42 protein-coding genes and 4 pseudogenes (1 of these 46 running past the window's edge) are annotated in these 57671 nt (G+C 51.7%); 17 read left to right on the top strand and 29 right to left on the bottom strand.

From position 1 onward, the window contains the following. From JCM12308_RS29295 to JCM12308_RS07360, 3 genes are all read right to left on the bottom strand, one after another. Positions 1–741, bottom strand: the 5' portion of a protein-coding gene (locus JCM12308_RS29295; protein WP_208978348.1) for a hypothetical protein. Its footprint begins 36 nt before the window's first position; the window shows 741 of its 777 coding nt (coding positions 1–741); its start codon is at positions 739–741; the stop codon falls past the left edge of the window. Between the two features lie 146 nt (positions 742–887). Further along, positions 888–1193 carry a hypothetical protein gene (locus JCM12308_RS29290; protein ID WP_208978347.1) on the bottom strand — a complete coding sequence of 102 codons (306 nt, stop codon included), beginning with the start codon at positions 1191–1193 and terminating at the stop codon, positions 888–890. Positions 1194–1208: 15 nt separating this feature from the next. Further along, positions 1209–1607, bottom strand: coding sequence for a hypothetical protein (locus JCM12308_RS07360; protein WP_054783320.1), 399 nt, complete (start codon positions 1605–1607; stop codon positions 1209–1211). A 212-nt stretch (positions 1608–1819) separates the two neighbouring features. Between JCM12308_RS07360 and JCM12308_RS07355 the strand changes: the two genes are divergently transcribed. The 8 genes from JCM12308_RS07355 (at position 1820) to JCM12308_RS29275 (ending at position 7486) form a co-directional block, all read left to right on the top strand. After that, positions 1820–3106, top strand: a complete 1287-nt coding sequence (locus tag JCM12308_RS07355; protein ID WP_054783319.1) for an HrpJ domain-containing protein — start codon at positions 1820–1822, stop codon at positions 3104–3106. Positions 3107–3172: 66 nt separating this feature from the next. Continuing rightward, positions 3173–3547, top strand: a complete 375-nt coding sequence (locus JCM12308_RS07350; protein WP_054783318.1) for a CesT family type III secretion system chaperone — start codon at positions 3173–3175, stop codon at positions 3545–3547. A 372-nt stretch (positions 3548–3919) separates the two neighbouring features. Further along, a complete protein-coding gene (locus JCM12308_RS07345) occupies positions 3920–4498 on the top strand; it encodes a cyclic nucleotide-binding domain-containing protein (RefSeq protein WP_208978346.1) in 579 nt (192 codons plus the stop codon). Further along, complete coding sequence (locus tag JCM12308_RS29285; protein WP_208978345.1) at positions 4464–4703, top strand: helix-turn-helix domain-containing protein; 240 nt, start codon at positions 4464–4466, stop codon at positions 4701–4703. The genes JCM12308_RS07345 and JCM12308_RS29285 overlap by 35 nt, the downstream gene beginning before the upstream one ends. Positions 4704–4737: 34 nt before the next feature. After that, a complete protein-coding gene (locus JCM12308_RS07340) occupies positions 4738–4977 on the top strand; it encodes an EscE/YscE/SsaE family type III secretion system needle protein co-chaperone (protein WP_054783317.1) in 240 nt (79 codons plus the stop codon). Between the two features lie 27 nt (positions 4978–5004). Continuing rightward, a complete protein-coding gene (locus tag JCM12308_RS07335) occupies positions 5005–5295 on the top strand; it encodes an EscF/YscF/HrpA family type III secretion system needle major subunit (protein WP_014286176.1) in 291 nt (96 codons plus the stop codon). 179 nt (positions 5296–5474) lie between these two features. Continuing rightward, the gene (locus JCM12308_RS29280) at positions 5475–6053 is read left to right on the top strand and encodes an FHA domain-containing protein (protein WP_208978344.1); all 579 of its coding nucleotides are present in this window, start codon (positions 5475–5477) and stop codon (positions 6051–6053) included. 2 nt (positions 6054–6055) lie between these two features. Continuing rightward, a complete protein-coding gene (locus JCM12308_RS29275; RefSeq protein WP_208978343.1) occupies positions 6056–7486 on the top strand; it encodes a BON domain-containing protein in 1431 nt (476 codons plus the stop codon). 280 nt (positions 7487–7766) lie between these two features. On the opposite strand, the gene JCM12308_RS29270 is transcribed toward JCM12308_RS29275, so the two are convergent. The 13 genes and pseudogenes from JCM12308_RS29270 to dctP all read right to left on the bottom strand — a co-directional run bounded on the left by JCM12308_RS29270 (position 7767) and on the right by dctP (position 31253). After that, positions 7767–10940 (bottom strand): Ig-like domain-containing protein, encoded by a 3174-nt coding sequence (locus JCM12308_RS29270; RefSeq protein ID WP_208978342.1) that lies wholly within the window; start codon positions 10938–10940, stop codon positions 7767–7769. Between the two features lie 18 nt (positions 10941–10958). After that, positions 10959–11090 (bottom strand): annotated as a pseudogene (locus JCM12308_RS31370) (hypothetical protein); the annotation flags it as partial. Further along, positions 11090–16294 (bottom strand): DUF5801 repeats-in-toxin domain-containing protein, encoded by a 5205-nt coding sequence (locus tag JCM12308_RS29265; protein ID WP_208978341.1) that lies wholly within the window; start codon positions 16292–16294, stop codon positions 11090–11092. The gene JCM12308_RS29265 and the pseudogene JCM12308_RS31370, both read right to left, overlap by 1 nt. Positions 16295–16368: 74 nt before the next feature. After that, the gene (locus tag JCM12308_RS29260; RefSeq protein WP_208978340.1) at positions 16369–17649 is read right to left on the bottom strand and encodes a DUF5801 repeats-in-toxin domain-containing protein; all 1281 of its coding nucleotides are present in this window, start codon (positions 17647–17649) and stop codon (positions 16369–16371) included. Next, entirely contained in the window at positions 17618–21364 is a 3747-nt protein-coding gene (locus JCM12308_RS07320) for a DUF5801 repeats-in-toxin domain-containing protein (RefSeq protein ID WP_054783316.1), read from the bottom strand. Before JCM12308_RS07320 ends, JCM12308_RS29260 begins: the two co-directional genes overlap by 32 nt. A gap of 368 nt (positions 21365–21732) precedes the next feature. Further along, positions 21733–22638 (bottom strand): transglutaminase-like cysteine peptidase, encoded by a 906-nt coding sequence (locus JCM12308_RS07315; protein ID WP_054783315.1) that lies wholly within the window; start codon positions 22636–22638, stop codon positions 21733–21735. 28 nt (positions 22639–22666) lie between these two features. After that, entirely contained in the window at positions 22667–23494 is an 828-nt protein-coding gene (locus JCM12308_RS31365; RefSeq protein WP_244271848.1) for an HlyD family type I secretion periplasmic adaptor subunit, read from the bottom strand. Then, positions 23419–23808 (bottom strand): biotin/lipoyl-containing protein, encoded by a 390-nt coding sequence (locus JCM12308_RS31360; protein WP_244271847.1) that lies wholly within the window; start codon positions 23806–23808, stop codon positions 23419–23421. Before JCM12308_RS31360 ends, JCM12308_RS31365 begins: the two co-directional genes overlap by 76 nt. Positions 23809–23973: 165 nt before the next feature. Beyond that, positions 23974–26151, bottom strand: a complete 2178-nt coding sequence (locus tag JCM12308_RS07305; protein WP_054783314.1) for a type I secretion system permease/ATPase — start codon at positions 26149–26151, stop codon at positions 23974–23976. Positions 26152–26238: 87 nt separating this feature from the next. Continuing rightward, positions 26239–27603 carry a TolC family outer membrane protein gene (locus JCM12308_RS07300; RefSeq protein WP_014286182.1) on the bottom strand — a complete coding sequence of 455 codons (1365 nt, stop codon included), beginning with the start codon at positions 27601–27603 and terminating at the stop codon, positions 26239–26241. Positions 27604–28249: 646 nt separating this feature from the next. Beyond that, positions 28250–29538, bottom strand: a pseudogene (locus tag JCM12308_RS07295) (TRAP transporter large permease). Then, positions 29535–30137, bottom strand: coding sequence for a TRAP transporter small permease (locus JCM12308_RS07290; RefSeq protein ID WP_008546401.1), 603 nt, complete (start codon positions 30135–30137; stop codon positions 29535–29537). Before JCM12308_RS07290 ends, JCM12308_RS07295 begins: the two are co-directional and overlap by 4 nt. An 81-nt stretch (positions 30138–30218) precedes the next feature. After that, a complete protein-coding gene (gene dctP / locus JCM12308_RS07285; protein WP_014286183.1) occupies positions 30219–31253 on the bottom strand; it encodes a TRAP transporter substrate-binding protein DctP in 1035 nt (344 codons plus the stop codon). Positions 31254–31858: 605 nt separating this feature from the next. Between dctP and JCM12308_RS07280 the strand changes: the two genes are divergently transcribed. From JCM12308_RS07280 to JCM12308_RS07270, 3 genes are all read left to right on the top strand, one after another. Next, complete coding sequence (locus JCM12308_RS07280) at positions 31859–32737, top strand: MurR/RpiR family transcriptional regulator (RefSeq protein ID WP_054783313.1); 879 nt, start codon at positions 31859–31861, stop codon at positions 32735–32737. Between the two features lie 24 nt (positions 32738–32761). Then, positions 32762–33613, top strand: coding sequence for a carbon-nitrogen hydrolase family protein (locus JCM12308_RS07275; protein ID WP_054783312.1), 852 nt, complete (start codon positions 32762–32764; stop codon positions 33611–33613). Between the two features lie 139 nt (positions 33614–33752). Next, positions 33753–34550, top strand: a complete 798-nt coding sequence (locus JCM12308_RS07270) for an enoyl-CoA hydratase-related protein (protein WP_054783453.1) — start codon at positions 33753–33755, stop codon at positions 34548–34550. A 74-nt stretch (positions 34551–34624) separates the two neighbouring features. On the opposite strand, the gene JCM12308_RS07265 is transcribed toward JCM12308_RS07270, so the two are convergent. The 8 genes from JCM12308_RS07265 to JCM12308_RS07235 form a co-directional block, all read right to left on the bottom strand. Beyond that, on the bottom strand, positions 34625–34843 hold the full coding sequence (locus tag JCM12308_RS07265) for a formate dehydrogenase subunit delta (protein WP_008547049.1): 219 nt from the start codon (positions 34841–34843) through the stop codon (positions 34625–34627). 100 nt (positions 34844–34943) lie between these two features. Next, positions 34944–37814: a formate dehydrogenase subunit alpha gene (gene fdhF, locus JCM12308_RS07260; RefSeq protein ID WP_054783311.1), complete on the bottom strand. Its 2871-nt coding sequence runs from the start codon at positions 37812–37814 to the stop codon at positions 34944–34946. A 4-nt stretch (positions 37815–37818) separates the two neighbouring features. Beyond that, positions 37819–39375, bottom strand: coding sequence for a formate dehydrogenase beta subunit (locus JCM12308_RS07255; RefSeq protein WP_054783310.1), 1557 nt, complete (start codon positions 39373–39375; stop codon positions 37819–37821). A gap of 22 nt (positions 39376–39397) precedes the next feature. Further along, entirely contained in the window at positions 39398–39850 is a 453-nt protein-coding gene (locus JCM12308_RS07250) for a formate dehydrogenase subunit gamma (RefSeq protein ID WP_054783309.1), read from the bottom strand. A gap of 104 nt (positions 39851–39954) precedes the next feature. After that, positions 39955–40851: a LysR family transcriptional regulator gene (locus JCM12308_RS07245; protein WP_054783308.1), complete on the bottom strand. Its 897-nt coding sequence runs from the start codon at positions 40849–40851 to the stop codon at positions 39955–39957. 184 nt (positions 40852–41035) lie between these two features. Beyond that, positions 41036–41875: an EamA family transporter gene (locus JCM12308_RS07240; RefSeq protein WP_174519183.1), complete on the bottom strand. Its 840-nt coding sequence runs from the start codon at positions 41873–41875 to the stop codon at positions 41036–41038. Between the two features lie 177 nt (positions 41876–42052). Beyond that, on the bottom strand, positions 42053–42265 hold the full coding sequence (locus tag JCM12308_RS29250; protein WP_208978337.1) for a DeoR/GlpR family DNA-binding transcription regulator: 213 nt from the start codon (positions 42263–42265) through the stop codon (positions 42053–42055). Then, positions 42250–42825 (bottom strand): DeoR/GlpR family DNA-binding transcription regulator, encoded by a 576-nt coding sequence (locus tag JCM12308_RS07235; RefSeq protein WP_208978336.1) that lies wholly within the window; start codon positions 42823–42825, stop codon positions 42250–42252. The genes JCM12308_RS29250 and JCM12308_RS07235 overlap by 16 nt, the downstream gene beginning before the upstream one ends. A 237-nt stretch (positions 42826–43062) precedes the next feature. Between JCM12308_RS07235 and JCM12308_RS07230 the strand changes: the two genes are divergently transcribed. Next, positions 43063–44490, top strand: coding sequence for a sulfatase-like hydrolase/transferase (locus tag JCM12308_RS07230; RefSeq protein ID WP_208978335.1), 1428 nt, complete (start codon positions 43063–43065; stop codon positions 44488–44490). Positions 44491–44637: 147 nt separating this feature from the next. On the opposite strand, the gene blaPSV is transcribed toward JCM12308_RS07230, so the two are convergent. After that, the gene (gene blaPSV, locus JCM12308_RS07225; RefSeq protein WP_128647354.1) at positions 44638–45498 is read right to left on the bottom strand and encodes a PSV family class A beta-lactamase; all 861 of its coding nucleotides are present in this window, start codon (positions 45496–45498) and stop codon (positions 44638–44640) included. 272 nt (positions 45499–45770) lie between these two features. Between blaPSV and JCM12308_RS07220 the strand changes: the two are divergent. The 5 genes and pseudogenes from JCM12308_RS07220 (at position 45771) to JCM12308_RS29245 (ending at position 50281) form a co-directional block, all read left to right on the top strand. Continuing rightward, positions 45771–46648: pseudogene (locus JCM12308_RS07220) on the top strand (LysR family transcriptional regulator). A 115-nt stretch (positions 46649–46763) separates the two neighbouring features. Continuing rightward, complete coding sequence (locus JCM12308_RS07215) at positions 46764–48914, top strand: FUSC family protein (RefSeq protein WP_054783305.1); 2151 nt, start codon at positions 46764–46766, stop codon at positions 48912–48914. A 13-nt stretch (positions 48915–48927) separates the two neighbouring features. Next, entirely contained in the window at positions 48928–49140 is a 213-nt protein-coding gene (locus JCM12308_RS07210) for a DUF1656 domain-containing protein (protein ID WP_014286195.1), read from the top strand. Continuing rightward, positions 49137–49886 (top strand): HlyD family secretion protein, encoded by a 750-nt coding sequence (locus JCM12308_RS07205; protein WP_208978334.1) that lies wholly within the window; start codon positions 49137–49139, stop codon positions 49884–49886. The genes JCM12308_RS07210 and JCM12308_RS07205 overlap by 4 nt, the downstream gene beginning before the upstream one ends. Positions 49887–49909: 23 nt before the next feature. Continuing rightward, positions 49910–50281, top strand: a complete 372-nt coding sequence (locus JCM12308_RS29245; RefSeq protein WP_208978333.1) for an HlyD family secretion protein — start codon at positions 49910–49912, stop codon at positions 50279–50281. A 51-nt stretch (positions 50282–50332) separates the two neighbouring features. Here JCM12308_RS29245 and JCM12308_RS07200 read toward each other — a convergent pair. The 4 genes and pseudogenes from JCM12308_RS07200 to JCM12308_RS28250 all read right to left on the bottom strand — a co-directional run bounded on the left by JCM12308_RS07200 (position 50333) and on the right by JCM12308_RS28250 (position 56314). Next, a pseudogene (locus JCM12308_RS07200) lies at positions 50333–53657 on the bottom strand (error-prone DNA polymerase). Further along, positions 53654–55090 carry a Y-family DNA polymerase gene (locus tag JCM12308_RS07195; protein WP_244271846.1) on the bottom strand — a complete coding sequence of 479 codons (1437 nt, stop codon included), beginning with the start codon at positions 55088–55090 and terminating at the stop codon, positions 53654–53656. The pseudogene JCM12308_RS07200 and the gene JCM12308_RS07195 overlap by 4 nt, the downstream one beginning before the upstream one ends. Next, the gene (locus JCM12308_RS07190) at positions 55080–55646 is read right to left on the bottom strand and encodes an ImuA family protein (RefSeq protein WP_083417009.1); all 567 of its coding nucleotides are present in this window, start codon (positions 55644–55646) and stop codon (positions 55080–55082) included. Before JCM12308_RS07190 ends, JCM12308_RS07195 begins: the two co-directional genes overlap by 11 nt. Before the next feature lie 398 nt (positions 55647–56044). Beyond that, complete coding sequence (locus JCM12308_RS28250) at positions 56045–56314, bottom strand: hypothetical protein (protein WP_054783303.1); 270 nt, start codon at positions 56312–56314, stop codon at positions 56045–56047. Between the last annotated feature and the right edge of the window lie 1357 nt (positions 56315–57671).

Below are 57671 nucleotides of genomic sequence, written 5' to 3'. Positions count from 1 at the left end.
CTGATTCAACTGTGTCAGCTGCTCCGTCCTCATTGTGATAACCGCCTGCTGCTTCAAGCTGGCTTGATTCTGAATGAGCGCCACGAGTGTAGGCAAATCCAGCCGCGAAACCGTACCATCTGCATTCGTAATACCACCGGCTGACAACATCTGCTGCTCAGCTTGCTTGATAGCCAGAATGCGCTGCTCCTGCTCGATGAATACAGCATACCCTCGGTTAATTGATGCATTGCTGTCTGGCGTCAGAACATTACGTGAATCACGCGCCGGATTAGCCAGATGCGGTGTCTTCACATCGAAGTAAGCGTGCGCCCGCTCAAACCGCTTAACGATCTCTTGCATCTCAGCAGCCAGATCAGAAGGCGCGTAAATACCGCTATTGGGTACATTTTCTCGCAGCATTTCCAACTGCTTGATGTAAGCCTGCTTGTCAGTATTAAACTTATTCTGATCTGAACTTGAAGTTTTATTAGTCAGAGACTTGTTCTTGACCTCATTAATTTGCCTATCAATCTGTTGCGTAATGACAGTACGACTTGCAGCCAGATCCGTACCCGATTTTGGCAGCAAATCCAGCAATGGAGCGATCTTTGTCAGAAAGATTGGATTATTTGCCAATCTCTCCTGCTCAGTCTTGGTGTGCTGGAAAATCCGTGACTTTGTCAGCTCATTCACAACAGTAATGCTGCGCTTGTCGTCAGAACGAATGACACCCACCTGATTATCACCAGTACCAATCACAGTACGACCTGCCTGAATATCAGCCTCAGAAAAGTTGTCACGCAGATAGCGCAGCTGAACAGCCGGATGCCAGGACAGGAACTGCTGCGGTGTCGGATTGTTATAGTTCGCAGGCAGATCCTCATCCGCAACGGTATCAGCAGGATCTACCAGACACTATCGACATACGCGTTGTATTTACTTGGATCTGTCGCGTGGGCAGTCGTCCCTGGAATCGACAACAACGGATTCTCATAATCCGGATCATTCTCAGGTAAATTGGAAAGAAAACTATCCCAAACACTCGTCTGCGTCTCCGCAGCCTGCAATGTGCCGGACTGAGCTGCAGCTTTTTCCTGCGCACCATCACCTGCACCACCAGAAGCAGCTTTGGATGCATCATCATCTTTAGGAGTGACAAGAGTATTCGGATCGACAGGCGTAGAGGAACCTGAACCTACATTATTTATCATTTTCATCTCCTCACTTCACAAAATCAGACGAGTACGACCCGCATTTCGTTGGGGCTTAATGGCTTGAGAACGGGCACCTCCAGTCTCATTTTCATGATCTTTCAGGCGTTTCGTAAAATGCTCAGCAATCGCATCATAACCCTGCAAAAAATCGTCAAAACTTCTTGAGGAAAGCAAGCCACCGATCAAACGCTGCGCAGCTGGATCTTTTTGAACTGCAGGCAGGTCCACCAGCTCCTGAAGGCTTGCGGCCATCTGAAAAGAGACGTCCTGCCACTCACCTTCCGAAGGCCAGCTCCTACTAGTATTACAAGCACTTAAGGCCTCATCCAGATAGGAGCACAAATCGCCCGCATCACCAGTGACAGTGAACTGGGGAAGCAACTCATCTTTGCTGGATCTGGTCTTCGCCATACAACATTCCCATCAAAACACGATCTTCCCTCTATAGCTGTGAGGCTGAAGACCCTGCTGTTCCGATCGACACACCCAAAAATCGAAACCACAGGAAAGGCAGAATTAGCAAAATGGGTGACACCGCTTGTGCCGCCCGACACAAAGCAATTCCACTAAAAGAAGTATGAGAAAGACATATACCTATTCATATTATCAGCGGGGGACTTGCCATGAGCTTAGAGGTCTTAAGATCAACCATTGCTACTCACAATGCTGAGTCGCCTGTCGGCGCTCCGCTGGTGGCAGAAGCAACCGGTCAACGCCGCGCTGAACGCGTTATGCAGCTTAACAATCCATCCAAGCTGACGGATGCCGCAGAAGAGCTGGGACAGGCCGTCTCCTCCCGCTTGGATAAGAGATCGCTGGAGAGCCGCTCAATCCGTCAGGGTCAGGGTGCAAACATCGAAGCGATCACCCGGATTGCCGACTACTACGACAAACTGCCAGACATGCCTTCGCAGGAAAAACTGCAAGGTTTGGTTCAGTTGCTGCAAGACTATCAGAACAACTACAGTTCTGGCGGCGGCTCCAGTCAATTGACACCTCAGGATGTCTTCGCATTTTTGCAGCAGTTTGACGGCGATGTCACACACCAATACGCCGCCCTGCAAATCGCCATTGAGCATTTCGAGAACACCGGCGCAAATGATGCATTACTGGGTGCTCTGCTCAATGCACGCGAATACATGGAAAGCGGTGAGACCGGCAGAGATGTCCGCGCTGGCTTCGCGGTGGCAGAACTGGCTCATGATAAAGCCGAGGATCTGGGAACAGACCCAGCCGTCATCCGTGAACATTACCGCGACATGCTGCGCAGTGAGGCAAACTTCGGCGTCATCTTCGACAAGTTCAATGATCTGATCGCCCGCCATCACGCTTTGCACCAAGACGTCAATGGAAACGAAGGCTCGCCCCTCACCTCATTTGACGATGTCGTAGAGCTATTCACCACCGCAGCGAGCCAGGGACTGGAGATTGCCGATACTCAGGACGAGCCAGCTCACCTGGAAGCTGTGCTGACCGAACTCGGCAAGCTGAAGAGCCTGCGGACCGTTTATGAAGGTGTCCATGTCGCGACTAAGCTGACAGGCCGCAACTTTGCGGAGTTCAATCGTGTGGTCGATGAGCTGGGCACAGACTCACTCGCCAGCTCTCTGTTCCACTATCTGGGTAAAGCGGTAACCTCACCGGCGGATGCGCAAGGCCTCGTCGCCCCATTGGCTCCTGCAGGTGTGAGCGCATCCCTCAACTACACCAACAACCTGCTGGCGCTGCACCGCGAGGTTCCGGACACAATTCTCACCAATGAGAACATCCGCAACCAACAGCTCGAAACACTGCTGGTTCTGTCCGAGCAGCTGACGATACTGGAAGAAGAGCAGTATCAGACAGCATCCGACACCGTAACATTCGAAAACGCCAACCTGATCACTGCTGGGTCCACCAGTGTTCATTGAGCCTTCATTGCCAGCAAAATAACAGCAACACAAACGACGTTCAGAAAAAGCAAAGGAGAGATTTGAATGCAGTTTTCAAGTGCTATCCAGTCAAGTCTGGAAGCGTTCGCAAACAATATGAAAATCCCTTTTTCTCCTCAAGCGGATGGGAGCCTGAGTTACCTCCTATCACAATCTGGAGAGCTGACGTTTACTCCTGTCGAGAGCGGCAACAGCATCGTTGTGAGCCTCGGCCGCGCTATGACAGGTGATCAAAATTCAGCAAATGAAGCACTTTTGACCAAAGCTGGCTTCAGGCCTGAAATCGGAACCAACCTGCATGCGGGAAAATCAAAAGATGGAACGTTACACCTAGCAGTCCTTTACGAAGCAGGACAACTTAGCCCTGCAAAACTAGAACAAACGGTCGACTATCTAATAGGTGAATTGAGTTCACTTTAATTACTACGACTACTGCGTGCAGGTATACACCAGCTTCAATCATATAATGACTCACACTTGTTCACATTACGGAGGGAAATCGTGACTTTTTCGCACTTAAAATCACAATCCCGAGGGATACGAACAATATCCATTAAAATATAAGTTAGATGATGACAGTCAGACTTGACTCGCCTATTAGCTGTCTTAATTATAGTTTTAACCGTGTTCTGAAGCACAATTCTCTGCAATTGTGTACAAGTGAGATTGGGGTGGAATATTGGTAGAGTATAATAAAAACAAGACGAAGTATATTTGCTCTACGGAGAACAGTATATCTTCAAACTCTGAAATAGCTGCACTTATTTAAGTAAGAGGTCACGGTACATTTCTATGGAAAAGGCAGTATATGATGCAAGCCTGGGTAGAGGCGCATCACAAGCTCATAATACTGGCACCTCATCCTCAGGTGAAAGCAGCTGGAAAGAGAATGCAGCGCTGTTTCAAGAGCTGAATGATGAATTATGTGCATCTTTAGAGCAGTCAGCGATCCGTCAAACCTACTCAAATGGCGAAAACATCTATCTTCAGGAAGATGAAGCTGAATTTCTCTACATCATCGAAAGCGGTCACGTTCGCTTGAGCCACTTGCGTGAAGATGGATCTACCTTCCTTTATGCCATCATCACTGCGGGCCAAAGCTTCGGCGAACTGGGTGTATTTCAGCGATCTGTACATGCCGACACAGCATGCGCATTGGGAGATGTTGTCGTTCATAAGATCAGACGTTCTGCATTTCATGTCATCAACGAACAGAGTGCAGAGATCTGCCGCGCGCTGGCTGTAGTCGTAGCGAAACACTATCGCTCCTACATCGAATCAACGCTGCCTGTCATTGCCGAGCCTTTCAGCTCGTCTGGCTCACGCTCTGCTCAGCTTGCTGGAGTCTATTGGCACTCCAGCTGGCAGTGATCCGAAGGATAAGTCTGTCATTTCTGGTGCAATCGTCACTCAGAGCGACTTGGGCGCGATGGCTCGTGGCACACGCAGCAACATCAACCGTCGTCTGAAAGAATGGGAACGCGCAGGCATCATAAAAATTCAGGATCGTTCTATCACTGTGCTGAATAGGACAATGCTGGAGCGGAACTTGCTCAATAATGAATCAAACTTTTAAGAAGCTGGTAAGCGTTGAAACAAAGGACTGACGCGTGCAGGACGAAAATACCAATAACGAGATGTATGTCACCGATCTGGAAGAGGCTTTGAAAAGCTCGCAAGGATCAGATCATGCGCAGCTCCTCGGAGAAAAATTGGAAGACCTTTCTGCTCAGATGCGTCGCAAGTCCGAGGAACCTCAGACCGAGGCTGACTATCAACGCATTCAGACAGTGATAAACGGCATCACTGCTGCTCAGGACGTCCTGCGCAAATTTCCAGTACAGAGTTAGAGCCGCGCAAATATTAGGAGAGTCAACATGACGTCTTTTACCCAAGGCATTACAGCGTCCTATACGTCTGATGCTCCCGAAGCATTGCAAAATAAAGCGGGCATGAACGCTCTTGACATCAGCGTCCGCTTTCAGACTGAGATGGATAAGATCAATGACAAGATCATTGAAGCTCAGAACTCCAACTTGGCTGAGACAGAAAAGATGTTCACCCTGCAGCTGCTCGTGAACACATACACCACCATGGGTCAGACACGTACCAGCATGGTGAAGGCGCACGCAGACATGGTAAAAGCCTGCGCGCGTAACATTTCCTAAGTCATTGAAAGGCTCTCTTCTGCCTGCGTGAGCACGTGCATAAGAGAGCCTTCTTCTTATTCAGGCACATGAGACAAGCTCGGTTCTACCGAGCCTGAACAACTCATGGCATTTTCTCGTTCGCGTTTGGAAACACAGCCATAATTGCGAACTCCAGCGCTTGTTAGGTGGGACGGCGAATGGGTAAACTCATCCTCAAAATACTTGTAGGCCAACAGGCTGGCGCCGAAGTAATGCTCGAGCCGGGTGAGTATACACTTGGCTCCGACAGAAACGATGACCTGCAGATTGCTGACCTCAGCGTCGCCGCAGGCCACATGCAGCTGCGCTTGCAAGACAATAAAATTGAAATCTCCGCCAAAGCTGGCGATATCCGTACCGAAAATGGCGTCTCTCTTGACAGCGGAGATGTCGAGTGGATCGAAATTGAACCACTGGATGTCATAAACATTGGTGTCGTCAAGATCGCTCTGGGCGCGAAGAACGCCCAATGGGCGACACTCAGCAAAGCACTGAATGCAGCCGGTGAAAGTGAAAACGAAAAACCCGAAAACTCAACGGCTAACTCGCTGCTAGGTGAAAACTCAAAGCACGTCGACGCGGTTATGGCGCCGCTCACAAAACACCGCAAACGCATCGCCCTTGCAACGGTTGCTAGCGCAGTGGTCCTTGGTGGCTTCTATCTTATAGCTCCGGCAAGATTTCTCCTCGCACCGCAAGTGCTCTCCCGAATGGTGGCATTGAAGCTGTACGCGTAGCATTGACTGACCTCCCCTTCGCCGAGAGCTTAAGCCTGCGCCAGGATGTGGATGATCAGATTTACCTGACAGGATATGTCAGCGAGCCAGTTCAACGCCGCGCAATTACTGAAGCAGTAGAACGCACAGCTGTTCCTGTTCGCCTCCGCGTCCGCGTCATCGAAACACTGAAGAAGGATATCGCCGGTTATCTGCAATCCCGCGGTTCAAACGTGAGCTTTGCACTCGCGGATGACGGTGAGCTGACACTCAGCGGCTCCGTGCTGGATAAGGCTGAGGCTGACCAGTTGATTGCAGATCTGCGCGGCCTGAATGGTATCTCCAGCGTAACTTCCAAGATTAAGACCGCTGATGACTATCTGCTGGATGTCCGCAAACTTGCCAAACGCGCACTGATTGATGACACTATCATTTTCCGCCTTGATGACAAAACGCTGGAAGTAAGCGGCATCATTGCCAGCCAGGACATAGATCGCTGGTCAGGTTTCCTGCGCTCTTACTCCCGCCAATACGCATCTGTCATCCCTCTGCGCTCGCTGGTCAAACTGGTACAGGAAAACGGTCAAGTTGTTGACCTCAAAGCCAACTTTGATGGCGGCATAGAACCTTTGCTTGCAGCAGTAGATCCGAAGACCAATGAACCGGTAGAAGAACGCCAAACGAAAGTGCTTGAGCTCGCACGCGCAATCAAACAGCAAGATGGCTTTGCTCCAGAACGTCGCGGCACAAAGTCTTCTAGTCGTGTCGCGAAACAAAATGATAACGCAGAAGCTGACAAGCCAGATGCACCTGCAACACCGCTTCAAAAAGCGACAGAACGCTTGCTAAGTAGTATCAGTATTTCTTCAGCACAGGCTTCCACATCTCCAACAGAGACACCAGAAGAGCTCAAGCAAGTAGAACCAACAAAAGTTGGTGGTGCAACAGACAAGGGCGTAACTAAAGAAGTTGAAAAAGGGAAAGTAACCCCTCAAAGCAAGGTTGATGCACGCTTCCAGAGCATTGCTCTGGATGATCCGGAACTCAATGAAGCAGCTGAAGTGGTCTTCCTCGCCTGGATGAAATCTGCGGAATCTAAAACAGTACCAGAAGATCTGAAAAAGAAATTCCTGCCACTGCTTGTCACACCACCGTCTGAAGGACCGCTTTGCTCAGTTGACCTCTCAGTGCCCGTTTCACAGATCCCGGTAACTGTGCTCTGGCTGGATATTTTGAGCAGCAGCGAAAGTCTGTCTCTAACAACGTTTCCTGAAGATCGTCAGCGCTACATTCTGGAAGCAGCAGTCAATCCAGCGGCAACCCGTGATTGTCTGATCAAAGCGGAGCTGAGCAATAAACTTGGTTTAGTGCCCTACTCCAACTTCATCCGTGAAAGTCTGCGAAACCCAGAGTTCATCAGCTTCCTGACAAGAGATCTGAACACACCATCCTGACGGTTTCCGGCGCAAGCCTGATCGGAGAACGCTACGTTCTGAGTGACACCAACAAACGCTACAAAAAAGGCCAGTCCATCGACCAAAGCAGCCGTCTCGTTGCCGTCGGAGAACTGGGAGCGTTAGTCCGTGAGTACGAAGGATATTCCGTCGCGATTTATGGAGACCAAACGGCCTGGGTTGTCCGCGAGGCAAACGTAAAACCTTAAGCGAAGAAACCCAAGTAGCTATCTCTACAAAAGCAAAAGGCCCGGGCTGATATCAGCCCGGGCCTTTTTTATTAAGCGACTACATCCACCTGAGTGTATGAGCCATCATCATCAAGAACAACTTTGATTGTATCGGTTTGGCTAATGTTATCGAGATGAGCAATCTTCGACCAGTTCTCACCATTGGCAGTTCCATCCACATCAACCAGCACGTCGCTTCCAGAACCATTTTCCTGAACTTTCACGTACTGCCCAGCTTCAGCAGCATCAACCTCATCATCCCCGAAGGCTTTGTTCAGAAGTGCAGAGATATCCAGTCGATCGACTGTAAGATCTACTTCACCTTGCGCAGTTCCATCAAAATCTGTGATCGTATCGAAACTGCCGTCCAGAACATCAAAGATGAAGGTATCCAAGTCATCTTCACTTCCACTAGTCATCCGATCATAACCAGCACCACCATTGAAGGTATCCGAGTAGTTGCGATGGCTTACAGGATGCCAATCATCGCCAATCAGAAGATCATTGCCCTCACCACCAGACATATCGTTATGCCAGTTACCTTGCCCTTCAATTCTGTCATTTTGATCTGTACCATTCAGGCGATAATGCCATCCTGGATTCTTCTCAGGATCACTTTCATAGAACCTATTCTGTGAGAACGCAGGCTCGTTATAGTCGACAAAGATCGTGCTTGGATTCTCTGTATTCTCAGTCACATTGATCGTTGTAGTAGCAACATCACTCTCGTCTGAACCATTGCTGACAACCATTTCGATTGTTCTCACTGGATCGTTTGATGAGGTGTTGAACTCGATAGCCTTGATCGCTGCAACATATGCTGCATGGCTTGCATCACCTGAAAGGGTCAGAACCAGATTTCCACCCACAACAGCTGTCGTAGCGGAAATACCAGCGTAAGCACCCTGAGGAATGTAGCTAAGAGCATCACCCTGCTGATAGTTCTTCAGTGTGATGACAGCACTGGAGAGCTGATTATTGGCAGCGTTGTTGTCTCCATCAGAAACGGCAACAACATCACCGATAACTACCCCTGCCCCCCCAAGCTTGAAGTTCGTCGTATAGTCAGTTTCAGGCACATTCTCATGACCTTCAATAACAACATTGAAAATGCGAGCGTAGTCACCAGCTTCAAAATCTTCAGAGACAAACTTCAAGATTGTTTCTGATGGCACATACCCTGGCACGTCATTCAACAAATCAATTACAAAATCAGATGGAGACTGCTGTTTGGAAGCTAGATCAGTAGAGTATGTTTTCGTAACACCACTCTCATCTTCCCACTCCAACACAATCAACAAATTATCTCCAGCATCATGAAGAACATGATCGGCATGAATAATCAGCTTTGCGTCAGTCATGTCAGAAAGATCAACAGATCTTGAAATCTCACCATCACCTTTAATCACGAGATGATAGTTAAGCAGATTGTCCCCTAAGTCTTGGTAGTTAGATACGATCTTTCCATTGTAATTTGTCGAACTGTCATCGTCGCCAACTTCATGCCAAGAACCGTCCAACCATAACCGGCTACCATCACTACCCGAGTAGCCTCCTGGTTGACCATTATTGTTGTCAGGACCTTTGAAATCATCTGCAACTGAGAAGGCAACATTCTTACTAGAAAGAGAAAGTGAAAGCTCAGCAGCCTGATCAGTCACTGACACAGAGATATCTTCACTGACTTCTTCGTGGCCGTCACTTACGACAATGTTGAAGTCATACTCTTGGTCTGCCCCCACATCCAGCGGGTTCTCAAAATCAGGTGCGGCTTTGAAGTAAACTTCATTACCTCTGATTTCGAAAAGATGAGCATCATCTCCAGTCAGTGAGTATGTGAGTGCATCACCGTCAATATCAGCTGCGCTGAACTTTGCAACCGGACCTGTTCCGTTTTCGTCAAACTTGGACTGCACATCTGTAACAGTTAGTTCAGGATGATCATTCACCGGTGTAACTTCAACAGTCACCGTAATCACTTCTGAACGATCACCATCAGCATCCTCAATGACGTAGCTGAAGCTATCAGAACCATTAAAGTTTTCGTGTGGCGAAGTGTACTGCACCGTGCCATCTGGATTGACTACTACAGTACCTTTTTGAGCAGTCTCCCCATCATTCTCAAGGAGGATCGTTGCTGCCTTATCAGCACCAACATTGTCATTTGCCAGTACGTCAATCTTGAAGGACACGTCCTCCTCGCCGCTGGCATTATCTGCAGCACCGGTCGGAACATCATCAACGATGTTGACGGTAAAGTCACCAGAAACACCATCACCATCACCATCACTGTCCGTGGCGACAAAATCAAAGGTAAGCGAGAGGTCTTCGGCTTCTGCACCTTCATGATCCAGTTGTCCAAGCAACTCAAATGTGTAAGCACCGGTACCATCACCAGACAACGTGACCGTGAAGACCGCGTCATCAGTATCTGTAGCACTCTGAGGCACCACATCGGTGTATCCAATCAGAACAGCACCGAATGACTTAAGGAAGACAGGTGAACCAGCGGACTTCAGATCAGTGTTTTCATCAGTTTTGGCTACTGTCCCATCAAGACTATCCGCAAAAGTTACAGCTCTGGCATTTGTGCCACTGGTCGCATCATCAGCACCCCACTTAATGTGAAGTTCATCACTCGCAACAGCAGAGCCGCCTTCAATATCAACTTCGTCAACAATAGGCCCGACTTTATGGAGCTGGATGTTATCCAGATACGTGCCAAGGCCATTGTTCTGACCAGGAGTAGTCAACTCGATAAACTCGAGGCGATCTCCACCTGCCTGACCAGTACCGACAACAGTAATTGTGAAGTTTGACCAGTCAGTGCTGTCTGTCGAATAGACACCCTCGCCCACTTCAACACCATTCCACAGCACTCTCACGTCACTGCCCTGACCATTATGAACGCGGTCAGCAAGGTCAAACGACAACTCATACTGAGTGTTCGCGTCTGTGATGATATTCTGATAGATGCCATCTACTTTACCAGAACCAGCTCCATCCTTATCCAGCTCTAGATACTGGTCTCCATCAGAAGATGGGCTGAAGCTGTTGGAATGGATTTCAAACCTGGTGCCGTTGGTAGACATCCAGCCAGACATTGTGTCGACTGCTTTGTGCCCATTAGAACCGATATCAGGATCCTCAAAGGAGCCATTTACCACAAGGTTCTGGCCATAGACGCTGTCGTCAAGCACTGGGCTGTCATCATCAACCGTCACAGTGAAGTTTGAAGACGCTGTGTCACCGTCACTGTCTTTCGCAACAAAGTTGAAAGTCAGATCAATATCATTCTCATCATCACCCGCTGGATGATCAAGGTTGCCCTTTAGGTCAAAGCTATAAGAGCCTGTGCCCTCATCTGAAAGAGTTACAACGAAAACAACTTCGCTAGAACCAGCCTTCGTCGCTGTAAGGACAGTATCGCCCTGGCTAAGGTATAGACGAGAGACACACCATCAGAGCTCAGCCCTGCTGGCAGCACCGAGTTGGATGCAAATGTGACAGAGCGATCACCAGCACCACCAGCATCACTGTTGGCGTTGTCAGCACCCCAACTGATGTTGAGTGCAACATCGTCAGCCATTGTTTCAGTTGCAGCTGCATCACCAGGAGCGTCGTCCTTATTGCCAGCTGTCAGACCATCTTCATCAACAACACTATCTGCAGGTGCACCAATCACCGGCATGTCATCATCGACAGTGACGGTGAAGCTGGAAGAAGCGGTATCCCCATCACCATCAGTCGCGACAAACTCAAATGACAGATTGATATCATTTTCATCAGCACCGGCTGGATGATCAAGGTTGCCCTTCAACTCAAAGCTATAAGAGCCAGCGCTCTCATCAGAAAGAGTTACAACAAAAACAACTTCACTAGAACCAGCCTTCGTCGCAGTAAGAACAGTGTCACCCTGGCTAAGGGTGTAGACGAGAGCCACACCATCAGAGGTCAGCCCTGCTGGCAGCACTGAGTTGGAAGTAAATGTGACAGTGCGGACACCATCATCGGCACCCCAGTTGATATCAAGAGAGACATCACTAACTGAAGCTGAGGTTGCTGCTGCATCTCCGCTGGCACTGTCTTTGTTACCGACAAGCAGCCCGTCTTCATCAACAGTGCTGGCCAATGGCGATCCGATCTCAAGCAGATCATCATTTACAACAACCCTGAAGCTGCCAGGTGCAGTATCACCGTCACTGTCTTTCGCGGTAAAGCTGAAGTACAGCAGTAGCTCCTCTTCAAACCCAGCAACATCGTGATCAAGATTACCAATAAGCGTGAAGGTGTAAGAGCCTGCATCTGCATCAGACAAAGTCACGGTAAAGACTTCGTCTCCACCAGCACCTTTCAATGCCTTAAGCGTGGTTCCATCTGCACTGAACTCATAGACCAGTTGAACACCGTCAGAACTCAAGCCACTTGGAGGATTGGTGCTCGATGTATCGAAGACAACGGATCGGTCACCAACACCACCAGTGTTGGTGTTCGCATCATCAGCCCCCCACGAGATGCCAAGAGAATCCGTTGCAACAACTGGCTCGGCCCCACCAAGTGCAGCCTCATCAACATACCCTGCTGTTTTGTAAAGCTGGATGTTATCCAGGTACGTCCCAAGTCCATTGTTTTGGCTTGAACCTGAAACCTCAACAAACTCAAGGCGATCACCGCCATCCTGGCCAGTACCAACAACGTTAACTGAGATGTTTGTCCAGTCGGTACTATCAGTCGAGTAAACACCAACTTCTACACCATTCCAAAGGACACGCACTTCACTGCTTGGACCATTGTCAGAACGATCCGCCAGACTGAACAGCAACTCATACTGGGCATCTGCTTCTGTAACGATGTTCTGATAGATGCCATCAACAGCACCACCTGCATCCATATCCAGCTCTAGATACTGCTCACCATCTCTTGGTTGGCTAAAGCTATCAGAATGGATCTCGAATCCAGTCTCATTAGTAGACTGCCATCCATCTATAGAGCTGAAGAAGCTATATGAGGAACCAATATCAGGCTGCTCAAAAGAACCGTTCACAACGAGGTTCTTCTCATAAGCGTTGTAATCGACGTAAGGAACATCATCGACGATCTGGATTGTAAACTTACCATCCAGATTGACGCGATCGCCATCACCATCAACAGCGTCGATGACACTTCCAAAATCAATCAACAGCTCTCCGCTGTGTTCGTTATCCAGATGGCCGGCAACATGATCAAGCTGATCAAACAGTTTGAAGACCACATCACCATTGTCAGACGTCAACTCAAGTGAGAACACCGGATGATCATTGGCAAAACTGTACTCTGTGTCTCCCGTAGTTTCGAGATATCCAACCAGCTTACTGCCAATCACCACATAAGACAGTTTTTCACCACCTGATTTCAGGTCCATGCCCTCAAGTGTAGAAACAGCGTCATCAGCAATAACAAACGTGCCCCCGTCATTACCAAAATCGACGAGATTACTAATGTTTTCGGTCACATAAGCAGGGCCGTTGACGTCATAGGCACCCGTGGTCGAGCCATCGCCATTGCCATCATTTGGTTGGTTACCCGGCACACCAGATCTGTCACCGATAATATCGTCTTCATCTGCTTTCGCAGAGACTGCATCACCCGTGAGAACAACTTCATCATCGTGAACCGAGATTACAGCTGTTGCTGTCGACGTATCTCCATCACCATCAGTGACAGTAAAGCGCAGACGCAGGTCGATGCTATCGTCGCTACCAGCTTCACCTGTATCTGGATGGTCAAAGCCGAGTATCTGAGTAAACTCATAGGATCCATCAGGCTGAACAACCACCGTAAAGGCAGAGCTACCACTCGTTTCGGTCGCGCCTACAAGTGTGATGATACCACTTGCATCCGTAGTGCTGGAAAGGACAATTTTCTCACCACCCACAGTCAGGAAATCGCCACGCTGCCCTTGAGGTTCTTCCATGTCATAGCGACGGACATAGCCCTGAGAATTGCGGAAGTGAGCGCCAGTAACTGTCGCACCATCAGCACCTTCTTCAAACTGCAATTGGCCAGAGACGACAGCTCCAAGATCAGCTGCCTCATCCACCACAATCTGAGAACCCGAACGGATGGCATTTGGTTCATCATCATGGAAGATGATCTTGCCGCCGATCACAGCAGTTGCTGTGTCTGTATCACCATCACCATCTGTAATGGTCAGACGAGCAACGATCAGATCACCAAGATCAAGACTGTCGTCCTGACCCGGCTGAGTATGTTCAAGTGAAGCATATTGAACCACACTGACCGTTCCATTGTCATCGATGGAAACAGCAAAGATTACAGCCGCATCACCGTCACCCGCACGACCAACGATCAGATCGCCCTCTGTGTAAAGGTTGATCGGAACACCTTCAGTCGTCTGCAATCCAGAGTTCAGACCTTCTGTAGCAATCTCCAGAGTAACGGCAACATCACTGACACCGTCAGCCCCTCCAAAGATCTCAGCATCCAGAACACCCTGCTGCTGGGCAAAAATCGTCTCCATGTCCGGATCAGCAGCAGCGTCATTCTCAAACGCAGCAAACAATGCACGAATATCAGAATCTGGAGCAGCATTAACCTCATCATGCTGCAAACCGCTTGTCTCATCCAGCTCAACAGTCTCACCAGTGGTGACAAACTCCCCGATGTGCGGACCATCATCGTCGAACGTCAGATATTCACCGATCTCAACCTGAGTTGAGACAGTATCCCCATCTTCATCGGTGACTGTCAGGACCGCGGTGACTTTTCCATCAAGCGAAACGTGTTCATCGGAAGAGTCAGTATCCGGATGCTCAATGGACATGTACTGAACCATTGAGACTTCACCAGTCTGATGAACGTGAATGGCAAAAACAGCTTCACCATTAGGTCGACCATTGCCGTCTTCAATCCGGCCAACAATCATCCCGTCTTCTTCGAACAAGAAGATTTCCTTGCCGTCAGCTAAGCCTCCAGTCGTATACAGGCCAGATGAGACACCATCCTGAGAGATTTCAAGAGTAACCTCGTAACTGCCGTGCTCATCCGCACCAATATTCAGATCGCCGCCAAGCACACTATAATGAGCGAAAATTGGACCGGTCAGATCGAGATCTGCACCTTTGTTGGCAACACCATCAAACAACTGCGCGACTGCAGTATTATCAGTATTGTCACTGTGGTCACCTTCAGTCTCATCAATACGAATGTAATCCTCAATCCAGATCTGAGGCTCTGGAACATCATCAACAACGGTCACATTCAGCTTGCCATCCAGATCAACAGTATCCCCGTCTCCATCTGTCGCAACAATCACGGAACCAAAGTCGATGGCATCAATCGTGGAACCATCACTGAGCTGCAGCGCGGTATTCTCACCATCACCTGTAACGTGGTCCAACTGGTCGGCCTGCAGCACTGCAAACTCACCAGTTTCACTGTTCAGGATCAAACCGACTACCGGACGGCCATCAGCAATGCCGACCATTAACGTGAGCTTGGCATTCAGCTGGACACTCTGAAACTCAACAGCATCTCCATCTGAGGTCAGCCCCAGATCTGTCAACTGTTGTGCTGCATCATCCGCAAAGGTGAAGGAACCCGAGCCAGCATCTCCATCAGCACCAAAATCAACAACACCCTGTAAATTACCGGTGTTAATTGCGGAACCAGTCCAGAAGTCAGTCCAGTTGCCGTCACCCTCAATCCCCCAATAATCAGGACTGGTGCCGGTAGACAGAGGCGTATCGATGTCATCTTCATCAATGGTGACATCCCGCTGCTGATTGGTTACGCGCGGACCGTCATCATCAAACGTCAGCAGGTCACCAACAGCAATCTCAGTTGAAACCGCATCACCATCTTCATCTGTAACCGTCAGGACCGCGGTGACTTTTCCATCAAGCGAGACGTGCTCATCGGAAGAGTCGGTATCCGGATGTTTAATGGACATGTATTGAACCATTGAAACATTGCCGTTCTGATGCAGGTGGATCGCAAACGCTGCCTCTCCACTTGGAACACGGCCAACAATCTGGCCGTCTTCCAGAGTAAGCGTAATCTTTTCACCTTCTGTCGTGGTCAAACCAGACGTAGCATCATCAATGCGGAACACGAGTTCATGGCTGCCACGCTCATCAGCACCAACATGTCTATGGAAGTCCAGAACATCATTGCGCGCGTAGATCGGGCTACTCAGGTCTGGGTCACTGCCTATGCTATCAACGTCTTTGAATGTGTTAAAGCCGAACCAAGGCGGAATGTTATCGCTATGAGGCCCTTCAGTCTCATCGATGCGAATATGATCATCCACCCAGATATGTGGTTCTGGAACATCATCAACAACGGTCACATTCAGCTTGCCATCCAGATCAACGGTATCCCCGTCCCCGTCTGTCGCAACAATCACGGAACCGAAGTCGATGGCATCAATCGTGGAACCATCACTGAGCTGAAGCGCAGTATTCTCACCATCACCGGTAACGTGATCCAACTGGTCCGCCTGCAACACAGCAAACTCACCAGTTTCACTGTTCAGGATCAAACCAATAACCGGACGGCCATCAGCAATGCCGACCATCAGTGTAAGTTTGGCATTCAGCTGAACACTCTGGAACTCAACGGCATCTCCATCTGAGGTCAGTCCCAGATCTGTCAGCTGTTGTTCTGCATCACCTGCAAAGGTGAAGGAACCTGAACCAGCATCTCCATCAGCTCCAAAGTCGACAACACTCTGTAAACTATCAGTATTAATCGCAGAACCGGTCCAGAAGTCAGTCCAGTTGCCGTCACCCTCAATCCCCCAATAATCAGGCTGGTGCCGGTAGACAGAGGCGTATCGATATCATCTTCATCAATGGTGACATCCCGCTGCTGATTGGTTACACGCGGACCGTCGTCATCAAATGTCAGCAAGTCACCAACAGCAATCTCAGTTGAAACAGCATCACCATCTTCATCTGTAACCGTCAGGATCGCGGTGACTTTTCCATCAAGCGATACGTGCTCATCGGAAGAGTCGGTATCCGGATGCTCAATGGACATGTACTGAACCATTGAGACCTTTCCGTTCTGATGCAGGTGGATCGCAAACGCTGCCTCGCCGCTTGGAACACGGCCAACAATCTGACCATCTTCCAGAGTAAGCGTAATCTCTTCACCTTCTGTCGTGGTCAAACCAGACGCAGCAGCATCAATGCGGAATACGAGCTCATGGCTGCCACGCTCATCAGCTCCAACATGCTTGTGAAAGTCCAGAACATCATTGCGCGCGTAGATTGGGCCACTCAGATCTGGGTCACTGCCCTTGTCTTCAACGTCTTTAAACAGCTTGCGAATACGCCCCTTCGCAGGAACGTTGTCGCTGTGATCACCTTCAGTCTCATCAATGCGGATATGATCATCCACCCAGATGTGGGGCTCAGGAACATCATCAACGACGGTCACATCCAGCTTGCCGCCCAGTTCGACGGTATCCCCGTCTCCATCCCTGGCAACAATCACGGAACCAAAGTCAATGGCATCAATCATGGTGCCATCACTGAGCTGCAATGCAGTGTTCTCACCCTTACCTGCAACATGGTCCAGCTGATCCGCTTGCAACACGGCAAACTCACCGGTTTCACTGTTCAGTGCCAGACCGATAACAGGACGACCGTTCGCAACACCAAGCATCAGAGTGATATTTGGTGTCAGCTGAAGACTGTCAAACTGAATGCTATCTCCGTCAGAGGTCAGACCAAGATTGGTCAGCTGCTGAGTGGCATCATTGACGAATGTGAACGAGTTAGCGCCCGCATCCCCGTCTGCACCAAAATTAACAACACCTTGCAGATCGCCGAATGAGATGGCTGCACCAGTCCAGAACTCAGTCAGGCTCTCATCACCTTCAAAGCCCCAGTAATCAGCTGGTACCAGTAGAGAAGATCGTATCAATATCATCTTCATCAACAGTAACGCCCTGCTCCTCACCTGTCAGGCTCGGACCATCATCGCCAAACCGGATCTTCTCGCCAATTGCGGTGCTGTCGCTGGCAACATCTCCGTCCCCATCGGTAACGGTCAGAACGGCTGAGATCTTGCCATCCAGATTCACAAACTCATCGTGATCGCTGGTATCCGGCTGCTTGATGGACTGGTACTGAGCAAGGCTGACCTCACCAGCCTCATCAATGGCAATCGCAAACACAGCGTCGCCACCTGCACCGCCAACACGGCCAACAACAAGACCGTTTTCAAGATAAAGCGTAATTGGAGTGCCGTCGGTGGTGGTAAGACCTGAGTTCGCATCATCAATGCTCAGCGTCACCGTGTGGGTCGCGCCATCTGCTCCGTTGTCATAGGCAAAGTCCACCACGTTATCACGGGCAAACTGAGGCTCCATATCTTCGTCAGAACCTTTGAAAGCCACATTCGCAAACAGATCAGAAACAGCCATATCTGTGGTGTCGTCATTGTCCAGACCAGCGCTCTCATCAACCTGAACGTACCTGTTCACCTCAAGCGATGTGATGGTTGGACCATCATCGCCAAAGCGGATCTTTTCACCGATTGCGATGCTGTCGCTGGCAACATCTCCGTCCCCATCGGTAACGGTCAGAACGGCTGAGATCTTGCCATCCAGATTCACAAACTCATCGTGATCGCTGGTGTTCAGTTGTTTGATGGACTGGTACTGAGCAAGGCTGACCTCACCAGCTTCATCAATGGCAATCGCAAACACAGCGTCGCCACCTGCACCGCCAACACGGCCAACAACAAGACCGTTTTCAAGATAAAGCATAATTGGAGTGCCGTCGGTGGTGGTAAGACCTGAGTTCGCATCATCAATGCTCAGCGTCACCGTGTGGGTCGCGCCATCTGCTCCGTTGTCATAGGCAAAGTCCACCACGTTATCACGGGCAAACTGAGGCTCCATATCTTCGTCAGAGCCTTTGAAAGCCACATTCGCAAACAGGTCAGAGACAGCCGTATCTGTGGTGTCGTCATTGTCCAGACCAGCACTCTCATCAACCTGAACGTACTTGTTCACCTCAAGCGAGGTAATGGTTGGACCATCATCGCCAAAGCGGATCTTCTCACCGATTGCAATATCCTGGCGCGCAACATCACCATCCCCATCAGCAACGGTCAGAACAGCTGAGATCTTGCCATCCAGGTTGACGAACTCATCGTGATCGCTGGTATCCGGCTGTTTGATGGACTGGTACTGCGCAAGGCTGACTTCACCAGCCTCATCAATGGCAATTGCAAACACGGCATCGCCATCCGCACCACCAACACGGCCAACAACAAGACCGTTTTGCAGGTAAAGCAGAATGTCTTTGCCCTCTGTGGTCTGAAGACCAGAAGACATACCGTCTTCCTCGATGCTCAGCGTCACTGTATGGGTCGCGCCATCTGCTCCGTTGTCGTAGGCAAAGTCCACCACGTTATCACGGGCAAACTGAGGCTCCATATCTTCGTCAGAACCTAGGTTGTTTACGCCGTCAAACAGCTCAGAAACAGCCGTATCTGTGGTGTCGTCATTGTCCAGACCAGCGCTCTCATCAACCTGAACGTACTTGTTCACCTCAAGCGAGGTAATGGTTGGACCATCATCGCCAAAGCGGATCTTTTCACCGATTGCGATGTCCTGGCGCGCAACATCACCATCCCCATCGGTGACGGTCAGAACAGCTGAGATCTTGCCATCCAGGTTGACGAACTCATCGTGATCGCTGGTGTCCGGCTGCTTGATGGACTGGTATTGCGCAAGGCTGACTTCACCAGCTTCATCAATGGCAATTGCAAACACGGCATCGCCATCCGCACCACCAACACGGCCAACAACAAGACCGTTTTGCAGGTAAAGCAGAATGTCTTTGCCCTCTGTGGTCTGAAGACCAGAAGACATACCGTCTTCCTCGATGCTCAGCGTCACTGTATGGGTCGCGCCATCTGCTCCGTTGTCGTAGGCAAAGTCCACCACGTTATCACGGGCAAACTGAGGCTCCATATCTTCGTCAGAACCTAGGTTGTTTACGCCGTCAAACAGTTCAGAAACAGCCGTATCTGTGGTGTCGTCATTGTCCAGACCAGCGCTCTCATCAACCTGAACGTACTTGTTCACCTCAAGCGAGGTAATATCAGCCAAATCATCATCAACAATCACAGTGAAGCTTGAGCTCGCGGTGTCGCCGTCACTGTCTGTTGCAATAAATTCAAAGGTCAGGTTGATGTCATCTTCAGTGTTGGCAACTGGGTGATCCAGAGGCCCCATCAGCTCAAAGCTATAAGTACCAGCGGCGTCATCGGACAAAGTCACTTTGAAGACGGCTTCGCCACCATCTCCTTTGGTCGCGGTCAGCTCAGTACCGTCATCACTGAGGGAGTAGACCAGAGCTACACCCTCTGAGGACAGTCCTTGTGGTACCTCTGGTGTTCCCGCAAACTTAACAGAGCGATCACCAACACCACCCTGCTCGCTGTCTGCATCATCAGCCCCCCAATCAATATCAAGAGATGCTGTTATCGTATTGGACGTGGCGGCTGCATCACCATCAGCATTGTCGTTGTTGTTGCCGATATCAGGAATACCATCTTCATCAACGGTGCCCGTGGATGGCTCGCCAATTTCTGGCATGTCATCAGCAACGTTCACAATCAGGAACGAGTCTGCTGAATCTCCATCAGCGTCAAAAGCCTGGAAGCCAAACTCAAGTGCCAGAATGTCTTTCACATCTGCTTCCAGATGATCCAGATTACCGCGCAGCGTAAAGGTGTACGCACCCGTCTCGGTAAACGTGTTGAGCAGAACTTCGAAAACAACTTCACCATTTGGCAGCTTAGCTGTCAGCAACTGGCTTCCATCGCCAATTTCATTGGCTGCATCCGCAGTCAGGTCCTGCACTTCATAGGAAAGAGGCTGCCCGTCAGCTGTCAGGCTCAAAGGATTGCCTGCACGATCAACCGGCACGCCATTGTCCAGCTGGAACTGCAAAGAACGCTCAGTAACACCATCAAGACCGAAATCAACGTTCAGATTGCCTGTAAAGGAAAGCGGTCCTTTACCAGCATCTGCCCAGTCTGTCTCATCAAGAGCACCAACTTCTGCAATACCGGCAACGGGAACATCATCCACGTCCTGCTCAGGGTCATCATTGGCCGCAGCTGCGCCTGCATTGTCTTCTGGCTTCAGCAGATCATTAACATTCAGCCCAGGCCCCAGTGGCCCACCGTCAGGGTTGTCGTCAAAGTCCTGACCGGAACTGCCTGGCTCTTCCAGCTGATCAGCAATCGGCGTGCCATCACCCGCAGCGGTCTGCAGCGTGTCAACCGGCAGAATTTCTACCAGCGCTCCGAACTCTTCGATGGTCAGTGTCTGGTTTTCACTCAGGATCAGAGAAGCGTCGGTCTGGTCACCAGTGAAGAACCCTTCAACAAGCAGTGTTCCCCCACCAGAGAACAGGATCTGCAGGCTTTCTCCATATCTGAAGAGACTGACAGGCACCTCCAGCATCTGGCTGAAGTCGACCAGCTGACCTGGCTGCCGAACGAGAACCTCAGAGCTTCCCTCTGCAACAACGCCAATCTTCAGCGTTTGCGGAGGAATCGTAGCTTGGGAGGTGTTGGTGGCTGTGTTCGTGGAAGACGCTTGACGCTCTGACATAGTAGCAAACCCGACGCATAAACAGTTTTAATAAAATTTTAGCAATTGCGCCGATAATTTTGCCAATCCTGATAAAAGTCAAATCATTTCCTTAAGGAAATTTTAACATCGTTAATTCCGTCACAGTACGGCAACACCCTGAAATCGCGCATTTCTGCGACCAAGGTTTTAATTTGATTAAATTTTATTGAGTATTTTACTTTTTGTTAAACACCGCTCCCTATACAGGGTGGCGAAGTTATTAACGGGAAATGGTGCTTTTTGAGAGCTGATTGGCAGGAGAAAGGGCTTCCCGAACAAAAAAGAGCGCGTTCTTTGCCCCTTGTAACGCGCTCAAAAAATAGGTTTTGTAAACTGGATTCGCGGTTCTAGTTAAACGCGCGGGTCATTGCAGCAAGAGATGTATACTTGATCTTTTGCGGGAGCTGCTTGCCACTACCGGCAACATGCACCCATTTATAGTTTTTGGTGTCTTGCTTAAGAGCAACGCGACCAAAGCGATTATCCAGCACATACTCCCCTCCTTTATAGGAGAGATTGAGGATCGCGTGGTACTGGCCAATTTTGGTATCATATACCGCAACCACCTTCATATCTTCCGCCGGAATACCAAGCTCTCTCAAGGTCCAGTACTTCAGGACAGCATAATCCTCGCAATCCCCCCTGCGCTGGCTCAGCGTTTCTATCGGAGAAGCCCAGTAGTCGCTTTGCCCCCACACTTGCTGATCACTCTTGTAACTGATCAGCGCGTTAATTCCGCGATTAACGTAGGAAAGTTGCTTATGACGAGGAAGCTTGCGAGCTGACTTAATAAGATTGCCCCAGGTGTTCAGCACGCTAGCTTCACATTTCTCACTGCTTTTCAAACACTTGGAAGAACTCGTAATACTATCCATCTGACTGGTAATAATACTCCAGCGCATATCGATAGAAGTTCCTGCTGCAGAGCGAACAACGCTTTGAAGCTTGCTGGCAGGCTTATCAAGAACAGCATCAGCCCCATGAGCAGAAGCCGTTTCGATAGCTGGAAGCTCAGGCTTCGCCATTGGCACAGGCAAGCGAGCTTTAGCCAGAACCACCGGCTGTGGGGTAGAAATAGAAGCGAGATCCGTTGGAAAATAAGTGGTTTGCGGCTCCAGTGCAGCAGCCGCAGTAACAAACTGAGAAAATCCAAGCGCAACACCGGCAAATCCGAGAACTGCAGCTTTGTAGACACAATAATCCTTCGTTACCGCACGGCGTCTGCCGGCGGCCCAAAACCTATTACAAAACATCCTGACGCCCCTTGTCAGGCGCTCGAAATTACCTTTCGCGGAGTGCTTCCGAACGCACTTTGTTTATAGGCTTAAGGATGTAATCCAACACCGTTTTAAAACCGGTTAAAACGTCTACTGAGGCCACCATTCCTGGAATTATTGGTAAAGGATCCGTTTCCGTCCCAAGATAGTTTTTATCTGTTCTGACGTTCACTTTAAAAAATCGATTTCCCTGCTCGTCCTTGGTGGAGTCCGCAGCAATCCTTTCCAGCTTGCCTTTCAGACCACCATAAATGGAGTAGTCATAGGCAGTGATTTTGACCGTAACCTCTTGACCTGGCCTAAGAAATGCCACGTCCTGAGGACTGATCTGCGCTTCAATCAGAAGCGTATCTTCAAGCGGAACAATCTCGACCAGAGGCTCTCCAGGCTGCACGACAGCCCCGATTGTGGATATATTCAATTGATTAACCACACCGTAGACAGGTGCCTCAAGATCGGTCCGCTGAACCTTATCGCGAGCAGCTTTGATGCTCTCATTTATTACCGCCAGTTCAGCACGTGCTGCAGCTAACTCCTGACGGGCCTTGGCATGAAACACGGTCTGCGCATTGGCAATACGTTCTTCCGCCTCCTGCCCCGCTGAAGTCACACGCCGGATAGAAGCATTCAACACTTCCAAACTGCCCTGAGCTTCATCCAGCTGGCGCTTAAGGCGCAGGAACTCAATCTCTGGAAGCACCTTGCGCTTGAAGAGCCGTTCGTTAATTTCAACCTCGCGGGCCAGCGTTTCAGTCGTCACAGTCGTTTTGCGCTGTTCCGCCAGAAGCTCCTCCAGTTCCTGTTCCCGCTGCAAACGCTGATTTTTGAGCAAAGAAATCTCACTCGCCAACTGTTGCTTGCGAGCCAGATAAACCTGCTCTTCTTCAAAGCTATGGCCCGGCGCATTACTTCTAGCTCCTCAGAAAGCTCCAGAGGCGCATTGTTGGCCTCTGCCATCAATCTTTCTGCACGCGCCAAAAGGCTCCACTGACGCTGCTGAAGCTCACCAAGCTGCGAGGAAAAGCCTGTATCATCCACGCGCACCACGATATCGCCCTTCTGGACGATCTGCCCTTCTTCCACGAGCAGAGATTTCACGATCCCTTTCTCAGGCGCCTGAACGATCTGGATCTGGCTGGATGGCACAACACGCCCTTCACCACGTGTTACTTCTTCTAGCTCAGCCTGAGATGCCCAGACGATACCGGCAATCAGCGCAACAAAAACAATGAGAATGACGCGCGTAGCTGCCCGCGGTGGACGCGTCTGCAGCTGGCGCGGATATCGGTCGCATAATCCCAGTTTTTCATCTTACACGCCCTCCGCACTGCGCTGACGTTGTTCTTGTCGCGTCGCCCCAAGTGTACGCAGCTTTTCAATCACAAGATCTCGAGGACCATCCGCCACCAACTGGCCTTTATCCAGCGCAATCAGACGGTCAGTCAGCTGCAGCAAGGACGTCCGGTGCGTGCTGATAATCATGGTCGTGTCTGGTGAGTTGTATTCTCTCAAGCGTTCCAGAAGACGGCGCTCAGAGGCCGTATCCAGATGGCTGGACGGCTCATCAAGGAACAAAAGACGTGGTTGACGCAGCAACATTCTGGCCAGCGCAACACTTTGTTTCTGTCCACCAGAAAGCAGCCGACCACCCTCACCCACTTGCATATCAAAGCCATGCGGATGGGTCGCAACAAAATCCTCAACACCAGCGATGTGAGCTGCACGATAGATATCTTCGTTAGACGCTTGAGGACGTCCGACAACAATATTTTCTCGCAGGCTGCCGCTGAACAGCACGTTATCCTGAGACAGGAATCCAACACCATCTCGAAGATCAGCCGGATCGTATTGACGGGTATCAATCTGATCGACGAGAATTGCCCCGTCAGATGGCGTATAGAGTCCAGCTAACAAGCGCCCAACGGTCGACTTACCAGCACCAACACGGCCAATCAGTCCAATCGTCTCACCTGGCCTGATCTCAAAGCTCACATCTCGCAGTGAGTCTTCAGCCGCTTGCGGATAACGGAAGGAAACGTTCTGGAAGGAAACTGCACCGGAAGTGATCCGGCTGTTTACATACGTTCGGTTAGGCCTGCGTTCAGCTGGCAGATCCATCAACCCAGACAACATCTTGTAGGAATGCATGGTCTGGCGCAGGCGCGTCAACGTACCCGCAATGGAGGACAGCGGCGCAAGCACACGGCCAGAAAGCATCATCGCTGCGATCAGGCCGCCCATATTTACAGTGCCCTCATTGACCAGATAAACGCCCCAGACAACGATGCAAATGGAAACCAATGCCTGAGCAAAGCCAGTAAGAGACTGCGCCAGCGTGGACCAGTAGCGCCCTTTGAGAATGGCAGCCGCACTGGAGGCAACGGAGCGCTCCCACTTGATTTGCATGGAGCTTTCAGCATTGAGCGCACGAATAGTATCGATATTCGCGATACTCTCCACCAGCACCGAATGGCGCATCGCGCTTTCCTTGGTCGCCTGATCAACCGATCCGGCAAGCGCAGGCTGCACCAGCAGATTAATCAGAATAACAACCGGAACCGCCGCAAGCGGCACATAGGCAATCGGTCCGACAATGATGAACAGAACCATCACGAACAAACCGATAAAACACATATCTATCAGAGCAACCAGCGAGGAGGACGTAAAGAACTCACGAACAGTCTCAAACTCTTTGATATGGTTGGCAAATTGACCGGTTGATCCCGGACGGTTCTCCAGATCCAGACCAAGTGCATGGGAAAAAATCCGAGAGGCAATGGCAAGGTCCGCCTGCTTACCCGTCATGTTAATGATCGAGCTGCGGGCAGTCTTTAAAACTCCATCAAACACCAGTGCCAGCACAACCCCGGCAGCAAGCGCCCACAGTGTTGGAACGGCAAAGTTCGGCAGAACCCGATCATATACGTTCATGATAAAGAGCGGAGACGCCAATGCCAGACTGTTAATCACCAGCGCCGCAATGGCAACGTGAATGTAATCCTTCCAAAAACCCGCAATGACACCCCAGAACCAATGCCCGTCTCGCCCTGATCCCATACCACTGTTTTCAGAGGTCATGTTCACCGGCTTGAAGAAGATTGCGTGACCGCTGTAGAGCTTCTCCAGAGCAGCAATAGAAAGAATCTGCTGTTCTTCAGGCTTTTCTGCATCCACGATGGACGCATGCCCGGTACTTTCATTCAGCTCTTTCAAAATACGAAGACTGCCGTCCTCAAACACAAGGATCGCGGGAAGCGAGATTGCCGGAATGGTGGCTGCCTTTTTATTGACGACCAACGCCCGCATCCCGCAGTTGGATGCTGCACGCTCAACCAGCTTGATGGAAAGCCGCTGACCATCGTATGGCAACCCAGCAAGGATGACCGAAGCCGTTGCATAGTTGCCGTAACTTCTGGCGATGTACTTGATCGCCTCAATCAGAGGATCTTTGACGCTCACTTCAGCTGAGTTTTCAGTCTCGACAGTCATTACAGTCTCATCATTCCTAACGACAAAAGGGAGCCGCAAAGGCTCCCTTCCTGAAGAAAATTTCGGCTATGCGTGCAGGTTACACCATTAACGAAGTGGTTCAATCTGGAAACCTGCTGCCTGAGGGAACACCGAAGTATTCCCGCGGCGATCAGCTCTTGCCTCAGCTGGTGGCGTGATGTCGAACATCGCCAGCAGATTACCGGTGGTACCCTGCAGCTGATAGGTAGAGAACTTGAGGATGTACTCAGCTGAAATCAGATCGATACGGCTGTTAAACAACGCATTTTCTGCGTTCAGAACGTCCAGCAAAGAACGCTGTCCGATGTTGTATTCCTGACGGTATCCGCTCACAACGCGCTGGTTTGCAGAAACAGTCTGGCGCAGCGCGGAAATACGCTCGCGGGTTGTCTGAACAGACGCCCATGCCTGCTCAACAGCCTCATCGGTTTCACGGCGCATACGGTCGACGCGTGCCTGAGCTTCAGCAAGCTGCTCAACGGCACGACCGCGCATCGCACTGTCATAACCACCGTTGTACAGGTTCCACTTCAGACGAACCATGATGCGGTAATCATCACTGCGGCCTTCATAACCATTCAGATCATCACCAAAGTTCGCTGAACCGTTCAAAGTAACGCGTGGCATGAAAGAAGAGCTGCTCTGCTCAAGCGCAAAACCAGCAGCGTCTGTATCTGCCTCAGCAGAAAGGATCAGCGGGTTGCTCTGACGAGACATGGCAAGCGCAGAAGAAAGGCTCTTAGCAGCAGCAGAGTTTGCGGCAGAAACAGCCATCAGATTATTTGGAGCAACACCAACCACGCGGCGATACTTCGCCATCGCATCCAGCAAAGACTTGCGGACGCTTGCAGTGATCATACGGGTAGCAGCGACACGCTCCTGAACCTGCGCAAGATCAGCCGCACCGGTTTCGCCGCCGTCGTAACGCTCTTTAACTTCACGTGCCAGACGCTGGTGAAGAGCGGTGTTCTCTTTAGATTTGTTGAGGATCTTCTGGTGACGCACAACGTCGATATAAGCTTCAACGGCATCAAGTGCGATCGCTTCAGAACGCTCCAGCACGCGCAGAGCAGCACCATCAACACGGGCACTCTGGCGGTAGATCTCATTTACGGAGCCAAAGCCATCAAACAGCAGCTGTTCAGCTTCCACACTCACCTGCTTGGCAGCGCGCCACTGTTCCGTTGTGTTGGACTGTGCTCTGCGAAGGCGTTCAGCACCAAAGGATGCATTCACGCTCAACTTTGGCATGAAGGCGCTTTGCGAAGCGCGCAGTTCCTGATCACGCGCTCTTCTGTTCGCTGCAGACTCTACAATGTCCGGATTTGTGAGAACGGCGGTTTCAACGGCATCTCTTAAAGACGCGGAATGAGCAGACGTTACCCCCAACGCGCACATCAAAAGTGCAACAGAAGTACCTCGAAAAAGCATTGCCCTACACCCCAATCGACTTTTCCACGAACGGTGTTTACCTCAACCAACCAAAGACAACGACATTTCATCTTCACATCGCCCCTGATTTTCCGCCCGTGGGAAAAACAAAAAGAAAATCTAAGAGAGTAAAATCACGTGTTGAGATTTTTATCAATATATTTTTTCACATCACAAATGATACCCTTAAAATTAAAGAGAACCCTTGAATATATGCAACACTCAGCACAGCAAACTTATAGAAAACAGCAAGAATACTCAAATAGAGAACCAGAACACTCAGAACGCATTACAGCGTTCCCTGCAAAACATATCTATTAGAACTCATCTAAGAAGAAATAGAGTCACCTCTACTCATCCTCGATATAGTACTAAGGAAAATTAGATAGATAAAATTTTAGAGATATTCATTCCCAGTCGCTAAAATACCACCTGTCATTGAATTTTATTTACGCTACTGGAACCTAAGAAATCCAACAGTTCCCACAAATTAACCATAAGACAGAAAACCGAATACTGATTCTTTTAATTTCCATTGCGGTGAAACCCTTCTCCTCCCCCCTCATTTCTCAAGGAACGAGCAAAGAAAAAGGCGGATGCCTGTGGCACCCGCCTTGTATTGGTCAGCTCGCTAATTCCGGAACACTTAGTTCAGCAGCAGGTCTGGTACGAAGAGCGCCAGCTGCGGGATGAAAGTGGTCAGGATCAGCGTTGGCAGCCACGCGAAGAAGATGAACATCAGCGTCGGCTTCAGCATCTTATCGACGGAGGTGTCTGTCACCTTAGAGCCCAGATACAGCAGCGGTGCGGTTGGCGGGGTAATGTTCGCCATGCCCAAGTTTACACCCAGAACCGCCGCAAAGTGGATCGGTCCATACCAACGCCCTGCACGATTGGCAACAGCAGAGGTGTCGAGAGCAGAATACCAGAGATGTCATCCATCAGCATACCGATGATGATCATCACCAGGTTCACCATCAGCAGGATCATAATCGGATCTTCAGAGACGGAATAGACGAACTCCTCTGCAATCGCAGGGATGTCTTCAAAGATCAGGAAGCGGCTAACGATCAGAACCATGAAGATCATCGCCATCACCACACCAATGGTAATGCCTGAGCTCAGCACAGTTTCACGGAAGGTCTTCCAGGTCAGACCACGGTAGACGTAGATCGCAACAGGGATCGCATAGATCACAGCCACACCAGCAGCTTCTGTTGGCGTCATCACACCACCGTAGATACCACCAAGGATAATGACAGGCATCATCAGCGCTGGAAACGCTTTCAGACCACGTTTCTTGAACTCGAAGTTGAAGTTCTCAGGACGCTCTTCCAGCTTGATGTCTTTATACTTGCGCAGCATGATCTGGTTCACAACGATCAGCAAAGTGATCAGGATCAGACCAGGAATAACCGTAGACAGGAACGCGCGCAGCACGGACTGCTGAGCAACCCAGGCATAAAGAATGTGAGAAGCACTCGGTGGGATCAGCAAACCCAGCGGCGCCGCACTCACGATCAGCGCAGCAGACTGGCCTTGCGGATAGTTCGCCTTGCGCAGATGCGGCATCATGATGCCACCGATACAGGTCAGCGTCGCGTTCGCACTGCCGGAAATGGAACCGAACACGCCGGAAGCCAGAACAGTTGCCGCAGACAAGCCGCCTTTGATGTGCCCGATGAACAGCTCAGCAAGTGCCACGAGAGGCGCAGCGATGCGACCCTTCTCCATGATACCGCCAGCCATGATGAACAGCGGAATAGCCAGCAGCACCACATTGTTCATCTTCCAGTGACCAGTTGGCAGATAACCAGCCACATCGTGCCCGCCCATATAGGCGAGGAAAATCAGAATTGCGCCAAACGCCAGATGCACACTGACACCAAGCAGCAGCAGGCCACAAAGAATGGCGATAGATCCTACAATAATCATTGCGCAGCCCCTTGTGCTTTTACTTGTTCTTCTTCAGGGTCAACACTCTCTGCGATCTCGCGCGGTTCACGCTCCGGCCATTTAGGACCGTTTCTGAGCAGCAGGTAAAAGTGCAACACAGCAAACAGGGTCATAAACAAGAAGCCGAGAAAAATGCCGAGGCGCGGCACGAAGAATGGGATCTTCAGCGCGACTGTGGTCTGCCAGATTGGATAGGAAGCAACCTCTTCCTGAAGCATCAGGAAGCCCCAATACGTCACAGCGGACAGCACACCAATCTCGATGATTTCAACTGCAACCTCACGCCACCAGATGATGCGTGGGTTCTTGATAAGAAAGCCAAGCACGTCTGCGTTCACGTGCTCTTTGCGTGCCGAGGCGACGGCAGCAGCCATGAAGAACATCCAGAAACTGATGGTCATCAGCCATTCTTCATAGGCGAATAGATTACCACCAAAGCCATAACGGACGATCACCACCATAAAGAATGTGAGCGCCATGATTACACCGCCTGCTGTAATCATGAGGTTCATCAGTTTAATGACGCCGTTCAGCGGTTTAGCCACTGGTCTTGGAAGTTCGCTTGTCAGAATACTCATCTGATATGCCCTTCGTTATAAAAACAAAAAACTCATAGAAAAGGCCGACGCAGGGTATGCGTCGGCCTCGAAGAGAAGGGCTTATTTGAAGTCTTTCTTCAGACGGTCAATGGTTTCCTGACCAACAACTTCAGCCATTGCAGGCCAAACCTGCTCACGAACACGCTCAGCCAGAGCCTGTTCCTGTTCTGGGGTGAAGCTCAGGATTTCATAACCGGACTCTACGAGTTTCTGCTTGAAGTTCGCATCGTTCTCTTTGTTGAACTGGAAGTACTGCTTGGAAGCTTTGTCAAACGCAGCTTTCACAACAGCTTTCTGCTCGTCGTTCATCTTGTTCCAGGTTTTCATGGAACCGTAGAAAGAGTTGATTTCAGAGATCGCGTTGTACTCTACGAAGTACTTACCAACGTTGGATTTTGCGAAGATGGTGTAAGCAGCCTGCTTGGTGCAGCACAATGTACCGTCAACAATACCGGACTGCATCGCTGGGAACATGTCACCCCAAGCCATGGTGGTGGTGTTGTAGCCCAGTGTTTCAGCCATGTCTTTAACAACAGCAGAAGACCAAACGCGGATGTTCATGCCTTTGTCGCCAAAGCCAGCGTAGTCTTCAGGCTTCTTGTTCGCAACAACGCCAACAAAACCTTCTGGGTTGTGGTTGAACAGCTTCAGGCCGAGTTTTTCAAGACGCTCGTTGATGATCTTGTTGTACTCGGACTCTGGGTTCAACATCACGTTTTCCAGATCGTCCCAGCTGGTGAACAGGTAAGGCATGGACATGATGTCGAGCACTGGGTCTTTGTGGGAGTAGATGAACGCCATCACAAAGTCCACGTTACCGCGGATGGTATCTTCAACCAGAGACTCACCGGAACCGAGCTGGCTTGCAGGGAAGACAGAAACTTTCAGTCCAACATCTGCAGCCTCAATTTCCTTCTCGATCTGCTTCAGCATTTTGGTGCCTTCGTGATCGACAGGAACCGTACCAGCAATTTTCAAACGCAGGTCAGCTGCGTAAACTGAAGAAGCCAGTGTCAAAGCAACTGCGCTTGCTGCACCTACGCTCAGAACGCGACGGAAACCCTTTGATACAGATTTAAGGCTAGGTTTGTTCATTCTTGTCTCCCTAATAACCATCCAGATATGCATCTATTGCTTATCATTGGCTCCCGGATGGCCGATTACGCCTCTCACGACACGACGATTTGCACCGGACCGGGTCGCTTAAGATTTTTTAGATTGCTACAGCTCAGGGGCCGCGATCGAAAACATCTTTCATTGTTCTTGATGAGTGATGTCCTCGTAAGTGCTTGTCCCCTTTTGCCCGAATAGATGCGAAGAACTGGCAATAAAGCGCAGTGCGTTTCGCATGCATACTTTTACTAACTCGGGAAACATACTAGATATAATTCAAATGATCCATATTTTTTTCACTATTGACCATTTGTCACCTTATGAACTAGTCATATCTACTGAATTTGAAGAAATTTTGGGCGGAAAGCTCTTCAAATTATAGGGTTTTAGGCAAACCAAATGGCAGCAGCAATTTTCTGCATGAAAAAAAGACACTGATATATCAAATTTATATCGGTTCAAAATCGAGAGGAACATCGCAATCGCAGAAGCGCTCCACACAAAAAACGATAATTCAGAGCGGCTGATACATTTGATCCATTTGGGTCGAAATTTTTGAAACAATGATTCGTTTGGGAGGGGAAACTATGACGAAAAGCTATCAGGAGACGATCGATCAACTCACGAAGGCCTATCCGAACTTAAGCAAGCAGCTCAAGAAGAGCGCGGCTTATGTGCTGGAGTATCCAAGTGACGTTGCAACACTCTCCATGCGTCAGGTCGCAGCCCGTGCGGAAGTCCCTCCTCCAACAATGAACCGGCTCGCAAAGTCATTGGAGTTCGACACCTACAACGCGATGCGCGATGTCTATCGCGGCGGGTTTGAGGATTTCTCCTCCAACTACCCGTCTCGCGCAGGTGAACTTCAGGCCACACACGGCACCTCCGACATTGAAGCCTCACTACAAAGCTTCAAAAGCGCTGCCATCGGCAACCTGAAACACCTCTTCGACACCATCGATCGCAACCACCTGCAACAGATTATTTCTTCGCTGGCAACCGCGCGAAACGTAGTTGTCGTGGGCATGCACGCCTCTCATTCACTGGCGAACTACCTCCATTACGTCGCCTCCATGTGCTTTCGCAACTGGCGCCTTATCAATCGCAGAAACGGCGAGATCGCGGATCAGGTTGAGTACATCAACGCCGACGACGTGGTCGTTGCAATCTCCCTGAACCCGTGCGCAGCCGACACCGTGCTGGTCGCAAAGCGAGCCTATGAAGTGGGCGCAAAGGTCATCGGGATTACCGATACCCGTACTTCACCACTTGCCACTTATTCAACCGACCTCCTGCTCACACCAGTCCAAAGCCCGCATTTCTTTGAAAGCTACGTTGCAACGGCAGCCCTGCTTGAAATGATCCTCGGCTTTCTGGTGGCAGACAGCGGACAGGTCGTCATCGACAACATCACAAGGCTGGAACGCTGCCGTAATGAACTCGGCGAATACTGGCCAGACCAATAAGCCAATAAGAACTCGGAATACTATATGACAAAGCTCAGTCTCCTTGCCGGACAGATCAACATCCCTGCGATGACAACAGCAGAGGAAAGAGATGCGCATCTGCGTATCGTGACCGCCAAGTTGCATCAGCAACTCACCGCAAAGCCGCATGATCTGGTTGTTTTGCCTGAGCTTTCCACCGTCGACTACTCCAGAGCAGCCTTTGCCGAACTCAGCGCATTGGCGGAAGATCTGAACGGTCCATCCGTCAAAGCATTCGGTGCGCTGGCAAAAGAACACAACACCACCATCGTCTTTGGCATGCCGCGCAAGGCAGAGGATCACTTCAAAATCTCTCAGGTTGCGGTTGGATCAGATGGCTCTGTGATCGGGAATTACGACAAGCTCCACATCTGCCAGTATGGCGCCTCCATGGAAAAAGAGTATTTCGAGAAAGGTGATCACCTCTTCTCTTTCTCCGTAAAGGGTGTGAAAGTCGCGCCAATCATCTGCTACGACATCCGCATTCCTGAGCTGAGCCGCACACTGGCTCTGCAGCATGGTGTAGACCTGATCCTGCACAGCGGCGCCTATGCCCGCGATGAAAGTTTCTTCAGCTGGCACGATTTTGTGGTCACCAGAGCTCTGGAAAGCCAAATCTTCTTCCTCAGCCTCAACCGCGCTGGTGAGAACTTTGGCAACTCCACGTTCTGCCCACCATGGACAGACGAGAACACACCACGTGTCTCCTTCCCGCAGACAGACGAGCATTTTGCAAGCATCGAGCTGGACACAGCAACGCTGGATCAGGTGCGCGAAGATTACACTTTCCGCAAAGACCTGCTGAAGGACTACGCCGGGTTGCAGCATCAGGAACCTGAGCTCCTCAACCAATAGCTATCTCTGCTCCCGCAAGTTTTCCCTCTAGTATCACCCGCAAGAATGCGAAGCACAGCGATTTCCTTTGAATTTCAGTTGATTGGAAATCGCATTCAAAGGCTCGCAGCACCGCATTTTTCTGGAGGGGAAACACATTATGACAGATCTGCCAAGTCTCACCGATGCAACTCTGACGCTTGAAAACCGCGTCGCGACATTGACCATGAACCGTCACGACCTGCGCAACGCGCTGACGGGATCTGCCCTCATCGACGACATTGTTGCAACTGCGGAATGGGTGAACACCTGCCCCGAGGTCTCTGTCCTCCTCCTCACCGGAGCAGGCTCTGCCTTCTCTTCCGGTGGCAACATCAAAGACATGGCCGAGCGCGGCGGCGACTTTGCTGGCAATGTTGCTGAGGTTGAAAATCACTACCGTCGTGGCATCCAGCGCATTCCGCTCGCCCTGCAAAATGTGGAAGTGCCCATCATCGCAGCCGTCAACGGCCCTGCCATCGGCGCTGGCTTTGATCTTGCCAACATGTGCGACATTCGCTTGGCCTCAACCAAAGCAAAGTTCGGCGAAACCTTCCTTAATCTGGGTATCATTCCAGGTGACGGCGGCGCATGGTTCATGCAGCGTCTGATCGGCTACCAGCGCGCAGCTGAACTCACTCTGTCAGGCCGTGTCATCAATGCCGAGCAAGCCAAAGAATATGGCCTCGTGTTGGATGTCTATGAGGCGGAAGAACTGATGAATGAGGCTAACAAAATGGCTATGCAGTTCGCTTCTCAGCCACCAAAGGCCACCCGCCTTACCAAGCGCCTCCTGAAGATGGCCCAGCGCACCGAGCTCAAAGACTTCCTCGATCTCTCCGCCTGTTTCCAGGGCATGAGCCACAATGAACCAGAGCATCTGGAAGCCGTGCACGCCTTCATGGCGAAGATGAAGTAAGCAAACAAAAAGCGCTGCACGCGCTCGGAAATATTCGGCAGCATGCAGCGCTTAATTCTAAGAAACCCAATAGCTTACTGCGCAGGCCTGCGAATGGACGGTTCGGCTTCAACCACCAGCGGATTGAGCCCCTCTCCGCCATCCTTCACAATATCAAACAGCTGCAACCGCATCCGCGGCTCCCAGAAATCATTGATGTGATTGGCAATGCCCTCAACGGCTTCATCATGCGGCTTGTGCTTGAAGAAGCTTGCGATCTGGTTTGCCATGTAGGTGAGCTTTTCCGGCGCCATGCTCCAGCTCTCCTCCCTTTTAAATCTTTGTTCCCATGAGCATGGACTGCATAAGCGCCAGATAATTCACCAACACCCATACAGCCCAGCGTCGGCCCGTTTATTCAGCAGCCTCAATCCGCCGTGAACGCGCGGCATGCTCCTGATACTCTTCCTGCCAGTCTGTCTGACCGTTAGAAAGAGAAACCTGAACCGCTGTCACCTTGTACTCTGGACAGTTGGTAGCCCAGTCAGAGTAATCGGTGGTCACCACGTTGGCCTGTGTCGTTGGATGGTGGAACGTGGTGTAAACAACACCCGTCGACACACGATCCGTCACATTCGCCCGCAAGCTGGTTTCACCGGAACGGCTCATAAGCTTGATCCAGTCCCCATCCTTAATACCGCGCAGTTCAGCATCGTGTGGATGGATCTCAAGCAGATCCTCCTCATGCCAAACCACGTTGTCCGTACGCCGTGTCTGTGCACCCACATTGTACTGGCTCAGGATACGACCAGTGGTCAACAGAAGCGGGAAACGAGGTCCGGTTCGCTCATCTGTCGCCACATAATCGGTACGAATGAAACGGCCCTTACCACGAACAAACCCATCAAGGTGCATCGTTGGCGTGCCTTCCGGCTTCGCTTCGTTACACGGCCACTGAACAGATCCCTTCTCTTCAAGAAGATCATAGGTCACATTGGCAAAGCTTGGAGTGGTCGCCGCAATCTCTTCCATAATCTGTGAAGGATGAGTGTAGGTCCAGTTCGCACCCATGGCATTGGCCAGCAGCTGCGTAACTTCCCAGTCAGCATAGCCATTGCGCGGTGCCATCACCTTACGCACCCGGTTGATCCGGCGCTCAGCATTTGTGAACGTGCCATCCTTCTCAAGGAAAGTGGAACCCGGCAGGAACACATGCGCATAGTTCGCGGTCTCATTCAAAAACAGGTCATGAACAATCACGCACTCCATAGCCGCAAGACCAGCCGCAACATGCTTGGTGTCCGGATCCGACTGCAGGATATCTTCCCCCTGCACGTAAAGGCCCTTGAACGTGCCCTCAACCGCCGCATCCAGCATATTCGGAATACGCAGGCCCGGTTCGTCGGAGATGGTCACGCCCCACTGCTTTTCATAGATATCGCGAACATCGGCATTCTTCACATGGCGATAACCCGGCAGTTCGTGCGGGAAGGATCCCATGTCACAGGACCCCTGCACGTTGTTCTGACCACGCAGTGGGTTAACACCAACGCCCTTCTTACCAATGTTACCAGTCAGCATCGCAAGGTTGGCAATGCCGATCACAGTGGTGGAACCCTGACTGTGTTCCGTCACACCAAGACCGTAATAGATCGCACCATTACCACCACGCGCATAAAGCCGTGCCGCGCCGCGCACTTCCTCAGCAGGAACGCCGGTCAGCAGCTCAACCGCTTCTGGACTGTTGGCAGGGTCAGAGACAAACTCGACATAATCCTGGAATTCATCCCACTCACAACGCTCTTGGATAAAGGCTTCATCAAACAGGCCCTCAGTCACAATCACATGCGCCAATGCTGTCACAATGGCAACGTTTGTGCCCGGACGCAGTGCCAGATGGTGCGAGGCTTTGATATGCGGAGACTTCACCAGATCAGTCCGCCGCGGATCAATGACGATCAGCTTGGCGCCCTGACGCAAACGCTTCTTCAGGCGAGAGCCAAACACCGGGTGTCCGTCGGTCGGGTTCGCCCCGATCACCATCACCACATCAGAATGCTCAACACTGTCAAAATCCTGCGTTCCCGCAGATGTACCGAAGGTCTGCCCCAAACCATAACCGGTTGGAGAGTGACAGACACGTGCGCAGGTGTCTGTGTTGTTGTTCTCAAACACCGCACGGGTCAGCTTCTGAACCAGGTACGTCTCTTCATTGGTACAGCGGGAAGACGTGATCACCCCAACAGCTTCTTTGCCGTACTGCTGCTGAATGCCCTTCATCTTGGTCGCCGCAAAGCTCAGCGCCTCATCCCAGGAAACTTCCCGCCAAGGCTGATCAATGCTGTCACGAACCATCGGATTCAAAATACGGTCCTGGTGGGCGGCATACCCGTAGGCAAAGCGACCCTTCACACAGGAATGACCTCGGTTCGCTTTACCGTCTTTGTACGGCACCATACGCACCAGCTCATCGCCGCGCATCTCCGCTTTGAACGAGCACCCGACACCACAATACGCACAGGTCGTCACAACAGAGCGTTCCGGCTGACCGATATCGATCACGGACTTCTCCTGAAGCGTCCCTGTCGGACAGGCCTGCACACAGGCACCGCAAGACACACATTCAGAATCCAGAAAGCTTTCAGACATGCCCGCAGTCACGCGGGAGTCAAAACCACGCCCGGTGATGGTCAGCGCAAAAGTGCCCTGCACCTCTTCACAGGCACGTACACAGCGTGAGCAAACAATGCACTTAGCTGGATCATAGGTGAAGTATGGATTGCTCTCATCCTTAGGCTTCCAGCAGGCATTCACCTCACCGCCGCCATCACGCATCTTGAAGTGGTTTTGGCAATCCGCCTCATAGCGCACGTCACGCAAACCAACCGCACCAGCCATGTCCTGCAGTTCGCAGTCACCATTGGCAGCGCAGGTCAGGCAGTCCAGCGGGTGGTCAGAGATATAAAGCTCCATCACACCGCGACGCAAACCTTTCAGACGATCCGTCTGCGTACGAACCTTCATCCCCTCTTCCACCAGAGTGGTACAGGAGGCAGGTGTTCCACGGCGGCCTTCAATCTCCACCAAACACAGACGGCAGGAACCGAATGCATCAACCATATCGGTTGCACAAAGCTTCGGAACCTGAATGCCAGCTTCCATGGAAGCACGCATCACCGAGGTTCCCTCAGGCACAGTGACATCGAAGCCGTCAACGTTGATTGTGACGTTCTTTTCAGAAGTCGATTGAGGAGTGCCGTAATCTGTTTCTTTAATCAGGGTCATGGGTTCACTCCGCGGCGTCTGTTAATGGCTTTACATGAAAATCCTGCGGAAAATGCGTCAAAGAGCTCATCACAGGATAAGGAGCGAACCCGCCAAGAGCACACAGCGAGCCCATCTTCATCGTGTCGCAAAGGTCGGTCAGCAGCTCAATCTGCTGCTCTGGCTGATCACCCCTGGCAATCCGGTCCAGCACCTCCACACCGCGCACAGAACCGATGCGGCATGGCGTACACTTGCCGCAGCTCTCAATAGCGCAGAACTCCATGGCAAAACGAGCCTGCTTGAGCATATCGACAGTATCGTCAAACACCACGATCCCTGCATGGCCAATCATACCATTGCGCTCAACAAAAGCCTCATAATCAAAGATCGTGTCAAACAAGGATGGCGGGAAGTAAGCGCCAAGCGGCCCACCAACCTGAACCGCCTTCACCGGACGGCCACTCAAAGTACCTCCACCGATATCATAGATCAGCTCATTCAGCGTCAGACCAAAGGCCGTCTCGAACAGACCACTGTTCTTGATGTTACCGGTCAGCTGAATAGGAATGGTGCCGTGGGAGTACCCAACACCATAGTCACGATAGAACCGCGCCCCCCGATCCATGATGATCGGTACGGACGCCAGAGACATCACGTTGTTGACCACAGTTGGCTTGCCAAACAGGCCTTCAATCGCCGGAAGCGGAGGCTTAGCACGCACGATACCGCGTTTGCCTTCAAGGCTGTTCAGCAGTGAGGTCTCTTCACCACACACATAAGCACCAGCCCCTTCACGCACTTCCATATCAAAAGCGTGTTCTGAGCCCATGACAGAAGCCCCAAGAATACCGGCCTTGCGCGCAATCTGGATCGCATCATACAAAATAGCAATTGCATGCGGATACTCAGAGCGGGTGTAAATATAACCCTTCGTCGCCCCAACAGCGATCCCGGCAATGGCCATCCCTTCGATCAAAACGAAAGGATCGCCTTCCATGATCATCCGGTCAGAGAACGTGCCACTGTCACCTTCATCAGCATTACAGACGATGTACTTCTGATCGCCTTGCGCCTTCAGAACGGTGTTCCACTTGATACCAGTCGGGAAACCCGCACCACCACGACCACGCAGACCACTATCGGTCACTTCCTGCACGATCTCAGCAGGCGTCATCTCAAGCGCCCGCTTCAGACCCAGGAAGCCGTGATGCGCCTCGTAATGCTCAAGAGAAAGCGGATCGGTGATACCACAGCGGGAGAAGGTCAGACGCGTCTGCCGCTTCAAAAATGGCATCTCTTCAGTCAGGCCATGGCACAAAGCATGGTCAGCACCTTCCAAAAGCCCCGCATCCAGCAGGCCAGCAATATCAGCCGGGGTCACCGGGCCGTAAGCAATGCGGCCGCGCTCAGTCTCAACTTCAACCAGCGGCTCCAGCCAATGCATACCGCGTGATCCATTGCGAACAATCTGCGCGTCAACACCGCGCGCGCTCAGCTCTTCTGCAAGTGTATCGGCAACCCGGTCAGCACCAACAGCGAGTGCCGCAGCATCGCAAGGAACATAAAGGACAGCACCCATCACTTCACCTCCTCAACCAGCTTCAGCACAGCAGCTTCATCAAGCGACCATGCAGGTTGCCATCCATCATTGCAGCCGGTGCACAAGAGCACAGGCCAAGGCAATAAACGGGCTCCAGCGTCACCTTGCCGTCAGGCGTGGTCTCGTGCCACTTGATGCCAAGGTCTCTTTGAATGTCTTCAGCTAGTTTCTCACCGCCAAGAGACTGGCAGGCTTCCGCACGACAAACCTTTAGCACATGACGCCCGGCAGGCTCTGTGCGAAAGTCGTGGTAAAAACTCATTGTTCCATGAACTTCGGCGCGGCTCAGGTTCAACCGATCTGCGATCTGCAACAGCGCATCTTCGGGAACATAACCAAATTTCGCCTGCACATCGTGCAGGATAGGCAGGAGCGGCCCTTCCTGATGTTCGTGTACATCAATAATCGCGGCCGTGTCTTTTTCTATATCCTGCGATTGCGTCTGCAAGGCCATAAGTTCCTCCCTCCTCGCACGTCAATGCTTCGTGTTGGCACAATATGTCGCAGGCAATCAATATGATATATCCGTTGGGCGATTGCACATCCCTATCGTTGAAATCACGTAGAGAGCTCTTGCCCCTGCGAAATTCTGCTTACACGCTTGAGGAAGGCATCCAGAAGTGGCGCACGCGGCTCTCGCTGTGTCGCAATCAGGCCTACCATGATGCTGGCGTAAGGATCTGAAATCGGGATGATCTCCAGATGATCGGAGGCAATCGTTTGCGCCACGGCCTGTGGGATAATCGTCCCCCACCGCCCGGTGCGCACATGCGCCAGCAGGCACATGATGGAATCTGACTGCAAAACAGGTTTGGGCTCCACCTCCACATCATGAAGGATATTGTTGATGATACGCCGACATTGCATGTCACTGGTCAGCAGACACAGCGGCACGCGGCTCACATCCTGCAAGGTGGCATGCTCGCTGCCGGAAAGAGGCCCGCCCTCAGCCACAACAAAGCAGTAGCGCTCGCGGTAAAGCGGGATTTGCAGAACCCGGCCCAAAGGCTCGTTGTCCAGATACGTCAGCCCCACATCGATCTCCAGATTTTCCAGCTGCGCCAGAATTTCCGAGGACGGCCGCGAGAACACTTTGAAGTCAACGCCCGGGTTCTCTTCGCTAAAGCATGTGGTGATCTCAGGAACATACGTCAAGGCTGTGGGAATGGAAGCAATCCGCAAGGTGCCGGACTGGCCATCACTGACCGCCTTCAGCTCCTGCTTCATGGTCCGCGTATCAGCCACCAGCTTACGCGCCCACTCCAGCACGCGCTCCCCTTCAGGCGTTAGCCCCTGAAAGCGCGAGCCACGCAAAACCAGCAGAACACCCAGTTGCTCTTCAAGCTGCTTGATATTGGCAGACAGCGTTGGCTGCGTCACACCGCACTCATCCGCCGCCTTCCCAAAATGCTTCTCACGCGCCAGCGCAATAAACATCTCCAGCTTGTCGATCATAGCTCTCCCTCTCAAACATTCCGGTAATGACCAGTCAGATCATGACCAACGGGACCGCTCATAACCTCCCTATGAGCAATCCCTTAGATGTTTTTTCTTAGCTCTGAAATGAACTAGCATATTCAGAGCCAGAACCATAACGGCGAAAGTCAAGAAGACCGGTGGACTTGGATAAATCAGCGGATCAAACGTTCATGCCGATAAAGCTAACTCCGGCAACCATCAGCACGGCTGCCAGCAAGCGGCGCACCCAGTTGCCTTCACCCAGCAGCACAAAACCGATCAGAGCCGCGAAGATAACGGAGGTTTCTCGCAGTGCTGACACTGCGCCCAGCGGGGCAAAGTTCTTGGCATAAAGAACCAGACCATACGCGATCATGGAAACCACACCACCTGTCAGCCCAAGCACCCATGTCTTCTTGGAAAGCGTTGGCAGCATGGACCAGCGACGGATACCGATGAACGCAGCAATGAACACCTGCAAAAACGCCCCCCACGCCCAATAGCTCAGCGTATTGCCGGAAAGCCGGACACCAACACCATCCACCAGCGAGTAAGCCGAGATACAAACACCCGTGGCAATGGCAAAGCCAAGCGCGGCACCGCCAACCCCCTGACGCAGGGCAGACCAGCTGGAGATCTGAATACCAAACGCAATCAGGCCAATACCAAACCACGCCCAAAACGGCAAAACTTCGCCCACGAACAGCATGGCCCAAAGAGAAACCAGCGCAGGCACAATCCCGCGGGCAATCGGGTAAACCACACTCAGATCACCATGACGATACGCCTGCCCCAGCGTGTAATAGTAGGCAAAGTGAATGCAGGTGGAGAGCAACACATAGCCAAAGCTCTCTGGCTCTGGCAGCGGCAACACGGCAATCATCACCGCAGCCGGGATCACATGCCCAAAGGCAACAAGGCCCAGCGTGATTGTGCGGTCACCCGCCGTTTTTACAATCGCATTCCAGATTGCATGCAGCATAGCCGCAGCAAGGATAATCATTATGATGGAAACGCTCATCAATCAAAACCATTCGTAATCGGAAGCACCCAATGTTTCGGCTCATTCTGAGCTCTGTCCTCCAGCCTGCAACTGACCTTGCAAGTGCTGGAACACGGGTCTTCCTTTGAGTTCTTGTTTATTCTTTAAAATGCTGGAATTTCGAAGGTTTTCGATTTCTGCACTTTATTCCGGTAATCAGTTTTTTCGTGAAGCAATTAATGTCTGAATGCCCCACTCAGCAAAGGCTGAGGCAAACGGCTCTTCAGGTGCTCTGTCCGTCACCACATAATCCACACTGTCAGCAGCTGGCCCTACATACGGTGCTGTTTCACCCAGCTTGCCATGATCAAAGGCGATCAACACCTGATCTGCACTTTCAGCAATCGCAGCACTCAGTTGAGACTCCACGCTGCTTTGATAGAGAAAGCCCTTGCTGGCAGAGACCGCATCCAGCTGAAGATCGCCATATCCAGCGCAAACCGCTGCACTTGGGTGTAAGTGTCGTGCCCAAAGGTGCCCCGGTCATCCTCCTGCATTTCCCCGCCAAGCAAATGCACGCGGTTGCCATTCACGCTGACCAGCGTCTGCGCAACACCGATTGAGTTGGTCACGACCGTTAAATTCTTTCGCAGTCTCAGATCTTCCGCCACATAAGCCGTGGTTGACCCCACATCCAGATAAAGGGTCATGCCATCTTCCACCACATCACACACAACAGAAGCGATCAGACGCTTCTCGTCCGTGCGCTGTGAAATCCGGCGGAAGAAGCTTGGGTCATTCTGTGTACCAGCCAGATAAGCCCCGCCCCGCACACGCTCCACATCAGAGGTTTGCGAGAGAGTTTTAACCGTACGCCGAACCGTCTCTTCAGACACATCCAACGCCTTTGCCAGATCGGAATTACGCGCAGATCCGCCCAGCCGTTTCAGAACGTCCAGCAGTTCAAGTTCGCGGTGGCTATGAGACATCTGCCCCTCGTGCTTTGCATCTTTGCATCTTTGCATCTTTGCATCTTTGCTACTCTGGCACTGCCTTACTCCACAATTACAGTCAAATTCCAACACATATGTCGATTTATGTTGGAATTCGTGCGTAGTTGTGGATTATTCGCTGGCAAACGACCGCAGTTACATCTCTCTTTCATATTGCGGGAGTATCGGTCTGTCGGATTGCGCCACGAACCGTGGCATTGGGGGATCAGGACTATGCAGAACAAGCGCAACGTGCTTTTCATCATCATCGACCAGCTGCGCGCAGACTGCGTCCTCGGGGATCTGGCAGATCATGTGGACCTGCCCAATCTCAGAGCATTCATGGAAGACAGCGTCACATTCACCCGGCACTTCTCAGTCACCAACCCCTGCGGCCCATCCAGAGCATCCCTGCTCACCGGCCAGTACGCTATGAACCACCGCTCCGTGCGCAATGGCACGCCTCTGCGCCACGACACACCAAACATCGCAACAGAAATGCGCAAGGCGGGCTATCTGCCAATGCTGTTTGGTTACACAGATACTTCGCAGGATCCCCGGGCATTCCACCCCAATGATCCGGCGGTCAGAACCTACGAATACCCGATGAACGGCTTCCACGAGATGATGGAGATGCGACTGGAAATGTCATTTCCATGGCAATCCCATCTCATGAACCGGGGCTACACCTTTGAAAATTACTGGGACGTCTACAAACCTGTCTCACCCAATGGCCAGCAACCGCGCCTAAACGATCCAGCGCTCTATGCCGCTGAAGACAGTGACACAGCCTTCCTCACCAACGCCTTCCTGGAGATGATGCCAGCCTACCGCCAGCAAAGCTGGTTCGCGCACCTGACCTACATCCGCCCGCATCCACCGCTTGTCGCCCCTGCTCCATACAACACCATGTATGACCCGCAGTCTCTGCCGCTGCCAACACGCCTGGAGCAACCAGAAGACGAACAGGCCCTCCACCCGTTCTTCACGCCCACCATGCAAAACAGCAGCGCCGCCAGCTTTGTTGAAGGTTTCCCAGATCTGGAACCAACCGACGAGAACATCCGCACCTTGCGTGCTATCTATCTGGGGCTCGCCACAGAAGTAGACCATCACGTTGGCCGTGTAGTTCAGTTCCTCAAAGACACCGGACAATACGACAACACCATGGTGGTAATCACCGCAGACCACGGTGAGATGCTGGGTGACCGGCACAGCTGGGGGAAGATGACTGTTTATGATGCAGCCTACCACACCCCGCTCATCATCCGCATGCCAGACGGAGAACGCGGAACGCAGGTCACAAAAGTCACCGAATCCATCGACATTATGCCGACCATTCTGGAATGGGTCGGACAGGACTTGCCAAGCTCAGTAGACGGCAAATCTCTGCTGCCATTCCTGGAAGGGAAAACGCCTGAAGACTGGCGCACTTTCTCCATGTCTGAGCTGGACTTCGCTGATCCTCTGGAACCAACCCTGTGGCAACAGCAATTGGGAACCAAGCTGGACAACTCCTGCCTGAGCATCCTGCGCGATGATCGCTTCACGCTGGTCGAGTTCGCCGCTGACTTGCCGCCCATGCTGTTCGATGCAGAAGCAACGGAGAAATGGAAAACCTTGCCGACAAACCCGAGCATGCCCCAACACTGGCCCGCATGACCCGTGAACTCCTGCGTCATCGCATGAAGAACATGGACAAAACCCTCTCCAACTGGATGATCACCACAGACGGCCCAAAGCACTAACCAAAAAAGCGGAGCAATCCTCATTGCTCCGCTCCTTATAATCGGCTCACAACAAGCACCATTAGCGCTGCTGAATCTCCTCAATGATCGCCTTACCAATTTCAGCGATCACAGCATTGCGTTTTTTGAAGTTTGCATCGCTACCCGTCATGTAAACAGCCGTGAGATAAGGTTCGCCCGTCTCAGGCCAGATGGCAGCAATGATCCCGCGAGAGCCATTGTGACCGGCACCAGACTTATCTGCGATGCGCCAGTCAGATGGCAGATGTTTGCGGATCAAAGCATCGGCCACCTTGTCATCTACCATCCACTGTTGCAACTGCGCGCGAGAGGCCAGCTGCAACACTTCCTCAAACAACAACCGATCCAGCGTTTGAACGACAGCCCGTGGAGAGGTGGTATCACGTGCATCGCCGGGATTCGCCTCGTTCATCTCCGGCTCCCGTCGGTCCAGCCGAGTCACACGGTCCCCCAGCCCACGTAAAAACCTCGTCAGCCCTTTGGGTCCATCAACACGCTTCAGCAGAAGATTGGCAGCCGTGTTGTCGCTCATCGTGACCGTCGCTTCACAAAGCTCCCCAACACGCATTCCCTCAGCCACATGCTTCTTCGTGACAGGTGAGTAGGAAACCAGCTCCGCTTTTGAGTAGGCAACAACCTCTCCCAGCCGTTCTTCCCCGCGATCCACCCGCGCCAGAACAGCCCCGCACAGCAAAGCCTTGAACGTGCTGGCCATAGGAAACCGCTCATCAGCCCGGGCCTCAATAGCCCAATCAGATCCGGTGTGCTGCAACACCACGCCAATCCGGCCCCCAACTTCCTGCTCCAAACGGTTGACTGTGTCCAGAAGCTCCCCGGCAGCACCAACAGCAGGCACACTACAGGCAACAACCAATGCAAAAGAAAAACGCTTAAAAGGCACAGCTATATGGTCAAAACAACGCCACATACTCAAACTCCTTGAATGACGAAACATGTGCCCGGCAACAAATAAATCTCATGAAATAGATACAGCTTGTCCCCTGCCGCAAAGCATAACACTCAGCAGCACAAAATCGCCAATAACTGCGCTTAAACACGAAATATCTTGATGGTGGGCACCATCTTAATCAGATGCATCCTTAGGACTAAACACTTTAAGGTGGAGCCACAAACGACTAATTCTCGACGTGAATATTAGAAAAACTAATAGCGATGGACAGACCCAACATTCCTCTCAACGCCCTGCGCGCCTTCGAGGTCGCCGCCCGGCAAGGCAGCTTCACGCGCGCCGCTATTGAGCTGCGCGTCACTCAGGCCGCTGTCAGCCACCAACTCATTGCCTTGGAAGAGCTGCTCGGCACAACACTGTTCCTGCGCACCCCCAAAGGCCTAGTGCTGACAGATGAAGCACCGCCCTGCATCCCGTCCTGACTCAAAGCTTCGACAGGATCGGCTCCGTACTCGATCGTTTCCTCGATGGCCGCTATCAGGAAACACTCAATCTCGGTGTCGTCACCACGTTTGCCACCGGTTACCTGATTGAACGCTTGCCGGACTTTCAGGCAAAACACCCCGGTGTGAACCTGCGCCTCTTCACCAACAACAACCGCGTTGATATCGCTAAGGAAGGCCTCGACATCGCCATCCGGTTTGGAGAAGGCCTGTGGCCGGGCTTGCACGCTGCCCCCTTACTCACCACACCGCTGACCCCGCTCTGCTCACCTGAAGTCGCACAGTCCCTCAAAACCCCGCAGGATCTGGCGGGTCATCCCTTGTTCAGATCCTACCGCTCCGACGAATGGGAACTCTGGTTCCAGCAAGCTGCAGCTCCGTGCCCCAAGATTGAAGGTCCCGTCTTTGATTCATCCGTAGCCATGGCAGATATGGTCGAAGCTGGCCTCGGCATCGCTCTGCTGCCCTACCATATGTTCGCACGGCGACTGGCAACCGGGCGGCTCATCAGACCATTCCCTACCGAGATCACAACCGGCAAATACTGGCTCACCCACCTCAAATCCAAACCAGCCACCCCGGCTCTCACCCTCTTCAAAAACTGGTTGCTCGCTCAGGAACCAGTTACCTCTACCTAGGAATGATGAAACAACGCAGCGAATTGAAAGGAAAACCAAAACCTCTCCCATACACCTTCCCCCTATCCTGATCTGACCGCCCGCAAATGTGGGCAACGGAACTCAGGTGCGAGGAATGCTTCTCAGCGACAGAGCAAAGGACGCCATAAAAGTTGCACTGGCCATGGTGATCGCCTACGCCATCGCACTTTATATGGACTGGGACCGTCCCTATTGGGCTGGTCTTGCCGTTGCTTTCATATCGCTGGAGACCTCAGGACAATCCTTTCACAAGGGCCTTCAACGCCTCGGCGGCACATTGCTTGCCGCAGTCATGGCCCTCACCTTGCTTTCGCTGTTCCCGCAGCAGCGCTGGATGTTCATGATTGCCCTGTCCAGCTATGTGTTTTTCTGCACCTACATGATGAAATCCAAGCACAATCCATATTTCTGGAATGTCGCTGCTTTCGTCACCATCATTGTTGCCGTGGATGCAGCTGCCAGCAACCAGCCTGCCTTCTACACCGCTGTCTTGCGCATTCAGGAAACCGCTCTGGGCGTAATCACATACAGTATGGTCTCAGTCATCCTCTGGCCCAGAACCTCGTCAAAGTCCCTCGTCAGAACCTCAAAGAACCTGACCAAAAGCGGCCTTGCTCTCTTTCAAAGCACAATAGACCGGGAGTTCGCCAGCAACCCGCACAAGTACCTGCAGCAACAAGGTGAGTTTTCAGCCTTACAAGCCAAGTTCGCAGACCTCTCAAACATCGCAGAACTGGAAAGCTACGAAGTCTGGGAGGTTAGCAAGCAATGGAAGGACACAGGCAGTCTCTGGACCCAATATGAGCGCGCTCTGGAAGTCTGGCGGCAAAGCTTCAACGAGGTCGACGATCTGGAGCTGGAAACCCGCATCCCGTGGCTCACCAGGTATGAAGCCGAAATCACCAGACGCTTCAAAACCATCATAGATCTCACAGAAGGCAAAGACATCAAACCAAAGCCACTTTTCAGAGACTTTCACATCAAAGAGATCGACATATCCGGCCTGCAGTATTTCCAGAAAGCCGCCCTGTCCCTATACATCCACCAGTTGGATGAAATCGAACGCATCACCTACCAGCTTCATGAACTCACCACGGTCATCTTCAGTGAGAACACCAGCAATCAGCTGGATTTTCACGTCAAGGAAAGCACCCAGCCAGACGTGATCAACATGGGCCAGTTGAAGGGAGCTTTACGCGCTTTCCTTTGCCTGTGGGTCGCGTATCTCTCTTACATCTACTTTCCCAACCTGCCAGCAGGAACGGTGCTGGTCATACTGGCTGGCGTTTACAGCATCACCCTCTCCAGCAATCCCTACCTGAAGCCCGTCTCCATCCTTGTTCCGGGTATTCTGTCTTCTGCCTTTGGGGCTTTCATCTATCTGCTCATCATGCCCCATCTGCACAGCTTCTGGTCGCTGGGAACCGTCATTTTTCTTTCAGTGTTCACCATCGCCTATCTCTTCCACACGCCTCAACTCATTTTGGGCAGAATGTTCGGTCTGGCAAATTTCGTGATGATGACCAACATCGCTAACCATCAAAGTTACAGTTTCAACTTCGTCGCAGATCAGCTTCTGGTCTTCCTGATCGTCATCGCTATCTACGCCGCCATTTCCATCTTCACCTTCAACCTGCGCCCGGAAGTGCAATATCTCAACCTGTTGCGCCGCTTTTTCGCCAGCACCAACTTCCTCCTGACCGAGCACCAAAAAGAACCACATTTGGAACCCACAAAACTGCGCCAATACATCAGGCGTCATCATCTCAACGAGGTCGAGAGCATCCCTCACAAGATGACTGGCTGGATCGCCGGCACCTCTTCAGGGCTCGACAAGCACCAGCTACGCAGAACAGTGATCATCCTCGAAGCCCTGTCCATCCGCCTGTCCGTGCTCATCAACGAACTCAAAATCGCTCAGAGCTCCCAGCTCTATGCAGCTCTGCGAAAAGACATCCACGACTGGAGTGCTCAGCTGAAGACAGACTTTGCTGAACTGGTCAAAGATCCGACAGGCGCAACCATCGGCGAGGTCGTCAGACAATGCGCCCTCAGCATGCCAGAGATGGAAACCACCATCGCCAAAGTGCTGGAAGAGCGCGGCAAAGACGGTATCGATCTGGAGGAACGATTAAATATCTATCGCATTCTTGGAGGTATTCGCAGTGTTTGTCGGGCATTAGAGGACTATGAGGATCAATCCCTCAAGATGGATTGGCCTCAACTGCAAGAAGCCCGGTTTTAAAGGAGGAGCGCTGATGAATGGTTTTCCAAGCGAATGGGCCATCGGTACAGTGTACCTCCCTCCCTTTCTGGTTGCTGCTGCCCTTGGCCTGCTTCTCAGCTGGCTCACTGCCCGGTTGATGAACAGATATCGCCTCTCCCGATTTCTGCTCTATCCTCCAGGCGTTTTCGTTGCTTTGGCCGTCATCTACACCGTCATTCTTGGGAGCTGGGTTATTCCGATATGAAAGCACTTAAACCCATCCATAAACTTGCAATCACTGGCACAATTATCGGCGTGGCTGTTCTGGCCTTCGCCTTCAAGTATTACCAATACCTGCAAAACCCATGGACCCGCGACGGTCAGGTCCGCGCCAACGTCATCCAGATCGCCACCCGTGTCTCCGGCCCCATCGTGGAACTGCCCATTGTAGACAACCAGAAGGTTGAGGCAGGTGAACTGCTCTTCATCATTGACCCCCGCACATTCCAGGCCACTTACGCGCAAAAGAAGGCAGACCTCGACCAGACTGTCGACCAGCTCAACGCGCTGGAAAAAGAGCGTGAAGCCGCAGAAGCCAACGTCGCCCAATATCGCTCCAACGTGGAGCAGGCCAGTTCAGAACTCCGCTCCTCCATCGCAACCCTGAAGAACATCAAGGGCAATCTGGACAGAAACGCCAAGCTCTTAAAAGATGGCTACGTCACCCAGCGCACCTACGATCAGATTGAAAAAAGCTACATCGTCGCGCTGGCTGATACAGAGCAGGCTCAGTCCGGTCTGGCACAGGCCGAAGCTGCACTGGTCGAAGCACAGGCAAGCCTTGCGAAAGTCGTGGCGAGTTTAGGAGCAAAAGGAAAAGATAACGCCCAGCTCCGCTCCGCAATGGCCGCCCTGCAAACCGCTGAACTGGATCTGGCTTCACGCAGGTCGCCGCACCCGTCTCCGGTTACGTCACCAATCTCAACCTGCGTCTGGGCAGCCAGACCGTAGAGAACCAGCCTGCCCTCGCCCTCGTGGATTCCTCAAGCTTCTGGATTGACGCCTACTTTCCGGAAACCAAGATCAGTCGGATCGACATCGGCGATAAGGTGGTCATGACCCTCATGGCCTACCCCGATCAGGTGGTCCATGGAGAAGTAGAAAGCATCGGCTGGGGCATCTCCCAATCGGATGGCAGCACTGGCTCTGACCTCCTGCCCAACATCAACCCAACCTTCGAATGGATCCGCCTCGCCCAACGCATCCCCGTCCGCGTAAAAATCACAGACCTCCCCCAAAACATCCTCCTCCGCGTCGGCACCACAGTCTCCGTCCTGATCCTAACCGGCACCGCTACAGAAACCACGAGTTTAGACGCCCCACCAGCACCGCTGGTGTTTCAGTAGGAAAGGTATTCGTTAATTCTGTCGGAAACCGTAGCTCCCTTAGCACTCAAACTAATGAAAATCCCTACTCGGAAAGAGCCTCTTTGCCTGATCTCTTGGGTGGTATGCACGATTGGTACGGCGCGGAATGATGGGACGTCGAGGAGCATCGTCTGCAACAGGTAGTGTTTGCCCAATGACTTCATCAAATGGATGCCCGAGTAGGGACAGACGATCGGAATAATCGTTTACATTCTGAGCAATGAGATGAACAACAATACCCTCTCGTTGCAAATAACCTGTAACATGCAACAAACGGCCGGAGATGACCTCACGCCGGAATTTTTGATAGACCTTCGGCCAGATTACGACATTACAAACACCTGTCTCATCTTCCAGCGTCACAAAAATAACCCCGGATGCAGTGCCTGGCGTTGCCGTGTGATCACCACTCCACAAACACGCGTCTGCTTTTTTAACGGCGCCTTCTGCAAAGCTCTATGTGTCGTGAGACCTGAAATGCTGGGGCGCAACAACTCCATCGGATGCGCTCTCAAAGAAAGTCGGGTTGAGAGGTAATCCTCCACCACCTCTTCTCCCAAGTGCATCACAGGCAGTTTCACGTCCGGCTCAAATATCGCCTCTCCATCAAACGGATCATTGAACAGAGGAAGTGGTGTCGCGCCCTTGAGAGCTTTCACCTGCCAAAGTGCTTCCCTGCGGCTTAGCCCCATACTCACGAAGGCATCAGCCTCCGCCAGCTTCTCCAATACACCTGGCTCAACAGAAGCCCTCTGCCAGATGCTCTGCGGATCTGGATAACCATTCCTCCGCGCCGCTACAAGCCAGAGAGCATCTTCTTCTTTAAAGCCTTTGATCTGGCGAAAACCCAGCTGTATTGCCAGCTGCCCATCACTACGCCACTCCAGCGTATTATCCCACTCACTGCGGTTCACACAAATTGGCCGCACCTCCACATCATGCTCTCGAGCATCTCTGATAATCTGTGCTGGAGCATAAAATCCCATGGGCTGAGAGTTGAGCAGCGCACAGGCAAAGGCGGCAGGGTGATGGCATTTCAGCCATGCGGAAACATAAGCTAGCATCGCAAAAGCAGCAGCATGACTTTCGGGAAACCCATAGTTCCCGAAGCCTTCAATCTGGGAGAAGCATCGCTCAGCAAAATCTTGCTCATAGCCCCGCTCCAGCATGCCATTGATGAAACGGGTTTTGAAAGATCCGATCGTCCCCATCCGCCGGAAGGTCGCAAGAGAGCGGCGCAAACGATCAGCTTCTTCAGCAGAAAATCCCGCAGCAACTTCCGCAATACGCATTGCTTGCTCCTGAAATAAGGGAACCCCCAGTGTCTTGCCGAGAACCCCCTCCAGCTCCTTTGAAGGAAACGAGACTTTCTCCAGCTTTTGCCGACGCTTGATGTACGGATGAACCATACCGCCCTGAATAGGCCCTGGGCGAACAATGGCCACCTCAACCACCAGATCATAAAAGGTACGCGGCTTCATGCGTGGCAGGAAGTTCATCTGCGCACGGCTTTCAACCTGAAACACCCCCAGAGCATCGGCGACGCAGAGCATGTCATAGGTCGGCTTATCGTCTTGAGGCACCGTATCTATCGTAAATCGCTGATCACTCTTTTCTTCAATCAGATCAAAGCACTTACGAATGCAAGTCAGCATACCCAGGCTCAACACATCGACTTTCAGAATACAAAGCGCATCAATGTCATCCTTATCCCATTCAATGACAGTGCGATCTTCCATAGAGGCATTTTCGATAGGACATAATTCATCCAAACGCCCTTGAGTAATCACGAACCCACCCACATGTTGAGAGAGGTGCCGAGGGAAACCAATGATCTCTTTGATGAGATGAATGGTCATAGCGAGACGATGATCTGCTCCGGATAAGCCCAGCTCCTTCAAGCGCTCTTCTGGCACACCATGATTGGAACTCCCCCACATCTGACCGGACAAATTAGAGAGCAGATCTTGTGAAAGGCCCATGACCTTCCCAACTTCGCGAATAGCGGCACGTGACCGGAAATGAATAACCGTTGCGCATAATCCCGCCCGATGACGCCCGTACTTCTGATAGATATGCTGGATGACCTCCTCACGGCGCTCATGCTCAAAGTCCACATCGATATCCGGCGGCTCTCCACGGTGTTCCGAGATAAATCGCTCAAACACCATGGAAATGGTTTCCGGAGCCACATCGGTAATCCCAAGTGCATAGCAGATAATGGAGTTTGCCGCAGACCCCCGCCCCTGGCACAGGATCCCCTGAGACCGGGCGAAAGTCACAATGTCATGCACTGTCAGAAAATACGCAGCAAACTCCAGCTTGGCTACAAGGGCCAGCTCCTTGTCGACCAAGGCACGAACACGTTCCGTCTCGCCTTTAGGGTACCTGCGCTTGATACCTTCCAGCGTAAGCCGTTCCAGCCGCTGCTGTGCAGTCTCACTCTCGCTCCCCTCCTGAGGGTATTCATAGGACAGCTGAGAAAGACAAAAAGAGCATCGGTTAGCAATCTCCTGCGTGCGCTTCACGGCAGCAGGATGAGCACGATACAGATCTAAGACTTCTGCCGGTGTCTTGAGGCGACGTTCACTGTTGGGCAATGCATGGCGACCAATCTTGTCTATGGTCAGCCCCTCACGGATACAGGTAAGCACATCAGCCAGTTGCCGGCGCCTGCCATGATGCATCAGCACATCTCCAACAGCCACCATAGGGGTCGCAAGGCGCAGCGCCAGCTCAGCACATCCTGCAAAATAAGCCTGGTCACTTCCATCATACTGAGGAGCTGCACCCAAAAAGACATAGGAGGGATAGGTATGAGCTACTTGCCGGATGTGCTCATGAATAAGTTCCCCATCCAATGCCCCTTGCGGCAGAGCATCAAAATCACCCCACGAGCCCCTTCCAGCAGATCTTTGAAAAACAGCTGACACTCACCTTTTTCCGTGCGCCGTTTTCCTTTGGTCAGCAACCGAGACAAACGCGCATAGGCAGGCCGGTCTTGCGGCAAGGCAACCCAATCAACCGGACTATCTTCCAGCACCAAACGACATCCCACCAGCAAGCGCGGCAGAGAAAGGATCGGCTCTTTCAGGTCCTCAACGCCCTCAACAATATCTTGTCGACTGCTTGGATCAGTCCGGTGACTGGAACGCACAGCCAGAGCCTCATCTCTCTTCCGTGCCAGTTCTTTAAGTGCCGAATAAGCACGCACGACACCAGCCAAAGAGTTACGGTCCGTAATGGCAATACCAGACAGTCCTAAGCTGGCTGCACGCACCACCAACTCCTCTGGATGGGAAGCTCCAGTGAGAAAAGTAAAATTAGAGGTGACGCATAACTCGGCGTAGTTCATGCAAATTCTCCTTGCACAAACCAAGCCGGTCTCTGGGGAGTGAAAAACATCCAGAGGCGTCGCCCCTGTCTGGTTTCCACGCGCCAGTAATCCCTCATACCAGAACGCCAGTTCGGGTCATCCAGCCACCACTCAGGACATATGCGTTCTGGCCCTGTCGCCTGAGCGATAGAAAACCGCATGCGTCGCCAGCAAAATGTATCCGGTGGGCTTTTATCACTCCCCTCTATGGGTTCTGGAGAAAACAAACGCACAGGGCGTAAATTCTGCTCCTTCCATTCCCTTTGGGCGTCACAATAAGCTGCTGGCGATACGATAAAGCTACGCTCTGGAATATGGCTGTCTGCAGGTTCAAAGCGTTTGATCCGCTCAAGACCAATACGGCTCCCAAGCCTCGTGATCAAATCGCTCAGCGCATCAGTTTTCTTTGGTTGGACGCTGCCTGTTTCCAGCTGTTTCAAAGGCAAGCTTTCAACGGCCAAGGCCTCCAAGCGTATCTGATCAATACCAAAACCAGCATCAACGTCTCGCACACTCCGCTCAAACAGCGGCAGAATGCTGGCAACCTCACGCATTGGACGAGCAAGGCGCAATTCCACCTGTACACTCGCCTGATCCACTCGCTGACACGTCATCAGCAAGACACGTGTTCCCATTTCCTGTGTCTTGAGCTTTTCACAAATCCGTACCAACAGCCGTTCCAAAGCAGCCATAACATCATCGTAAAGCCCAATTGGCTCTGGCAAATTCAACCGGGCCGCATAAGAAACATCCGGAGCCACTGCATTGACCTGTTCAGCCTGATCACCAAAGGCTTGGTCAATACGGCGCATCAACGGCAAACCAAAACGGCGTCCCAATGTTGCCCGCGGAGTTGCGAGAAGATCACCAATAGTCCGCAAACCAAGGCGCAGCAAAACAGCACAAGTTGCCTCATCCAATCTAAGAGCAGCAACAGGGAGAGGACTTAGGGCTGCTTTGAGCTGCCCACTGGGCGCAACTCCCTTGCTAAAATGAGAGAGCGCCCAGGCTGCGCCAACGGTACTGGCCAAACCGGATCGCACATGTAACCTGGAGCTCTGAAGACGTTCATGAATATCTGTCAGCAATCCATCTTCACTCTCAAAAAAATGAGTTGAACCAGTCATATCCAGCAGCAACCCATTTTGACCATCAAGCCCCACCCACGGACAATAGCGCTCAGCCCATCGAGCCAGCAATTTTAGAAAACGCTCATCCTCATGAGGATCAACCTCTCGGGTAAGCAGGTCGGGATACAAAGCCTTGGCATCGGATAGTCCCATGCCCAAAGTCAGTCCCAGCTGCATCGCTTCCTTGTTAAGGCAATATAATCGCTCAGTATTTTTTTCATGAGAGGTCACAGCAAAAGGCGCGTGTATGGGGCGTGAACGTAAAATACGATCACTCGCCATCCTTGGAAACCACAATGACACGATGCGCCTCTGCATCCCAAAACACCTTCCAACCACCTAATGTTCCCGATTTGTTCTTAATGAGCTGCCAGTGTTGAAGAGTCAAGTTTTTATCGGTTTTATGATCTCCCCCGAATATAGGAGAACAGTGCCAACGGGTTTGGGTTGCATTGCTACCAGCCCCTTCTGGAATAACCAGAATTCCCGTTGAACCACCTTCCTCAGCCGCAAGCTGCAACCGCCTGCCTGCAGTAAGGTCCAAGTCCTGAGAAAGCTCACAAACCACCAGCTTCACGGCACCAGATCGCAGGCCATCTTCTGTACACGCAAGCAAATCCTTATGGCTCTCTGCCTGAACCAAAGTAAGGTTCTTAGGAGACATGAAACTCATCAAACCGACCGGATTCAGCTGCTCACTTTGCCAACCAGCCTGCAACCACAAAACAGTCATATCATCTTGCCCGCAAGCCTTCGCCGCAAAGCCAATCGCACCGGGACCACATGCCTCATGAACCCGATTTTTCTGAAGCGGAAACACATCCTGAAACTCTGTCATCATCCAACAATTGTCGTGTAAAAATTAGAACATATCAAGAACATTGAGTCACTATGAACTCCAGAAAGTAAACACATCTTTGAAAAGTCTCGAAGCCCTGTACCCTTACTTGCAACCAATCACCATCTTCCTCACGGCGAACATGGTCTGACTTCACGGACTTAAAGAGATGCGGAAGGGGAGTTTGGTACTGGCATCTGGCAGATATTGAAGTATCAGCCGTTCAACAAACCAGCTTCCACGAGCTAGCATGCTATTCAAACAGCAAGGCCTCACTGATTATCGACAGGCCCCAGGAAGAGTTCATGAACGACATTGGCTGGTACAAGAACCGCACCCGCAACAGCATCAGCCTGTTCAAATACATAGACCTGGCCCTATAGCATCCTCTGCCTGTTTCAGCGCTTGATCTTTGGAGTCAGCTTGCAGTGAGCGCCTATCAGCTTCCCGAGGGTTGGGTCGACCTGTTCCACATGCGCTGATGGCAGGTCGCTCAGAGCAGCGGTACGAGCACCTATATGGCTACCATCCGCAGGGACCATAACTTGTCGATCACCTACGACAAGTCCATCCCCACCTTGCTTTACAGCATCGTCCCAAGCGTTGACTACGACCGGGATCTGCTCAACGCACAACTGGAGCAAAGCGCACTTATTGAGAGCCCCCATGCCACAGTTGACCTCCGCAGATGCGGTAGAGGATGACTAGGAGTACATCACCGACGGGTGCGCTCTGGTTGCCGGATCAAAGGGGATAACTCTGAGTAGGCAGTGTCGCAAGTGCGTGGGTTGCAAGGGGGATAAGTTGGATGGCTGACGTGCCTATGTTGATCTCAACCGCTCGTGCGTGATCAGCAGCAGCATTCACTGTGCACACGAGTAATTCCCTCCGTATCCCCAAGGGCCTACAGAAGGCCATCTCTCAGAGCCCTCCGAGGTGCGGTGATATCTCGTTGCAACGGTCCTCACCGAGAACCATTTCTTATGGCGCCACCTTCTGAGTTGTCCCCGTAACCTATAAGCACCACCAGCACTCCCAAAGACCACTGCTTAGCCCCAGCTCCAACCTAGCAACGCCATCTGAACTTAAGTCTTTCAATCCAACGCACATAAGAACACAAACCTTTAGGGCTCTATCCAGTCCCGTCAATCGCTCCTCAAACAGCAGCTCTTCAGATTAGACAGGTCGCAGACCATGAGGCCCGTTCACCCATTTCATATTCACTGCTAGTTTCATCGTGGTCATCCAGCCGAGAATGTCGATCTCACCCTCACCACCCCCTTAAACACGGCTTGAAGCAAACATCCTCAACCTTGCAGGAATGCTTTCCTTCTCTCCAAGAACCAACAGCACGTACCTCGCGCTAGTCTAGTCGATCTAATGCGCAGGCATAGGCTCACACTACCGGTCCATTCGAGCGACAGCGCAGATCACAACCGATTGTTATAAGCACTCCATATCACTTCAGGAGAAGCACAGTCAGTTCAAGAGCAAAAGGATACCCCCACGATCAGGCAACTAACTCGCACAGACACTTTGGCAGTGTTCATTTCCACCAAACAAGTCCTATGCATGCTGCCATCATCTTCAAAAATCTCACGGCGTACTCAAGCGCTCAGATCCTCCATGTAACCTTACTCACACGCCTTCTACTGAAGCCACGCAAAGTTCTTGTTTCACATAGATCTCAGCGCACTCACCGCACTCCTAGCTGGACAAGAGACCGAAGCCCATAATGAACAAGGCAGTGCTCTCACCATACGCAGCACTCATTCTTAGCCCCTCAGCTTGTCGGGTATGGTGTTGCTCTCAGCTAAGTCGTGCAGAGTTTGCTCGACTTCGTACAACTCATGCTCTTCATCCGTTCAGACGTAAGTACAGCCCAAAAGCAGTAATTTGAGCGCTTCCCACCACACCAGTCAAACTACGTTCAGCTTGAGAGCAAAACAGCGTCTCAGCTCAAACCACCACCAACCTTCTAACTTCAGCCCTTAACCAACCCAGCCATTCTACCAAACGTTCTAA

Source organism: Pseudovibrio denitrificans JCM 12308, from assembly GCF_001310815.1.
GTDB lineage: Bacteria > Pseudomonadota > Alphaproteobacteria > Rhizobiales > Stappiaceae > Pseudovibrio > Pseudovibrio denitrificans.
Note: the sequence above shows the minus strand (reverse complement) of the source record. Positions and strands in the feature narration are given on the sequence as shown.

Coding starts and splice junctions, on each gene's coding strand:
- JCM12308_RS29290 (WP_208978347.1), bottom strand. CDS start 1,193: ATGATAAATAATGTAGGTTCAGGTTCCTCTACGCCTGTCGATCCGAAT.
- JCM12308_RS07360 (WP_054783320.1), bottom strand. CDS start 1,607: ATGGCGAAGACCAGATCCAGCAAAGATGAGTTGCTTCCCCAGTTCACT.
- JCM12308_RS07355 (WP_054783319.1), top strand. CDS start 1,820: ATGAGCTTAGAGGTCTTAAGATCAACCATTGCTACTCACAATGCTGAG.
- JCM12308_RS07350 (WP_054783318.1), top strand. CDS start 3,173: ATGCAGTTTTCAAGTGCTATCCAGTCAAGTCTGGAAGCGTTCGCAAAC.
- JCM12308_RS07345 (WP_208978346.1), top strand. CDS start 3,920: ATGGAAAAGGCAGTATATGATGCAAGCCTGGGTAGAGGCGCATCACAA.
- JCM12308_RS07335 (WP_014286176.1), top strand. CDS start 5,005: ATGACGTCTTTTACCCAAGGCATTACAGCGTCCTATACGTCTGATGCT.
- JCM12308_RS29280 (WP_208978344.1), top strand. CDS start 5,475: ATGGGTAAACTCATCCTCAAAATACTTGTAGGCCAACAGGCTGGCGCC.
- JCM12308_RS29265 (WP_208978341.1), bottom strand. CDS start 16,294: ATGGTCGGCATTGCTGATGGCCGTCCGGTTATTGGTTTGATCCTGAAC.
- JCM12308_RS07320 (WP_054783316.1), bottom strand. CDS start 21,364: ATGTCAGAGCGTCAAGCGTCTTCCACGAACACAGCCACCAACACCTCC.
- JCM12308_RS07315 (WP_054783315.1), bottom strand. CDS start 22,638: ATGTTTTGTAATAGGTTTTGGGCCGCCGGCAGACGCCGTGCGGTAACG.
- JCM12308_RS07305 (WP_054783314.1), bottom strand. CDS start 26,151: ATGACTGTCGAGACTGAAAACTCAGCTGAAGTGAGCGTCAAAGATCCT.
- JCM12308_RS07300 (WP_014286182.1), bottom strand. CDS start 27,603: ATGCTTTTTCGAGGTACTTCTGTTGCACTTTTGATGTGCGCGTTGGGG.
- JCM12308_RS07290 (WP_008546401.1), bottom strand. CDS start 30,137: ATGAGTATTCTGACAAGCGAACTTCCAAGACCAGTGGCTAAACCGCTG.
- dctP (WP_014286183.1), bottom strand. CDS start 31,253: ATGAACAAACCTAGCCTTAAATCTGTATCAAAGGGTTTCCGTCGCGTT.
- JCM12308_RS07280 (WP_054783313.1), top strand. CDS start 31,859: ATGACGAAAAGCTATCAGGAGACGATCGATCAACTCACGAAGGCCTAT.
- JCM12308_RS07275 (WP_054783312.1), top strand. CDS start 32,762: ATGACAAAGCTCAGTCTCCTTGCCGGACAGATCAACATCCCTGCGATG.
- JCM12308_RS07270 (WP_054783453.1), top strand. CDS start 33,753: ATGACAGATCTGCCAAGTCTCACCGATGCAACTCTGACGCTTGAAAAC.
- JCM12308_RS07265 (WP_008547049.1), bottom strand. CDS start 34,843: ATGGCGCCGGAAAAGCTCACCTACATGGCAAACCAGATCGCAAGCTTC.
- fdhF (WP_054783311.1), bottom strand. CDS start 37,814: ATGACCCTGATTAAAGAAACAGATTACGGCACTCCTCAATCGACTTCT.
- JCM12308_RS07255 (WP_054783310.1), bottom strand. CDS start 39,375: ATGGGTGCTGTCCTTTATGTTCCTTGCGATGCTGCGGCACTCGCTGTT.
- JCM12308_RS07250 (WP_054783309.1), bottom strand. CDS start 39,850: ATGGCCTTGCAGACGCAATCGCAGGATATAGAAAAAGACACGGCCGCG.
- JCM12308_RS07245 (WP_054783308.1), bottom strand. CDS start 40,851: ATGATCGACAAGCTGGAGATGTTTATTGCGCTGGCGCGTGAGAAGCAT.
- JCM12308_RS07240 (WP_174519183.1), bottom strand. CDS start 41,875: ATGAGCGTTTCCATCATAATGATTATCCTTGCTGCGGCTATGCTGCAT.
- JCM12308_RS07235 (WP_208978336.1), bottom strand. CDS start 42,825: ATGTCTCATAGCCACCGCGAACTTGAACTGCTGGACGTTCTGAAACGG.
- JCM12308_RS07230 (WP_208978335.1), top strand. CDS start 43,063: ATGCAGAACAAGCGCAACGTGCTTTTCATCATCATCGACCAGCTGCGC.
- JCM12308_RS07215 (WP_054783305.1), top strand. CDS start 46,764: ATGCTTCTCAGCGACAGAGCAAAGGACGCCATAAAAGTTGCACTGGCC.
- JCM12308_RS07210 (WP_014286195.1), top strand. CDS start 48,928: ATGAATGGTTTTCCAAGCGAATGGGCCATCGGTACAGTGTACCTCCCT.
- JCM12308_RS07205 (WP_208978334.1), top strand. CDS start 49,137: ATGAAAGCACTTAAACCCATCCATAAACTTGCAATCACTGGCACAATT.
- JCM12308_RS07195 (WP_244271846.1), bottom strand. CDS start 55,090: ATGGCGAGTGATCGTATTTTACGTTCACGCCCCATACACGCGCCTTTT.
- JCM12308_RS07190 (WP_083417009.1), bottom strand. CDS start 55,646: ATGACAGAGTTTCAGGATGTGTTTCCGCTTCAGAAAAATCGGGTTCAT.
- JCM12308_RS28250 (WP_054783303.1), bottom strand. CDS start 56,314: ATGGGGGCTCTCAATAAGTGCGCTTTGCTCCAGTTGTGCGTTGAGCAG.